Below are 57164 nucleotides of genomic sequence, written 5' to 3' on the forward strand. Positions count from 1 at the left end.
ATCTCGGCAAAGATGCGCAGCGTGTCCTTGAGCGTGTCGACGGTGTCGAACAGCGGCTCCTTGTCTTCCTGGTTGTCCTTGTTGTAGGCCAGGGGCTGGCCCTTCATCAGGGTGATCAGGCCCATCAGGTGGCCGACCACGCGGCCGGTCTTGCCGCGCGCCAGTTCGGGCACGTCGGGGTTTTTCTTCTGCGGCATGATGGACGAGCCGGTGGTGAAGCGGTCGGGAATGTGGATGAAGCCGAAGTTCTGGCTCATCCACAAGATCAGCTCTTCGCTCATGCGGCTGATGTGCACCATGGCGAGCGACGCGGCCGCCGTGAACTCAATTGCGAAGTCACGGTCGCTCACGGCGTCCAGGCTGTTCTGGCATACCTGCGGCTGGCCGCTTTCGTCGACCATGCCCAGCGTTTTGGCCACGCGTTCGCGGTCCAGCGGGTAGCTGGTGCCGGCCAGCGCTGCAGCACCCAGCGGCAGGCGGTTCACGCGCTTCCTGATCTCCAGCATGCGCTCGGCGTCGCGGCTGAACATTTCCACATAGGCCAGCATATGGTGGCCAAAACTCACCGGCTGGGCCACCTGCAGGTGGGTGAAGCCGGGCAGGATGACTTCGACATTTTTCTCGGCGATGTCAACCAGCGCTTTTTGCAGGTCGGTCAGCAGCCCGCCGATCAGGTCGATCTCACTGCGCAGCCAGAGGCGCACATCGGTGGCGACCTGGTCGTTGCGGCTGCGGCCGGTGTGCAGGCGCTTGCCGGCGTCGCCCACAAGCTGGGTCAGGCGCGCTTCGATGTTGAAGTGCACGTCTTCGAGATCCAGCTTCCACTCAAAAGCGCCGGAGTCGATTTCGGACGTGATTTGCGTCATGCCTTTCTGGATGTCGGCGTAGTCGGCGGCGGGAATGATCTTTTGCGCTGCCAGCATTTCGGCGTGAGCGAGCGAACCGGCAATGTCGGCTTGCCACAGGCGCTTGTCAAAAAACACGCTGGACGTATAACGCTTCACCAGGTCGCTCATGGGTTCGGAAAAAAGGGCGGACCAGGCTTGGGACTTTTTGTCGAATTGATTCACGTCGGGCTTTCTTTGAGGCAGTCACTGGCCGGTCTGTGGGGTAAAGCACGCCATTTCGGGCAGTTGCGCAGCCGGCCGGGCCTAAATAGTGTTTAACCCATGGCCGAATCGCCTTGGGCAGTGCAATACTCTTCCCAATGATTTTATCTGGGTGCCGGACCCCGTGGGAAACCCCTGCCGTGCGCTGCCCCAGCCGATCCGTTTTTCCACGATACCGAAGTGCCGCCGACGTCCATGAAGCCTGTGCCCGATCAGAAGAATTTCAGCGAATCCACGTTGCTGGGCAGCTTTATTCCGGGCGATGAGGAAGCGGTGCCGCGCACTTCCAACCGCACCAGCATGTTTGATGCTTGCCACGTGGGTGTGGTTTTGCGTGCCGTGCTCTTTGTAGAGGCGGTGACCGGCGTGTGTGTGATGTTCGCTGCGCGCGAACCCCTGGACTGGCTGCTGAGCTTTTCGCTGCTCACCGGCGGTGTGCTGCCCGCCACCCTGGCCTGGCTGATTGCGGTGTGTGCGCTGAAGGGGCAGTTGAACCGGCTGGAGCCTTCGCACCAGTGGGCGGCGGGTATTGCACTGGGTGTTGTGTCGGGGCTGTACGGCTGTGGCTTGCTGGCCCTGCTGGGCCTGCTCCAGCCGGTGCCCTGGTGGGCCAGTGCGGCGGCGGGTGCCTTGCTGTCCGCCATGATGCTGGCGGGGCTGTTCTGGCGGGCCAAGGCGCGTACGCCGGCAGCCACGGCGGCACGCCTTGCCGAACTGCAATCGCGCATTCGCCCCCATTTCCTTTTCAATACCCTGAACAGCGCCATTGCGCTGGTGCGTGCCGAGCCCGCCAAGGCCGAGGCGGTGCTGGAAGACCTGAGTGAGCTTTTTCGCCATGCACTGGCCGATCCGGCCGAATCCGTGACGCTCGGCCAGGAGATCGCGCTGGCGCAGCGTTACCTCGCCATTGAGCAGATCCGCTTTGGTGAGCGGCTGCAGGTGCAGTGGAGCCTGGACACCGAAGCGGACCAGGCCAAGCTGCCGCCGCTGCTGTTGCAGCCGCTGGTAGAAAACGCCGTCAGGCATGGCGTGGAACCCAGCGCCAGCGGCGCGCAGCTGAAAATATCCACCCTCCGGCGAGGCAGCACGGTGGTGATCAAGGTGACCAATTCAACCCCCGCAGGCGCCGGTGAGCGCGGCCACGGGTTGGCGCTGGCCAATGTGCGCGAACGCCTTGCGCTGCTGCATGATGTCGAGGCGAAATTCAAGACCGTGTTCAAGGACGGCATATTTCAGGTTCGACTGGAGATTCCCGCATGACGCTCAAGGTATTGGTAGTTGACGATGAAGCCCTGGCGCGTTCGCGCCTGCGCACCCTGCTGGGCGATTGCACCGCCCCGGCCGCAGTGGCAGCAGCTGAAGCCGCCGATGCTGTTCAGGCCATGAAGGCCTTGCAGCGTGAGTCATTCGATGCGGTGCTGCTTGACATCCGCATGCCCGGCGTTGACGGTATCGCGCTGGCACGCACCATTGCTTCACTTGCACAGCCACCCGCCCTGGTGTTTGTCACGGCCCATTCCGAACATGCCGTACAGGCCTTTGAACTGGAGGCCGTCGACTACCTCACGAAGCCGGTGCGCCTGGAACGCCTGCAGCAAGCGTTGCAGAAGGTAGAGCGTTTGGGCCAGGCTGCCCGGACGTCCACGGCGGATGTGGCGGAAGAAACGCTCATCATCCAGGACCGCGGCCGCACCGAGCGTGTGCCACTGGCCGAGGTGCTGTATTTCAAAGCCGAACTCAAATACATCACTGTGCGTACCGCGACCCGCAGCTACATACTCGATGGTTCCCTGAGCGAGCTGGAAGAGCGCCACGCGACCCGTTTCATGCGCATTCACCGCAACGCACTGATTGCGCGCCGGGCCGTGCGCGCGCTGGAAAAACATTTTGATCCAGAAGAGGGCGAGGGCTGGGCGGTACGGCTCAATGGTATTGATGAACTGCTGGCGGTGTCCAGGCGCCAGCTCAGCGCCGTTCGGGAAGCCATCGCGGCCTGATTTCATTTCTCTTGCTGCTTCTTCCAATCCAACATCCTGTCTATGCATACACGTGCCGATTTCATCCAGCGGCACGTCAGCCGCTTCAGCAATGAGCCTGCCGTAGAGCGCCAGCTCGTACGCGACTTCTTCGGCGGCAAGACTGGCTTTTATGTTGATATAGGGGCTAACGATCCGGTGCTGGATTCGCAATCGCAGCATCTGGAACAGATGGGTTGGACGGGCCTTCTCGTGGAACCTGACCCGGACTGTTGTGAGCTGCTGCGCAGGAGTCGAACCGGCGTGGTCATTGAAATGGCTTGTTCCAGCGCTGAAAACGCAGGAAGGTACCTGGATTTGAATCGGGCCGGACCCCATTCAACGCTCGAAGCGAGGCCTATTGCCATGGGCGCCGTGGTCCGTTCAACGGTACAGGTACGGTGCGAGACGCTGGATGCCATCCTGGAAGGAAATGCTGTGCCAGAGGGGTTTGATTTCCTGTCGATCGACATCGAGGGGCACGAACTGGTTGCGTTGTCCGGTTTCAACTTTGCACGCTGGCAGCCCCGCCTGGTGCTGATTGAGGATCACGTGACCCATCATAAAAAACACGACCTGATGCGCGGCAACGGCTACCAGCTGATTCTTCGAACCGGCTTGAACAGCTGGTACGTTCCGGCGAAAGCGTCCTACACATTTTCCTGGCCGGCTCGGTTTGAATACCTGCGTAAGTACTACCTGGGGCTTCCATTGCGCAAATTTCGTTACGCACGCCCCGGCACAAAAACGGATACGGGAGACATATGACCGAAGAACCCGCAGAGCGTGTCGTACGCGCGGCGCCTCCAGTGGTGCCGGGCGATCCTGAACAGCTGCATGTTCGGGTTCCGGTCGATATCCGCAGCATGTCGCTCGTGGTACTGGCGGGTCTCGCCTGCCTGTTTGTACTGCACTGGGCCAAGGCCGTCTTTATTCCGGTGATGCTGGGTGTGCTGTTCAGCTATGCTTTTTCACCGGTGGTCAACTGGTTTGAAACGAAACGCGTTCCACGCTGGCTGAGCGCTGCCGTGGTGTTGCTGACGATTGTGGGCAGCATCGGCACCACGGCGTATTCGCTCAGCGACGAAGCGGCGCAGCTGCTGGAAGCGCTGCCGGCTGCGGCACAGAAATTCCGCCAGGCCGTGAAGGTGCGCACCAACCAGTCTGACAGCGCCCTGGAAACCGTACAGAAAGCCGCCGCACAGCTTGAACAGGCCGCGCAGGAAAGCGCTGCGACCAGCAGTACGCGTGGGGCGATGCGTGTCGTGGTTGAGCCTGCCCGTTTCAACATCAAGAATTATCTCTGGTCAGGCACCATCGGGCTGATTGCACTGATCGGCCAGGCGACCGTGGTGGTTTTTTTCACCTACTTCCTGATGCTTTCGGGCGACAGCTTCCGGCGCAAGCTGATCAAGCTTGCGGGCTCCAGCATCAGCAGCAAAAAAATCACGCTGCAGGCTCTCAATGAGATCACCGACCAGATCCAGCGCTACCTGCAGGTGCAGCTCCTGACCAGTGCGCTGGTCGGGGTGCTGACCTGGCTGGCGCTCTGGGCGCTGCGGCTGGAAAACCCCGCTGTGTGGGGCGTTGCCGCTGCCGTGCTGAACCTGATTCCTTACGTAGGCTCTCTGGTCACGGCGGCGACGTCGGCCCTGGTGGCCTTTATGCAGTTTGGCTCGCTCAACATGGCGCTGGCCGTGGGGGGGGCCTCGCTGGCCATTCATACCGTGGTGGGCAACCTGTTGACGCCGTGGCTTACCAGCCGCGCCAGCCGCATGAGTCCGGTGGCGGTGTTCGTCGGCTTGCTGGCCTGGGGCTGGCTCTGGGGGGTGTGGGGCCTGTTGCTCGGCATTCCCATTCTGATGATTGTCAAGTCGATTTGCGACCGCATCGATGACCTGAAGCCGATTGGTGAGTTTCTCGGCAGTTGATGTGGCCCCCACGGTCGCTCACTTCGTGTAGCTCCCTGCCCCCCGAGGGGGCCGCCCGCCTGTGGCCCGGCAAAGCCGGTTCCACGGCTCATGCTGGTATGAGAGACTGGCCGTACGATCCTGATTTAGTTAATGAAATGAAAGAGGTAACGCGATGATGGAACTGTTGACGGATCCGCAAATGTGGATCGCTTTTGCCACGCTCACTGCGCTGGAACTGGTGCTGGGCATCGACAACATCATCTTTATTTCCATCCTGGTCGACAAGCTGCCCAAGGACAAACAGGAGCTGGCAAGGCGCCTGGGCCTTTTTATGGCGATGTTCATGCGCATTGGCTTGCTGTTTGTGCTGTCGTGGATCATCGGGCTGGTGGACCCGCTCTTCACCATCCTGAAAGAGGAAATTTCGGGGCGCGACCTGATCCTGATTGCCGGGGGCCTGTTCCTGATCTGGAAGAGCACCGGTGAAATCCACCAGTCGATGGAGGGCGAAGAAGGTCATGCCTCCAGCGGGGTCAAGGCCACGTTTGCGGCTGTGATCGTGCAGATCATGATTGTGGACATGGTGTTCTCGCTGGATTCCATCATCACCGCCGTCGGCATGGTGGACAGTCTGCCGGTCATGATTGCCGCGGTCATCGCATCGGTGGGCTTGATGATGCTGTTCGCTCCGGCCATCGGCCGCTTTGTGTCCGACCATCCCACCATCAAGATGCTGGCGCTGTCTTTCCTTGTCGTCGTGGGTGTGGTGCTGATCGCTGAGGGCCTCGACCACCATGTGCCCAAGGGCTATGTGTACTTTGCCATGGCGTTTTCTGTGGCGGTGGAAATGCTCAACATCCGCATGCGCAAGAAAAAGAGCAAGCCGGTACACCTGAGAAATGCCTATGCCAATGGGGATAAGGGCGACAAGGCTGATGGCGCTGACGGCCGTAAGACCTGACGCTGAGCTGTGCCCGTGACGCGCCTGCGCTGCGCCGCGTGCCTTCGCCCGCAGGGTGGCTGCATCTGCAGGTGGGTTACCCCCACAGCGCATGAAACCGGGGTGCTGATCCTTCAGCATCCGCTGGAGGTTGACCACGCCAAAAACAGCGCTCGCCTGCTGCACCTGAGTCTGCCGTGCAGCCGGATGCTGACGGGCGAGTGTTTTGATGAAGCTGGTTTGCGTGATGCGCTGCAAGGACCGGAGTATGTGGTGCTGCTGTATCCGCAGACGCCGGATGATGCAGCGCCCGTCCTGGATCCCATACAACTCAACGACGCGGCACGTGTGCTGCTTGTCGTACTGGACGGCACCTGGCGCAAGAGCCGAAGGATGCTGCACCGGAGCCCGTTGCTGCAGCAATTGCCGCGCCTGTCGCTGGAAGATGTACCGGCTTCCGGCTACCGGATCCGCAAGGCCCACAAGCCGGGGCAACTCTCAACGCTGGAGGCTACCTGCGCAGCGCTGGCGCAACTGGAAGGCCATGCTGAAAAATACCACCCGCTGCTCAAGGCGTTTGACGGTTTTGTGGCGCAGCAGTTGGCGTTTGTTCCGAAGTAGTTCGACTTGATCCCGGTATTTTGGTCAGTCGCCCAGGTCAATCAGACCGGCCAGCGGCACTCCGCTGGGGGCCTCATAGTCCGCAATCACGGCCGCGCGCCCTGTATGCGCTGAAATGTCTTGAAGCCGTCCTTTGACGAAGGCAATCGAGGGTGCATCCAGCGCGGCAAAGGGCTCATCCAGCAACAACACCGCCGCACCCGACACAAACGCCGCTGTCAGCCAGACCTTGCGCTTCGACCCGGTGGACAGCATGAAAAGCTGCTTGCCCATGTGCGGCTCAAGCCCGAGGCCGTCGACCAGCGGCGCTACCAGAGCCGCATCAAAACCCGGGTACCGGCTGCGAACATCTTCGAAATACTGCGCCGGCGTGAGTTGATCAAACGTGTCGGCGCGCGGCTCCATCCAGAAGAGCTGCCGGCGGTAAGCGTCGGGCTTGTCTTTGAGCGAGATGCCATTGAGCGTCAACTTTCCCTCATCGGCAGGCAAGGCCCCCGCCAGTAATCGAAGCAGGGTGCTCTTGCCGCGCCCGTCGCCGCCTTGCACCAGCGTGACGCCTGGCGGGATTTCGCCGGACCAGTTGGCAAGGATTTCAACCTGTGGGTTGGGGTAGCGAAACCACAGGTTTTCGATGGTGAGCATGGCTGGCGGGGTCAAGGTTTTACATCCAGGGGATAAGGCAACGCAGAGACGGGAAGTTCTGCACTACAAGGGCGTACAGGCCAACGCTGGCCAGGCATACCAGACTCGTCATGGACCAGATGCGGGCCTTGCGCCCCAACGTTTGCGCGCGAGGGTCTTCAATTTTTTTGTATTCACCGTGAAGAATGAGAAACCATTGCACGCCCGCCTGGCTGTGTTCCCCGTTTTCCGGCATGAGCCATTTGCTTCGCAGGGCCAGCTCTTTCCATCGTGTGGGGTGGTGTTCCTCGATGTAGTCCTCAAATCGGCATTGATCGCCATAGCCGAAGACGCCACACGCGAACATGCCGACAAAGAGCCATATGACAATGGTTTCAACGGGAGAGCACATGGGGTAAGGATCTGATTCTGAGGCTATCGAGGCACATTTAAATGATCAGGCTAGTGGCAATGTTAATCTGCGTTTTTTTGAGACATCTCTTAGCCCAATTTGCAGGACATCACCACGTCAGATCGCACAGTTCCAAGCTTGTACGAATGGGTAGGCGGCCTCGACGCCTTGACCCGATTGACCACGCGTTTCTATGAGCACGTGAAGAAGGACGTCTTGCTGGGGCCTGTGTTCGCGCACATGGACGACAGCCACCCGGCCCATGTCGCCGCATTTCTGGGCGAAGTCCTGGGTGGACCCACGACCTATTCGGAGCAGCATGGCGGCCATCCGCACATGATCCGGCAGCACCTGAACCGGCATCTGCTGCAGGAGCAGCGGCGCCGCTGGGTGGCCTTGCTGCTTGAAACGGCGGATGAACTGGGCATGCCCGACGACCCGGAATTCAGGTCGGCGCTGGTGGGATACCTTGAGTGGGGTTCGCGACTGGCCGTGATCAATTCGCAGCCGGGTGCCACGGTGGACGCTGATGCGCCCATGCCGCGATGGGGCTGGGGTGAGGTCAAGGGGCCTTACATTGGCTAGCTGCTTTATTTGACGAGGAGATTGCAGAGATGAGCTTCGGAAAAACCACCCCCATCCTTCGCATCTTCGATGAAGCCAAGGCCCGGGAGTTTTACATCGATTTCCTCGGTTTCAAGGTCGATTGGGAGCATCGCTTTGAGCCCGGCATGCCGCTCTATCTGCAAATATCCAAAGGCGGCTGCGTGCTGCATTTGTCGGAGCACCACGGCGACTGCAGCCCGGGCACCGCGATGCGGATTGAAACGGACGAGCTTGACGCGTTTCACCAGCAGCTTTTGGCGAAGAACTACAAACACGCCCGTCCCCGAATTGAAGACACAGCGTGGGAGAGCCGGGACATGTCGATCAGGGACCCTTTTGGCAACCGGCTGACATTTACCAATGCCATCAGCACCTGACCGCACTTTACAAACCGGATGAATCTCACGCCGGCGCGCTCTAAAACCCCAAATCTTGACTGCCGTCAAGAACGCCGTGTCAGGTGGAGCCCCGCTCTTGATTTTCGTCAAGAATACTTCGTTGCTACAGGTTCACCATGAGTGCTGCTGAAGGAGACACCCATGACCTCGACCCACGCGCCCCCTCTTCCAGGCCTCGCCTCACGCTGCTACCGGCTGACGCGGGGAGGCCGCGCCTGCGTGGACACGGTCAATACCAAAGCGCAGGCCACAGGCTCGTTGTCACGCTACTTGCACGATGTATTGGAGATGTGCGGCGCGGGCGTGTGGTTTGAGCAGTTGCAGCAGTTCATGCCGCCCCGATCGCTTGACGAATCCTTGCGCTCATTGCTGGCGCTGGGCCTGATTGAAACCGTGGATGCGGGCGAGGTGCCCGTGTACCTGCCCCCTGCGAGGCATCGCACGCCGTCGATGTTCGGCGACCTGACGAATGCCGGAGGCGCCCTGGAGTCAAAGAAGGGGCGTTTATAAGCAAAAAAAGGCTTCCAGCCCTTACCTGAAAAGCGCGAGTAGCTATTAAATCAATAGCGACCCGAAATTCAGCTTGCTTCAGCCTGCACCAGCAACGCCGCTTGCGCCGGCAGCTCGGCCAGCATCACCACTTGTCCCGGCGTGATTACCAGGTCGGGCTTGAAGCTGTCTTCTGCGGCAAGCCCTGCGCGTTGCCACCGAAGCTTCACCACGCATTCCTGCAGGCGCAGCGTGATCTCAAACGAGGGCCAGTGTGCCGGCACGCGGGGCGACAGCGACAGCGCGCCTTGCTGCACCCTTAGGCCCAGAATGTTTTCCAGCGCCGCGCGGTGCAGCCACGCAGCCGAGCCGGTGTACCAGCTCCAGCCGCCGCGGCCTACATAGGGCGCCGCGCCATAGATGTCACCCGCCATCACGTAGGGCTCCAGCTCATAGGCGGGGCCGCGAACGGGGTGCTCGCTGCGGTGGGCCGGGCTCAGTGCCTTGAAGCTTTCCCAGGCGGCTTCGGTGTCACCGGTGAGGGCTTGCGCCATCATGGCCCAGACGGCGGCATGCGAGTACTGGCCACCGTTTTCACGCACCCCCGGCGGGTAGGCCTGGATGTAGCCCGGGTTGTTGTCCGACTTTTCCAGCGGCGGCGCCAGCAGGCGCAGCAGGCCCGCTTCGTTGTCTACCAACTGTTCATTCATGGCCTGCATGGCCGGGCCGATGAAGGCCTCGGTGGAAGCGCCGGAAAGCACCGACCAGGCTTGGGCAATCAGGTCGATGCGGCATTCGTCATTGGTGGAGGAGCCGAGCGGTGCGCCGTTGTCGAAGAACGCCCGGCGGAACCAGGCACCGTCCCAGCCCGCGTCGTGCAGGGCGGCAACCCAGCCGGAACGGGCCTGGCGCCAGCGCTGCGCGCGGCCGTCGTCGCCGCGCGATGCGGCCAGGGGCAGAAAGTCATTGACCACGCGGCATAAAAACCAGCCCAGCCAGACAGACTCGCCGCGGCCTTCGTGGCCCACGCGGTTCATGCCGTCGTTCCAGTCACCCGTACCCATGAGCGGAAGGCCGTGTGCCCCGATGGCCAGGCTGCGGTCCAGGGTACGGGCGCAGTGTTCGAACACCGTGGCGGTTTGCCCGCTGGTTTGCGGCGCGTAATACGCGTCTTCCGCACCTTCGGGAATCGACGGCCCGTCGATGAAGGCAACCTCTTCATCCAGGATGCTGGCGTCTCCTGTGACCTGGACATACCAGGCGCAGGCATAGGGCAGCCACAGCAAATCGTCCGAAAAATGGGTGCGCACTCCCTCACCGCCGGGCGCGTGCCACCAGTGCTGGACATCCCCCTCGGGGAATTGGCGCGAGGCGTTCAGCATGATTTGCGTACGCAGGCGGCCCGGTTCAATGACGGCGAAGGCCATGGCGTCCTGCAACTGGTCCCGAAAGCCGAATGCGCCGCCGGCCTGGTAGAAACCGGCCTTGGACCACAGGCGCGATGCCAGGGTCTGGTAGAGCAGCCAGCGGTTGACCAAAGCGTCAAACAGCGGATCGGGCGTTTGCACCTGCACTTTGCCCAGCAACCCGGACCAATAAGCCTTGACCTGTTCAAGCGCCTGTGCCGCATCTTTGCCTTGCCAGCTGCGGGCCAGTTGTAGTGCCTGCGTGGCGTCGCCGGCATGGCCGAGCAGAAAGGTGAACGCAAGAGTCTGGCCGGGAAACAGGGAGAACTCGCCTGCCAGCGCGGCGCAGGGGTCCGCGCCGCCGGCGGCATTCTGGCCCAGGGCGGAAGGAAGCACCAGCCGGCCCGTTGCGTCGAAAAATTCGCTTCGGTCGCAGGTCCACTCGGGTGTGCCGGGCAAACCGGTCAGCGACAGGAACGCCGTGCTGCCGCCGAAGCCCGCCCGGCTTTCACGCTGCTGCGCAAACACGGCTGTCAGCAGGCTGTCTTTGTCTTTCCACGCATGTATGGTGCGGCGTTCGTGGCGTGCAGCACCCATCTGCCATTCGACCATGGCCAGGGCGCGCAGCTTGCGCGTGGCGCTGCCCTGGTTATGAAGCGTGACCTGCACCAGTTTGACCGGATCAGTTTGAGCAACAAAAAAAGTGGTTTCCGCATGAAGCGCACCGTGCTGGCATTCGAATACGGTGTAGCCCTGGCCGTGACGCACACGGCAGGCAGGCGCCGGGCCGTGTTGTGCCGACGGGCTTAATGCCAGCACTTGCTGCGTGTCCACGTCCTGCAGCAGATAGTGCTCGAAGGTGGGATCCGCCACCGGATCGTTGGACCAGGGCGTGACCTGGTGCAGCCGGCTGTTGACCGCCCATGTGTAGCCGGCACCGGTCTCAGACACCTGAAAGCCGAAAGAGGGATTCGCGATCACGTTGATCCATGGTCGGGGCGGGCGGTGCAGGCTGTCAACGTCAAAACGGAACTCGCCGGTGCCGGCATCGAAGTGTCCCTGGGGTGTCTGCAGTGCACCGGGCTGACCGGTGGCGCTGGGAGAACCGGTAGAGCCGGAGGAGGGCGCCGGCAGCGGACGCGTGGCGGAGCCCGCACGGCGCTGGGCGTTGGCCGTGCTGCGTAGCGCTGCGGCCTGTTGTTCAAGCGGCCTGCCGTCTGCCACCAGAATGACGCGTGCCAACCCCGTCAGCGCGGCTTTTTCCGAGGGCACGATTTCCTGGTCGCGCAGCAGGTAAAAGCCACCGGCGTCGCTGCGCGGAAAGCTGTTTTCCGTTTGTTGCAGTGTGCGGTCGCGCAGCGCCAGGATGTCGCGTTGCAAGGGCATCAGGTAGGAGTTGACTTCGCTGTTGAGGATGACCACGTCGGTACCCAGCCCGCAGAAACTCCACCAGGGTTGGGCCCGCAGCAATGAATGCACCAGTGCCATCCCGTTGCTGGAGTGGATGAGCACCAGTACGATGGGTTTGTCTCCCGAGATGCCGAAACGCCAGAGCTGGCGCTGGTCCAGCAGGCCGCGTTCCGCCATCGGCCGTGCGCAGCTGTACATCAGTGCGGTGTTGAGGTCCTGCAACGCCGCATTTTCCTCGGGGTCGACCCCGAGGTCGCGCAGGCGCACCTGGGCCAGCGTGGCGGCCATCCGGGTAGCGCGCTCCACGTGCATGGGCTGCAGGTATTTGTCGATGCGTGCCGCGAGTTCGTCGCTGCTGGACGCGGCGGCTGTGGCAAAGCTGAGCCGGGCCACGCCGCCTGCCGGAATGCGGATGCGAAGGCGCAGGCCCGCAACCGGGTCCAGCCCGTTGATGGGCGAGCCGTCCTGGCCATGCGCCTCGGCCCGCAGTGCCGGGTGGCCCGGCTCCCGGTTACGGCCCAGAAAGGCGCGCCGGTCCGAGATGAAATCGATGGCGCGTACGTTGGCTTCCGAATTGGCAAGAAAATGCGCGACCGCCATGACAGGATCGCCCTGCAGCCGGGGTTTGCGCGACAGCAGCAGGGCGCGCCATTCGGGATGCCAGCGTGTCTGGACAAACAGGTTCGAAAATGCCGGATGGGCCTCGTCGGCGCGCGGGTCGGTCAATACCGCTTCAAAGCATGAAATCACGTCGAGCGTCATCTCCGTGGCCGACAGGTTGCGCAGCGTGACGTTGCGCATTTCAGTGTCGTCCTCGGGACTGACCAGCACGCTGGTGCTTGCCTCCAGCTGATCGGAATTCACGTCAAATTGCACGCGGTCCGGCAGGTAGGTGGCCTTGTATTGCCAGCCGGGATGCGGCGCCGGATGTTGCGTCAGGGACCATGCCTGCTCCTGGCCGGACGGACGCAGGTAGATGAAGGTACCGCAGGCATCGCGCAGCAGGTCGTCGCGCCAGCGGGTGATGTTGTAGGTCTTGCCTGCGGTGCGCCAGCGGCTGACACCGGCCCCATTGGCGCGCAGGGCGACGCTGTAGCGCCCGTTGGACAGCAGCTGTGTAGGTTGCCAGCCGGGCATGGCCGGGTCGATCTCACGTGAATGGTACAGCCGGGCTTCGGCCAGCTCCGCGGGTTCGGGCAATGCGCGCGGGTCTGCGCTTTCGATGATCTGGCGCGGTGTCTTTTCATGCAGCAGCGATTCGAACGCCTGCACCAGCGGGGTCGAAGCGAACCAGCGGCGCGGTGCTTCGTTGCACAGCACATTGCACAGTGCCACCAGCGACATGCCCTGGTGGTGCGCCATGTAGGTGTTGACCAGGCTCATCGCCTGGGCGCCTGGTTGCCTGGCGACGGTGAAATCCAGCGCATCGGCAAAGCCGTATTCGCCGCGCGCACCCCATTGCTCAAGCTGGCGCAGGTTCGCCACCGCTTCTTGCGGCGTGAACTGGGACGCCATGATGCTGGCATAGGGCGCCACAACGCGGTCGGCAGGCGGGGTCCGCCGAAGGGCCAGTCGCGGCACGCCAAACGGCGAATACTGGTAGGCCAGCGTATGGTCTTGCCCAAAGTAGGCCGACTCCGAAACGCCCCATGGCAGGCCCTGTGCCTGGCCCCAGGCCTGCTGCTCCTTGACGGCCGCAAGGCCGGACACATGCAACAGGCCTTCGTCGGGCTCGCTCATGACCAGCGAAGGCATCAGGTATTCAAACATCGAGCCCGACCAGGACTTCAGGCCGGGCGTTACGCCCACCGTCAGGAAGGCGCGGCCCAACGCCAGCCAGTGGCGCCGCGGCACATCACCTTTGGCAATCGCCAGGAAGCTGGTCAGGCGCGCCTCCGAGGCGATCAGGTCGTAATAGCTGGCGTCAAGTGCCTGCTCGTGCACACGCAGCCCGATATGAAACAGGTGGCGCTTGGGGCTGTAAAGGCCGCCGAAATCCATCGCCATACAAAGCTTTTCACAGCGGGCTCCCAATTCCAGGAGTTCGGCGGATTCGCCTGGCGATGTTTCCTGGTGCGCCGCCAGCTGGCGAACACACTGCGCGACGGCCAGCAGGTGGCCCGCCAGGTTACCGCTGTCTACGGTGGAAACATAGGCCGGAGGCAGCACTTGCAGCGACCGGGTTTCATACCAGTTGAGCAGGTGGCCCTGGTGCTTGGGCAGTGCTTCGACCGTCCCCAGCGTGGCGCCCAGCCGCGCGATCAGCTCGGTGGTGGATATCCAGTTGAACTCGCGCGCACAGGCTGCAGCCATCAGGTACAGGCCGATGTTGGTCGGCGAGGTGCGGTGTGCGATCGTCGGTTCCGGTTCCATCTGCAGGTTGTCCGGCGGCAGGTGGTGGTCTTCGGGGCCGACGCAGCGTTCAAAGAAGCGCCAGGTCTGGGCCGCCAGCTTCATGAGGTAGGCGCGGTCTGCGGCGCTGAGTGACAGATATGGCGCGCGAACAGCCGGCTTGCTGCCCCACCAGGCCACTGCGGGCGCCAGCGCCCACAGCAGGAAAAGCACCGGGCCGATCAGGGGATGCGGCCCCCAGCATGCGGCCGTGCCCAGCGCGAGGCATAACGCGGACACCGGGGCATGATTGCGGACAAAAGCGCCCAGCGTGTACTGGGCGGAAGCCTGCGACTGGGCGGCGGTGGTCCACTGCAGCAGATGGCGGCGGCTGATGGCCATGCGCCAGAGGGCCCGTGTGATGGCGTCGAACGACAGGGCAGCCAGGGCGGGCAGCTGGCTCAATTGCCAAAGCGCCTGCGCCATGCTGCGCGCCACATCGCGCATGCCGACGTCAAAGAAGTGCCCCCAGGCGATGCCTCGCCGTGTGGGAACCAGCCCTGCCAGCGCACCCATCAAGGGGCCGGCCAGGAATGCCAGCACGGTGAAAACCAGTGCCGTCGCCACAGGCAGCGCACCCGTGAATATTGTCCAGGCCACAAGCGCGAAGCAGGCCGGGGCGATCATCGAGCGGCGCAGGTTGTCTGCCATGCGCCACAGGCCCAGGGCATCGATGCCGTAGCGCTTCGCATGCAGCATCAGCGGCAGCAATTGCCAGTCGCCGCGCGTCCAGCGGTGTACGCGTGATGCGGCCACGCCTGCGTGATGTGGGTGGTCTTCCATCAGCACGACGTCGCCTGCGTAGCCGCAGCGGGCGATGCTGCCTTCCAGCAGGTCGTGGCTCAGGATGGCGCCCTCGGGCATGCGGCTGTCCAGCACGGCATGCACGGCCTCGACATGCAGCAGGCCCTTGCCGATGAAGTTGCCCATGCCGAACACGTCCTGGTACAGGTCGGAGGTACCGTTGCTGTAAGGGTCCAGGCCGCGCTGGCCTGCAAACATCGCATGGAAGGGGGAACGCTCGTGGTGGGCCGACAGGGGCATGGCCACGCGGGGCTGCAGGATGCCGTAGCCGGCGGTCACGCGCCGCGTCTCGCGGTCGACGTGCGGCGTGTTCAGCGGGTGCGCAGCGATGGCCACCAGTTCGCGCAGGGAGCCCGCCGGCAGGCTGGTGTCGCTGTCGAGCGTCAGCACGTAGCGTATGCCCGGCGCCAGCCGCATGTTGACGTCCACAGGGACAAACGGCGATGACGAGCGTCCGGCCAGTTGCCGCAACAGCATTTCAAGCTTGCCACGCTTGCGTTCCGCCCCGATCCAGCGGCGCTCTGTCGCGGACCAGCTGCGCGGGCGGTGCAGCAGTAAAAATCTTGCCGGTGAGTCGGAGCTCGCCGGCGGGCAGGCTGCGTTGAGTGCGCGCAGTTTGACAAGGACGTCTTCGAGCAGCTCTGAATCGCCGGCCAGGCTCTCGGCGTCGGCGTCAGCCCAGTCTGTCAGCAGGGCAAACTGCGCATGGGTTTCGCGGCCGGCCAGCCAGTGCAGCTGCAGGCGGTGCACCAGTTCGCTGTTGGCGCAAGCTGAAGAAAGCATCGAAGGTATCACCACCAGCACGCGGTGTTCAGCCGGGATGCCCGTGCTGAAATCGAGACGGGCCAGGGGCTGTATGCGTGTGGATTCGGCGATCAGCCGGTGGATCAGCGCAGCGACCACTTCCGACGCGGGCCAGGCCATCAGCACCAAGGCTACCCATGCCGTCCAGGGTAGCGTGGCGAGCGGGTGTGCGGCCCAACTGAGCAATGCAGCGGTTCCGGCAATCCATGCGGCCGCGTAGAGCGGCAGGCGCCAGGCGCGTGGTGTTTCGGGGGCCGGCAATGGTTTGTGCGGCGCTGCGGCGGGCTGCAATGCTGCTTCCAGCAGGGGGCGGCCCGGCCCTATCAGGTAGTAGCCGGCGGTGTGTGCCGCCAGGGAGTTGTTGGGCTGGTGCGCGGCGGCCAGCACCGCTTCGGCGACGGCGCGCTCGGATTTACCGGTTTGCTGCGCCAGTCGCTCCATAGCGCGCGTGATCTGTTGGCGCGTCATCTCGCTTTCGCGGGAAAAGCTCGGCAGCCGGCGCAAGACCTGCAGGGAATGGCTGACCGGCTCGATCAGCTCCACCCACTCCACCTGGCCTATGAGCCGCAGGGTGGTGATGATGTTGCTGACGGTCAGGTTGGCGGCGACCTGGGTGGTTTGCCCTTCGCCGATCATGCCCAGGGCATCGCCGCAATGCTTTTCGGTCCAGCGGACGAGAGGTGGCGCCGAAGGCGAGTCCGGCTCTTCACGTTCGGCAGGCATGCGCTGCCAGAGCTGCGTGAGATAGCTGCGTTCAAGGCCATGGGCCTGCATCAGGCCGTACAGCTCGTCGAGTTCCTGCAGGCTCAGTACGCCGGCCTTGTCCCAGGTGGCATGCGCCACTTCACGGGCCACCTTGTTCCAGGCGATGCGGTCGGCCATGCGGCGCAGGTTTTCCAGCAGGACCACACGCAGCGTGGTCGGCAAGGCCCAGAGTTCGCCGAGATTGAGTTCACTGACCTCCTGGTAGGCATGCAGGAAGGCCGTGAAAAGCTCCGGGTCCAGCACGCTGTCGGTGTGCGCTACATAGGCCCATGCAATACCGTACACCCGGGGAAGGCCCTCCAGCGGCTTGCTCGCCAGTTTGGGCAAATCCGCGTAGTAGCGGTGGGGGACGCCATCCTGGATCTGTTGCAATTGGGCTTCGACAAGGTGGAAGTTGTCGAGCAGCCATTCGGCGGCCGGCGTTACGTAGTGGCCTGTCAGCGAAGTCAGGGCGATGTAGTCGTAAGCAAGGCGGATCGCGGCGATGTTTTCCTGGACGCGCGGGAAAAAAGGCGGACCGTGATCAGGGCTGCCGGCAGGCCTGATGGGTTGGGCTGCGGCCAGGCTGCGGCCGTGTTCTTCAAAGCGCTGCGCACCGAAAAGTTCAGCGCGGATGGGCTGCTCTGCGCCGCCCTGGCGGGAGGCGAGCAGTTGCCGGGCGTAGGCGCTTAGGGTGTCCAGCCGCTCGATGACAGCGGGGGTCACGCGCTCAGGCTACGGCTAACAGGCCAAGAAAAATAGCCAGTATGGCCGCGACTGTGATGATGCGCGGTGAGGCCAGGGAGTGCGCGGACTGAAGCCCGGACTGGAGCGTAAAAAACCGGCTGCGCGAATGCGCGCACTGATCCATGTGTGACGCCAGATCGGCGGCGTCGGTGGAAACAAAATCGTTTTGAATGGCGGACGGTGAGTCGGCCATGATCTCCAGGGTAGTCATGATTTTGCGCTCCGGGGGTAGCTGGTTTGGGCAACGCGTGGCGAAATACCCGCATTGCTCCGTGTCTGACACCATGCTACGCACCGGCCCCTCGCGGGGCCATCAGAAGACGCTGGAGTTTGTCTAGGACAAGGCCTACAGTATGCGCCCCTGGTAATACCCCCACAGCGGGGAATCTCTCACGCGCAGCATGGCTGCCCGTTGTTCACGGCCATTCAACCTGTGTTGCGCAGGCCCGCGGCAATCCCGTTGATGGAAATGTGAATGCCGGTTTGCACCCGCTGGTCGGCCTGGCCGGCGCGGTAGCGCCGCACCAGCTCCACCTGGAGGTGGTGCAGGGGGTCGATGTACGGAAAACGGTGGCGGATGGAGCGCTGCAGGGCGGCGTTGCCCGCCAGCCGCTGCTTTTCCCCGGTGATCAGCGTCAGCGCCTCGGCCGTGCGGTGCCATTCGGACTCAATCGCACTGAAGATTTTTTTGCGCAGGCGCGCATCGCCCACCAGCTCCGAATAACGTGAGGCCAACGCCAGGTCGCTCTTGGCCAGCACCATGTCCATGTTGCTGAGCAGGGTGCGGAAAAACGGCCACTGCTTGTACATTTTTTGCAGCAATGCCAACGCTTCCCTGCGGCTGGCGGGCGTACCGCCCTGCTGGAGGAATTGCTCGATGGCCGAGCCGAAGCCATACCAGCCGGGCAGGGTCAGGCGGCACTGGCCCCAACTGAAACCCCAGGGAATCGCACGCAGGTCTTCAATTTTCTGCGAAGCTTTGCGTGACGCCGGGCGGGAGCCGATGTTGAGTTCCGCAATCTCGCGGATCGGCGTGGAGCCAAAAAAGTATTCGGTGAACCCCGGGGTTTCGTAAACCAGGTTGCGGTAGGCGGCCATGCTGGCCTGTGACAACTCGGCGGCGGCTTGCAAAAAGGCCTTGGTAGCGGGCTTGGTCGGCTGCAGCAGTGTGGCCTCCAGCGTGGCGGCGACCAGGGTTTCCAGGTTGCGCCGGCCGATTTCCGGATTCGCGTATTTGGAGCCGATCACTTCTCCTTGCTCGGTCAGGCGGATCTGGCCTCGTACCGTGCCGGGCGGCTGCGCCAGGATGGCCTGGTAGCTCGGACCGCCGCCGCGGCCGACCGTGCCGCCGCGGCCATGGAACATGCGCAACTGGATGTTGTGCGAGTTGGCCAGCTCGTCGAACAGCTCGACCAGCGCGATCTCGGCGCGGTACAGCTCCCAGTTGCTGGTGAAGATGCCGCCATCCTTGTTGCTGTCCGAGTAGCCGAGCATGATGTCCTGCTCGGCACCGCTGCGCTTGACCAGCTGGGCGATGCCGGGCAGGGCGTAGAACTCGCGCATGATGGGCGCGGCATTGCGCAGGTCTTCGATGGTTTCAAACAGCGGCACGACGATGAGGTCGTTGGTGGCATGGCTGTCGAGCGTGGCGTGCATGAGGCCGACTTCTTTTTGCAGCAGCAGAACCTCGAGCAGATCGCTCACGGTCTCGGTATGGCTGATGATGTAGTGGCGGATCGCTTCCTTGCCGAAGCGGGCGCGCGCGGTGCGGGCCGCCTCAAAAATCGCCAGTTCACCGCGGGCGTGGGCTGAATAAGCGGTGCCGACCACGCGCAGCGGCCGTGCATCGTTGAGCAGGCCCATCAGCAGTGCGCGTTTGGCCGCTTCGTCCAGCTTGCCGTAATTCGCCTCGATGCGTGCAACGGCCAGCAGCTCGGCCACCACTTCTTCGTGCTTGTCGGAACTCTGGCGCAGGTCGACCGTGGCCAGGTGAAAACCAAACACTTCGACCGCGCGGATCAGCGGGTGCAGGCGCTGGGCGATCAGCGCTTCACCGTGATGGGCCTTGAGGGATCCTTCGATGGTGCGCAGGTCGGCCAGGAAGTCTTCCGACTTGAGGTAGGCGTTTTGCGGTGCCACGGCATGGCGCGCGGCATCGCCGCCGGTCAGGTCCTTGAGTGTGGCGGCCAGGCGTGCGTAGACGCCGGTGAGGGCGCGACGATAGGGCTCGTCCTTGCGGTGTTCGCTGGTATCGGGCGAGCTTTCGGCGAGCAGCCGCATCGCGGGGCTGAATTCGACCAGCATGGCTGACAGCGAGAGCTCGCCGCCCAGGAAATGCACCTCGGTCAGGTAGTGGCGCAGCGCCACTTCTGCCTGCCGGCCCAACGCGTAATTGAGGGTGTCGGCGCTGACGTTGGGATTGCCGTCGCGGTCGCCGCCTATCCATTGGCCCATGCGCAGAAAGCTGTGTACCGGCTGGTTGCCCAGCTCGCGTTCCAGGTTGGCGTAAAGCTTGGGAATCTCCCGCAGGAAAGTGGCTTCGTAGTAGCTCAGCGCATTTTCGATCTCATCGGCGACGGTGAGTTTGGAAAACCGCAGCAAACGGGTTTGCCACAGCTGCATGACGCGGGCGCGAAGCTGCGCTTCATTGGCGGCCAGCTCGCGCGGTGTCAGCGCGTCCTTGGCGGCATTGACAGCTTGCGCCAGCGCCTTGATGTCGTCCCGCGCTGTCAGCAGCAGGGCGATGTCGCGCTCGGCGTCCAGGATGCTTTTGCGCTGCACCTCGGTCGGGTGGGCGGTAAGCACCGGCGAGACAAAGCTGTGCGCCAGGGTGGTGGAAATGGTTTTGGTCGAGATGCCGGCCCAGCGCAGTCGGGCCAGCGCCACGTCGATACTGCCTTCCTGCGTGTCGCCTGCGCGCTCGTGGACCGCGCGGCGGCGGATGTGGTGGCGGTCTTCGGCCAGGTTGGCCAGGTGGCTGAAATAGGTGAAGGCGCGGATCACGCTGACCGTCTGGTCGCCGGACAGGCCCTTGAGCAATTTCTTGAGCGACTTGTCGGCTTCGGGATCGGCGTCGCGCCGGAAGCTGACGGAGAGCTTGCGCACCTGCTCGATCAGTTCGTAGGCGGCAACGCCTTCCTGCTCGCGGATCACGTCGCCCAGAATGCGGCCCAAGAGGCGGATGTCTTCGACCAGCGGGCGTTCGTTGTCCCTGGAACGAGTGGACGACTTACCGCCCCCACGTTCACCCACTGCGTGTGGTTCTCTGCCCCCCGAGGGGGCTGGCCTTGCTTGGGGCGGCCCTGCGCTGCGGCCGCCGCTCTTGTCGCTGACAGCGGAGTTATTCCTTTTTACGCGCGCGGAAGTGACCATCTCTGCCCTCTAGTTCTTTAGCCTTGCATGCTAGCATTCACTTCCCCCCAAGTATTACAAGCAGGTTACGAGTGTCCGCAGCGTTTGAATCCAGACCGAATGATATGAAAAAAGTGGTCATCGCCACCCGCGAAAGCCGTCTGGCGATGTGGCAGGCCGAGCATGTGAAGGCGCTGCTGGAGTCGCGCCTGGGCTGGCAGGTCGAGCTGCTGGGCATGACCACACAGGGTGACCAGATCCTGGACCGCTCGCTGAGCAAGGTCGGCGGCAAGGGCCTGTTCGTCAAGGAACTCGAGGTAGCGCTCAGCGAAGGCCGGGCCGACCTGGCAGTGCATTCGCTCAAGGATGTGCCCATGGACCTGCCCGAAGGTTTTGCGCTGGCCTGTGTGCTGGAGCGCGAGGACCCGCGCGATGCTTTTGTCTCTAATCAATTTGCCACACTCGCGGATCTGCCGCAGGGCGCCGTGGTGGGCACTTCCAGCCTGCGCCGGCTGGTGCTGCTCAAGGCCATGCGCCCCGACCTGGTCATACAGCCGCTACGCGGCAACCTCGACACGCGCCTGCGCAAGCTCGACGAAGGCCAGTACCAGGCCATCGTGCTGGCGGCTGCGGGCCTGAAGCGCCTCGGTCTGGAATCACGCATCCGCAGCGCATTTGAGCCCGAAGACATGTTGCCGGCCGCAGGCCAGGGCGCCCTGGGCATTGAAGTGTGCGCCGATCGCGCCGACCTGATGGCCGCGTTGGCCACGCTGGCGCACCAGCCGACCTGGCTGGCCGTGACGGCCGAGCGTACGGTGTCGCGCGCCATGGGCGGCAGTTGTTCCATGCCGCTGGCGGCCTTTACGCAGGGTGCCGCCAATGGGGACGCCATGCAGCTCAATGCCGCCTGGGGCGACCCGGCCACCGCCGAGGCGCCATCCGCCGCCGCAGGCCCGCTGGCGCCGCTGGTGCAGGTCAACCAGACCGCCGTGGTGCGCAGCTTTGCCGAGGCCGAGGCCCTGGGCGAGGCCGTGGCGGCGCAATTGCGCGCCGGCGGCGCCGTGTGGGCCGGCAAAGCCCCGGGCGCCTGATGCCGCAGGCGCCGGTGCCTTCGACTGGCGCTATGACCCGCGTCATCGTGACGCGGCCCGCGCAGGATGCGCAGCACTGGGTGCAGCAACTGCAGCAGGGGGGCTTTGCCGCTGAGGCGCTGCCGCTGATTGACATCGCCCCCGCTCTGGTTACGGCCGCGCTGGAGCGCGTCTGGCAAACACTGGGCCAATACGCCGCCTGCATGTTTGTCAGCGGCAATGCGGTGGAGTACTTTTTCAAGAAAAAAATGGCTGTAACCCATAAGGGACGTGCGCAAGCAGCTATCAATAACATAGCGAATGCCGATGCAATGCTGCCGGCTGCGCTGCGTTTCCTTGCGCCCGGGCCGGGCACTGTGGCGGCTTTGGTAGCCGCCGGGGTACCTGCCGGGCAGATCGATGCGCCGCCGGCCGATGCGGCCCAGTTTGATTCGGAAGCCCTGTGGGCGGTGACAGGCCTGCGCGACTGGCACGGCAAACGCGTGCTGGTGGTGCGGGGGGAAGGCGCTGTCTCGTCTGGGGCCACGGCATCTTCCGGCCGCGACTGGATCGCCCGCCAGTGGGAGGCCGCTGGTGCGCAGGTGGATTTTGTGGGGGTTTACCGGCGCCTTGCGCCTGTGCTCAGCGAAACACAACTTCAGCGCGCGCGCGCGGCCAGCGTGGATGGGTCTGTATGGCTCTTCAGCAGCTCTGAAGCGGTGGCCAACCTGACGGCCTTGCCTGCGCTGGCCGGGGTGGACTGGCGCCGCGCCCGCGCGGTGGCCACGCATCCGCGGATTGAGGAAGCCGTGCGTGCTGCCGGTTGGGGTGTTGTTGTGGCGTCACGTCCTGCCCTGAAGGACATCAGGGACACACTTGCCTCGATAGAATCTCTTTATCCATGAGTGACAGCCCTAACGCCCAGCCTCCATCCTCCACGCCAGACAACGAGCCGGTGCTGGAACGCGCGCTGGTGCCGCTTCCCCCGCAACCCGTTTCGCCCGACGTCTGGGTGGTGCCGCGCAAATGGGCGCTGCTGGTTGCCGCGCTGGCGGCTGCGGGCTTGCTCGTAAGCGGCTTGCTGTGGCAAAAGCTCGGCAATATCCAGGAAGAGCTGGCCCGCCGCAGCATTGATTCCGGCGCGCAGGCCATTGAAGCGCGCACACTGGCGCGCCAGGCCCAGGAAGGTACGCGCGAACTCTCCGCACGGCTGGCCATCCAGGAAACCCGCATCAGCGAAGTCAGCCTGCAGCGCACCCAGCTGGAGGAGCTCATGCAGAGCCTGTCGCGCTCGCGCGATGAGAATCTGGTGGTCGATGTGGAGTCGGCCCTGCGCCTGGCCCAGCAGCAGGCCCAGCTCACCGGCAGCGCCGAACCGCTGCTGGCCGCGCTCAAGTCGGCCGACCAGCGCCTGTCGCGCGCCGCGCAGCCGCGCCTGAACCCGCTGCAACGCGCCATTGCCAAAGACATGGACCGCATCAAGGCCGCAACGCTGACCGACGTGCCGGTTCTCATGCTCAAGCTCGACGAACTGGTCCGCATGGCAGACGACCTGCCGGTGGCCAACGCCATGGTGGCAGCCGGCCAGCGTGCATTGCCCGCTGCGGCCGCGCCGGCCTCCGCGCCGCGCGCTGCTGCGTCGGCCGCGTCTTCCGCCGGAAAGTCTTCCATGCTGGGATTCGACAAGCTGGCTCTCGATGCCTGGTCGCAGCGCACGCTGGACAACCTGCGCGAAGAAGCACGCAAGCTGCTGCGCGTGAGCCGCATTGACCAGCCCGAGGCCGCCCTTGTGTCGCCGGAGCAGTCGTTTTTCCTGCGGGAGAACCTCAAGCTGCGCCTGCTCAATGCGCGCCTGGGCCTGCTGTCGCGCCAGACGGATTCGGTGCGCGCCGACCTTGGCAGTGCCAATGCCTGGCTGGGCAAATATTTTGATGCCTCGTCCCGCAAAACGCAGGCCGCAGCGCAGTTGCTGGCCCAGGTCCAGGGCCAGCTGAAAACCAGCGAGCTTCCGCGCCTGGACGAAACCATGGCCGCGCTGGCCACAGCGGCCGCAGGCCGCTGAGCGGGAAAAGGCAGGAACCAGCATGCGCGCCGCCCTCTGGCTTTTGGCCCTGTTTGGCGTGGCCGTTGCCGTGGCCCTGTTTACGGGCAACAACCAGGCCGTGGTCACCATCTTCTGGCCGCCGCACCGTGTCGATATTTCCTTCAACCTGATGGTGATGCTGCTGGCAGCGCTTTTCCTGGTGTTGTACCTGGCCTTGCGCGCGCTGTCGGCGGTGTTTTCGCTGCCGGCGGAAGCCAGGCGCTGGCGTGCCCAGCAAAAAGAGCGTGCCATGTACGGCGCTCTCATGGATTCTCTGGCGCATCTGCTGGCGGGGCGCTACATCCGTTCGACCAAGTCGGCACAAAATGCGCTTGCGCAGGCAAAGAGCCTGAACCTGCTGACCGACGAATCCGGCCATGTGACAGGCCACAGCACCAGCCGCGGCAGACAGTTGCGTTCGCTGGCCCATCTTCTGGTGGCCGAAGCCGCGCAGGCGCTCCAAAACAAGAGCTTGCGCGACCAGCACCTGCAATTGGCGTTGAAGAGCTCCCGTCATGCGCAGGAAGTGCGTGAGGGCGTGCAGTTCCGTGCGGCTCGCTGGGCGCTGGACGACCGTGACGCGGGTGCGGCACTGGATTGGCTGGGCCAGCTTCCGCAGGGGGCATCGCGCCGCACGCTGGCCCTGCGCATGAAGCTGCGCGCCTCGCGGCATGCGCGGCACACGGCGCAAGCGCTGGAAACCGCGCGCCTGCTGGCCAAGCACCGCGCTTTTTCGCAGGCGGCGGCGCAAAGCATTGTGCGCGGTCTGGCCCTGGAGCTGCTGAACGATGCGCACGACCCCGCGCAGCTGCAGCAGGCCTGGTTCTCGCTGGATGACACCGAACGCGCCATGCCCGAGCTGGTGGTGCATGCGGCGTCGCGCCTGATGGCGCTGCACGGTGACCCGGAACTGGCCCGCAGCTGGCTCCTGCAGGTCTGGGACCGCATGATGCAGCCGCGCTCGGAGATCGGCGACAACCTGCGCATCAAGCTGATCGGTGTCCTCGAAGGCGGCCTGGATTCGCTGGACGCAGCCTGGCTGGCCCGCATTGAAAACGCACAACTCAGCCGTCCGCGCGATGCCAACCTGCAATACCTGGCGGGCATGGCTTGCCTGAGCCGCCAGCTCTGGGGCAAGTCCCGCCAGTTGCTGACGCAGGCGGCGCCGGCGCTTCAGGATGTAACGCTTCACCGCAATGCCTGGCGCGCCCTGGCGCTGCTGGCTGAGCAGCGTGAGGACGAGGCGGGCGCTGCGCAAGCCTACAAGCGCGCCGCGCAGATATAGACAGGCTCTGAGCGCGCGCCTCGCTCCTGGCAGGCATGCCGCCCGCCGTGGCAGGTTTAGGGCTTGACCACCTGGGCCGCTTTGGCCCGCTGCACATAACCCTGGTAAGCCGGCAAAGCGATGGCGGCGATGATGCCGATGACCATGATGATGGGAAACATCAGGGCGCCGATTTTGACCAGCGTGGTGTTGGGAGGCGGAGGGGCGCCAAAGCGGTTGCTGCCCTGGGTTCCCGAATTGAAAATCCAGACCAATCCCACCAGGGGGATGAAGGCCAGGATCGCCGTCCAGCCGCTCCATCCCATGTCGTGGCTGCGCTGGATAGTCAGCAGGATGAGAAAAAGAAAATAGGGAATCATGACCACGAAACCAACGATGCCCGCTGCGGCGCCGRCGCCGGCAGCGCCTGCCAGCATGCTGAGTCCGAAGACGCCCACCAGCAAAAGCAGGTAGCCCACAAAGGTGCGGGCCAGGTACCGCATGCGTCCGACGCGACCCCTGGCAGAGAACCACTTGACGGGTTGTGTATCTCCCTCACGGTCATAGACATCAGCGACTGCCGCGCGCGGTGCGGCATAAGGATTCATGGCTTCAGACATTTCTCTTTCCCTCCTGTTGTTGAAAAACGAAGAATAACCGCTGCCGGGCTGAATGCAATGCCCGCTTACAGCAGGCCGGCGCGTTTGACCGCGTGGTAGCGGTTCACCAGCGAGACGGCCAGTTGCGTCGGCTCCACATCCATCGACAGCGGGTCATTGCCGACCACCCGCGCAAAGGCATCGCGCCGCGACTGCCCGAACAGGTGGGCCGCCGCGACATCCACGGCATCCGCCGGGCTGGACAGCACCTGGCCGGCGATGCGGCCAAGCACCCGCTCGCGCAGGCTCGCCACCAGGACGAGGTGCTTGCGGCGTAACAGTTTGAGCGCGGGACGCAGCTCAGCCGAATCCTCGTCGCGGAAGTTGGTTAGCACTATCACCAGTGCACGGCGACGCTGTACACGCAGCAGTTCCTGCGCCGCCATGAGATAGTCCGAATGCATGGCGCCGGGCTGGATGTCGTGCAGGCGATTCATGAGGGCATTCAGTGTGGCGGCGCCTTTGCGGGGCGCAAAGTCACGACGATGCCCAGGTAAACCGCCGAAAGTCATTGCGCCGACCTCGTCGCCTTCTTTCAGTGCGACATAGCTCAGCAGCATCAGCGCGTTGAGGGCCTCGTCGAAATGGCTGCTGCCGCGCAGTTCTTGCTCCGGGCTGCTTTCATCAGCGCGCATGCGGCGGCCGCAGTCGAGCAGGAAAAACACACACTGGTCGCGGTCGTCCTGGAATTCACGCACGATGGGCCGCTGGTGGCGCAGTGTGGCCTTCCAGTCGATGTGCCGCAGGGAGTCCCCGGTTTTGTAATCAGCAAGCTGGCGGAAATCAGTGCCCAGCCCGCGCTGGACATAGGTCTTAATGCCGATCTGGGCGAGCCGCCGGTCACCGGAAAGCCACGCATAGCGGGCCAGTGCGGCAAAGTTGGGATAAACGCGCAGCTTCCCGGGCTGGCCCAGCGCCTGCTGCACCTCGAAACAGCCGCCGCGAGTGTGCCAGCGCAGCTGGGTCGTGCCGAAAAGGGCGACGCCACGCTCTCTCGCGGTCACCGTGTATCGCAACTCGGCGCGCGAAGCCGGTGGCACGGTGACGGCCTGTGGCAGGCCTTCAAAGGTAAACCGCGGATCGACCTCATCGAACACCGTCACTGCCCAGGCCAGGGGACCGTCATTGACCAGCGCCAGTGTCAGCACCGTTGGCACGCCCAGTGAAAAAGCGCCGGGCAGCGTGCGCTCAATGCGCAGCGGCGCGGTCCTCCACAGGCGCAGGCTGCGCCAGAGATCAAAAATGGCGCCTGCCAGCGCCGCCAGCAAGACGGCGCCGGCCAGTATCGCGACCCGGTCAACCGGCAAACCCCCGAGCAAGGCCAGCGCGGCGGCCGCCGTGATGCAAGCCAGCACCCTGACAGTCGTTTTTGCGGGGATCACCAACCGGCGCATGAGTTGCGGCCTAGAGACGGGGGGCCTGGACGCTGCCCAAGGCACTGCGCAGCAAGTCGTCAACACCGAGGCCTTCCAGCTGCGCATCGGGCGAAATCATCACCCGGTGGCGCAAGGCCGGCAGGGCCTGCCGTGCCACATCGTCGGGTGTGATGAAGTCCCGTCCGTGCATGAGCGCGCCGGCCCGCGCAGCCCGCACCAGGGCCATGGTGCCGCGCGGCCCTGCCCCCGACGAAAGTCCTGGCCAGTCGCGCGTGGCGCGGGCGATGCGGACCGCATAGTCAATGACCTGTTCGTGCGCCTGCACCAGGCTGGCCAGCCGCTGCAGTTCAAGCACCTGCGCGTCGTCCAGGCACGGCCTGACCGCATCAAGCGGCAACTGGTTGCCGGCACGCTGGCCGGTGGTCAGCTGCACGATCGCCTTTTCTTCAGCATGGCTGGGGAAGTCGATGTTGATCTTGAGCAGGAACCGGTCCAGTTGCGCCTCCGGCAGAGGGTAGGTGCCCTCGGTATCGATCGGGTTTTGTGTCGCCATCACCATGAAGGGACGGGGCAGCGGCATGGCCTTTCCTTCGAGCGTGACCTGGTATTCCTGCATCACTTCAAGCAAGGCACTCTGGGTTTTGGCTGGTGCGCGGTTGATTTCATCCGCCAGCAGCAGGTGCGTGAAGACCGGCCCCTGGTGTACCCGCAGCGTGCCGATGCCGGCTTCGCTCCGGGTCGATGGGTCCAGCACGGAATGACCCGTGATGTCCGAGGGCATCAGGTCGGGCGTGAATTGCACGCGGGCGTAGCGCAGGCTCATGGCTTGCGCCAGTGCGCGCGCCAGCAATGTCTTGCCCAGTCCCGGTACACCCTCAATCAGGACGTGGCCGGATGCGACCAGCGCCACCAGGGTCTGGTCGACGGCTTCCGACTGGCCGACAACGGCTTTGCCGACCTCCTGGCGCAGGGTTTGCAGCGACTCGGCTGCGCGGCTCAGTTCTTCGTTGGGAATGAATGACATGGTGTTTCTCGGTTCAGGATGAAGGAGGAGATGAAGCGGCAGAGGAGGCGCTGGGTGAGGCACCGGGTGAAACGGGAGACGTGAAAGCTGTTGGCGGCCGCGTGTCGGGCCCTGTGGCGTCGAGGCGCCGGCGGGCGGTTTCGATCAATTCCAGGTCGGCGGCCAGCACGCCGGGGTTGCGCGACCTGACTGCCTGGGCGCGTTCCAGCAACAGGGCGTCCAGGCCGGTGGCGCGTGCGATCTCGACTGTGCGTTGCTTCGGATCAAGCTGTGAAAACCGGCGCAATTGCCGGGTGGCCGATTCGTGCAGCGCGCGAAGCTGCGCTGTATGCAAGGCCTTCGGCCCGTGCATATGCAGAAAACGCGCCGTACCGCGCACTTGCTCGGCCATCGAGCGCCGGTGAGCGCTTGCGGACGCCGCCAACGGCCCGAAGCGCACGCTGGCGCGCCACAGGGCCAGCGCCAGTGCCAGCAAGCCGAGCAACAGGGCGGCCCAGGCCTGGTGCCACAGCCAGGGCATGAAGGGCTCCCGGGCCTCTTCGGCGACAAACCAGAATTCAGTGCCGGCGCGCGCCTGCAATGCCGCGGCCGCCAGCTGCGCATTGTCGGCGCGCAGCAGGTTGCTATTGTCCAGCAGGTTCCATCCACCGAGCACGGTGACCGTGCCCTGGCCGACCTGCACGCGCACGGCCTCGGTGCCGGCCGTGCCGCGCAGGGACCACAGCGGTGCGGCCAGCCGATTCACCGGCAGGTACTGGGGGCTGAAATATGCGCCGCAGGCGCGATAGACACGGCTGTCGCTGTAGCTCGCGATGACCTCGGCGGGCTCTTCCAGCGCGCGGCAGTCCATGTCCTTGACGGGTTTGGCCAATGGGCGCGGCGGCACCGTGGGCGGCTCCCACTTCAAGGGGCTTTGCTCCGTGACGGGTAGCCAGTCCTTTAGCGATTTATGGCCGGCCAGGAAGCCCGGGATGACCAGATGCCCACCCTGTGCCACCCAGGCACGCAGGCGCTGCGCGCGTTCAGGGAACAGGTCCCAGTTGCGTGACACAAGCACCAGCCGGGCATGCGGCGGCGGCATGGCATCCAGGCTTTTGTGCCGCACGACCCGCGCACCCAGGGCGACCAGCAGTTTTTCGGTGGCGTAAAGCGGGTTGGTGAGGGCCTCACCCTTGGCTGGTGTGGGGGTGTCGACGTCCACCCATTCAGTGGCCGACATCAGCCAGGCGCTGCCCGCCAGCAACAGCACGCCGAGCAGGATGAGGATCAGTCGGTCCCTCATGCGATGGCTTTCGCCGGGGCGGTGGGTGCGCCCAGCCGCGCGTCAAATTCGGCGCACAGCGCCAGCACGCCGGCCGTGGGCGGCAGGCGTCCGCCATAGGCCGCCAGCTGCCAGGCGGTCACCAGTCGCGCGAAAAACTCCAGCGACATGGGCGCCAGCCGGCCCTCGCTGAGAGCCACGCATTCGCCTTCGGTGCTGGCGTTGCGGATGGGCACCGCATGCAGGTGGACCAGGCGGGAAAGCGCGCCGCGGTAGAGCAGCGACAGCGCAGGCCGCCGCTGGCCGCGCTGCCAGAGCGAGGCGACTTCGGCGCCCACGTCGTCGGGGAGGCTTTCAGGCCGTATGTCCAGGCTGCCGATATGGCTGGGCAGGGGCGCCATCCGGTGCCGGCCGCCGTCGGCCCGCACCTTCACCCAGCGCCGTATGCCGACCACCAGCCAGGCCAGGGCCAGCGCGCCCAGCGCCCACACCAGCAGGCGCGCGCCCTCGGACACCTTGGCCACCAAATCCTTGAGCCAGTTGAGGCTGTCGCGATCCTTCTTTTTGTCTTCCGGCTTTTTGTCCTGGCTCTTGAAGCGCAGGGATTTTTCGCTCTTGCTGCCGGGCAAGTTGGGATCGGCACGAACCCGGTCGGCGGCCGATTGCACCTGCTGGCGCGAGGGCGGCTCGGCTGGCGCCGCAGCCGGGTTGGCCCACGATGGCATACCCGCCATCACGGCGCAGGCCGCGGCCCATCGCCATGAAAAGCGCCTTGCGGCGTGGCGAGAAGCCATCATTGCCGGCCTTTCGCCGCTGCGGGGCTGAAGGTGCGGCGAAATTCCTGCTCGATGTCCCAGGCCTCGAGCTCGACGCGCCGGTTCAGGTACATCGCAAATCCGGCGGCCACAAAAAAGGGCTCGATCAAACCGACGACGAAAGCGTACACCGCGGCAAAAAGCAGGCTTTGCGCCGAAGCCTCCGAGTCGAGCAGCCAACGCCAGACGTCTCCGAAGCTTCCCTCAGGAGCGAACCACAGCAGCGCCGACAGGATCGCGAGTTCGAGCGCGATCTCGACATTGGCAAAAATCATCTGCATGCCGGCGCCCGCACCACGGCGCCCGCGCAGCAATTGGTCGCGCCGCTTGCGCCTGGCGCCGCCGCGTTGGCCTTCGAGCTGATCGACGGCCTGCGTGAACGAACGCCAGGGAGACAGGCGCCGCCATAGCAGTGTCCGGAGCAACTGGCCGCCCCAGACCATCCCACGGTGCTGCCAGAGGTCGTTCCACCGGGTGGGCTGGCCGAACACCGCGCGTGACAGGATGAACAACAAGGTACGGTCAAACCAGGGCTTGAGGCAGAAAATCAACAGCCCGGGGAGCCAGCCGGCAAACTCCGCCGTGCACAGCACCAGTACGATGACGACCACATACATGGGCAGGAAAGTGCGCCAGATGGAATCGGCATGGCGGCGCACCAGTGCGACACCCAGGTCCGCGGCTTCGGCCATGGGCCGTGGCCGCAGTGCGACGGCGAGTGCATCAACCTGCATGGTGTTTTCCGGGGTCCGCGGGGACGGCGCGCGGCCTTCCCTGCCACCCGAGGTAAGCCAGCACCAGTGCCCAGCAGGCTGCGCCCGCACCATATTTCACAGCGGGCGTGACCCATCGCGCCGAAGACCAGAAAGCCTCGACGGCGGCAGCGATCAGCAGAAGGCCGATGACGCCGTAAATCACCACGATGGCATGGCGGGCCGCCAGCCGGAGCGCCTCTAGCCGGGTATGCCGGCCCGGCGCGATCAGTGCATAGCCCAGCCTGAGTCCCGCGGCGCCCGCCAGCACGATGGCGGTCAGTTCAAAGGCGCCGTGGGTGATGACGAAGGAGCAGAAGTTCTGCCCGTGGCCGGCGGCAATCAGGTAGCCGCCGACGGCGCCTATCTGCACCCCATTGAACAGCAGCACGCCGGCGCTGCCGACCCCGCCGAAGATGCCGGCCGCGAAGCAGCGAAAGCCGATGCCGATGTTGTGCATGACGTAATAGCCGAACATCTGCCAGTCACCACCGGCGTCGCGGTTGCGCCCGAAGGACCTTGCGCTGTCGCCGTACATGCCGTCGAACTGCTGCACTTGCGTCGCGTCCATCAAGTGCAGGATGAAACCGGGGTCGCGGTAAGTCGCCAGGCCGGCAGCCAGCAGCGGCAGCACGAACAGCAGGAACGCCACCAGCAGGTAGGCCCGGTGCGCGCGTACGGCTTGCGGGAAGTCAACCAGCGCCAGCCGTCCAAGGCGCGCCAGGCCGTAGTCGTGCTGCCGGTAGATCAGCCGATGCGCGCCTTGCGTCAACGTTTCGAGCCTTTGCGTCAGATGAACGGGATAGGCGCGAGCCTGCGCCAGCGCCAGGTGCTCGCAAACACGGCGGTAGAGGGTGGCCAGCCGCGCACCGTCGAACTTGCGCTGGGTTTCGGCGATACCTATCACCGTCTCGAGTTCGGTCCAGAGGGGCGCATACAGGGCTTCAAATTGCAGAGGCGTCATCGGCGCGCGTCTCCTTCACGCCGGCCCATCAGCCATTGCGCCAGCCCGAGCAGGCGTTGTGTGGCGCTGCTACCCGGCACACCCGTGCCAAGCACGGGCTCTGCCAGCGCTGCGAGTTCGCCGAAACGTTCAGGGGTTAATCGCGTTGCACGGCCGGCCCAGGAGAGCACCGAGGCCTGTTCGGTGGCGGATAGGGGCCGTGCGGGGGCCAGCGGATCAGCCAAGGGAACATCGCCATGAAGCTTGACGGATTCGCTAAACACCACAAGGGTGCCGGCGGCCAGATCACCCAGCCGTTTGCTGTCGCTGCGCCAGAGGACGCAGAGCAGTCCGGCACCAAACAGCGCCGGCATGAAGTCGGCGGCTCGCAGGAGGTTGCGGGTCAGCGAGGCGGCAGGCGTTACCGGCAGGCCGGAATCCATCACCACACGCAGGCCCATCGCGCGCTTGCCAGGAGTGGCCGCGGCGCGGGTCAACTCGAACACCACGGGATAAAACCACTCGAGGCCGAAGTAGGTCACCAGCAGGATTGCCGCGCCCGCCTTGCCCATTACTCCGACCACTACGGCCACAGCGATAAACAGGCATGACCGTATGGCCAGGTCGATCAGGTAGGCTTGCCCGCGTGCCACGATGCCGGCGGGCCGTAAGGACAATGTGATGCCCTCCGGTGTTTCGGCCGTGTACAGCGTATCGAGGCGCGCGGTTGTCACAGGGCTGGGCTGCCTGTCAGATCTTGAAGACCACGGTGTCCGCAATCTCGTCATGCAGGCAGCGACGGGATTTCCGGAAAATCATCAGGCAGTCCAGCAGGGAATAGACCCACAGGACGACCATCATGATGCTGGCCGCGAACCCCGCGCCATATCGGAGGGCCAGGCGCTTGACGGAAACGGACTCCCCCGAAGGTCGGGCAATCCGTATCTTGAGCAAGACCTTGCCAATCGTCTGGCCCCGTGTCGCGAGCAGGTAGCCGTTGAGCACAAGAAAAATCAGGGCGCCGACACCCATGCTCACCAGATCGACGGACCACATGTCGCGTCCTTCCGTGTTCCAGGGATTGAAGGGCGTCAGTACCGACACCAGCCAAAGGAAGAGGGACTGAAAAACAGCGTCGAGCATCACGGCGCAAAATCGCCGCATGCGACTGGCCAGCTCAGGCCCGTCTGACGCCGCGACCACGTCGTCTACGCTGGCCTGCGGCGGCGCGTAGCGCGCATCGTGCTGCGGATTGTCCATCGTCCTCTCCCCATGCCTATTTTGTTGGGTTGATTCTAGGGCCTCTTAACGACATTGCTGCAAGATAGGAAGGACGTAAAAAAGGCCCGCATTTGCGGGCCTTTTGGTGAGGTGCCGCTTATGCGGCAGAGGTCGGCGCGTTTACTGGCCGGCCGATTGCTCGAAAGGCAGCTTCACAGCGCCGAGATCGCGCTTGGTCTCGACCAGCACCAGCGGGCCTTCGTCGGCGACCACCAGCGGTGGGCGCTCACGCGGTACGTGGACCGGCTTGGCTTCGGCGGCGATGGCGGCTTTGGCTTCGGCGATCTTGGCGGCATCTGAGTTGACCCACTGCAAGCCTGAGGACTGGGCGACCTGAACCAGGTCCTGCAGGGGCAAGTCGTAAGACTGAACCTTGGGCAGGCTGGCGGCAACCGGCGCAGCGGCTGGCGCCGGTGCGGGGGCAGGAGCTGCTACGGGTGCGGCAACGGCTACCGGGGCCACGTAAGCTGGAGCCGGTACAGCAGCCGGAGCGGCGGCAGCTACCGGCGCTACAAATTCAGGAGCTGCTTGCGCACGCTGCTCTTGGGTTTGTGGCTGATTTGGCTCTAAAGATTCGCCTTGACCGCTTGCCTGTCCGGCGTCTGCGGGTTGCTCGCTGCGTTCACCGTTTTCGCCGCGTTCGCGGCGGTCACGGCCATAGCGGTCGCGGCTACGGCGTTCGCGTGGCTGGCGTTGCTCTTCGCCCTGGCCGTTTTGTGCAGGAGCGATCACATTGCCGGCATCGTCCAGTACGGGGGCTGCCGCTGCGGCTTCAGGGTTGAAGCCGGCGCTGCCTTCAGCGGCAGCATTCTGGCCTTCGGCGCCTTCAGGGCGGTCTGTGCGGCGGTCGTTGCGACGGCCGTTGCGGTCGCCGCGGTCACGGCGGCCTTCACCACGCTCTCCACGCGGCTCACGGTTGCCTTGTGGGCGTTCGCCGTCTTGCGGTGCGCGTTCCTGGCGCGGCTCGCCGGCTTCACCGCCCATGGCTGCTGCCATGGCGGCCTGGTTGGCCAGTGCGAGGTCCTGCTCGACGGAGTCGCGCTGAATGCGCTCACCACCGCGCTCGCCACGTTCACCGCGCTCGCGGCGGCCGCGGCCTTCGCGGCCGGGGTTTTCGCTGCGGGGCTGGTCGCCGGCATTTTCAGGACGGCTTTCGCCGCGGGCTTCACCGGCTGGGCGTTCCTGGCGGCCGGCTTCGTTGCGGCCTTCCGGGTTGCGTTCGCGGCGCTCGCCGCCACGGCCTTCATTGCGGCCTTCGCCGCGGCCCTGGCCCTCTGGGCGTGGTTCGCGTCCTTCGCGGTTTTCGCCTCGGCCTTCACCGCCGCGTCCTTCGCTGCGGCCGCGGCCACCGCGGCGGCCGTCGCGGCCTCCGCGTTCGCCGCCACGGTCCGAACGCTCACCGCGTCCATCACCACGGCCATCGCGGCCTTCACGCCGGCCTTCGCCGCGCTCGTCTTTTTTCACTTCTTTGGCGGCAGGTGCCGGAGCTGGTGTTTCCGCGCCGCCGAACAGGCTCTTGATCCAGCCGAAGAAACCTTTTTCTGCAGGCGCAGCTGCAGCCGGGGCAGGGCGGCGCGACTGGGGCTTGGGAGCCGCTTGCGGTGCCACTTCCGGCTTGGGCGGGGCCACAGGCGCGGGTGCATCGGGCAGTACGCCCTTGATGATGGGCTCCTGCTTGTTGTGCTTTTCCTGGCTGCGGCGCGTGACGGTGGTCGGATCCTCGATTTCGTCGGCCATCTTGTAGCTGGCGGCGATGTTGTCCAGGCGCGGGTCGTCGTGTTTCAGGCGTTCCAGGCGGTAGTTGGGGGTTTCCAGCGTCTTGTTGGGCACCAGCAGTACGTTGATGCGCTGCTTGACTTCGATCTTGGCGATCTCGGAGCGCTTTTCATTCAGCAGGAAAGACGCCACGTCAACCGGGACCTGGCACAACACCGAGGCCGTGCTGTCCTTGAGGGACTCTTCCTGGATGATGCGCAGGATCTGCAGCGCCGAGCTTTCGGTGTCGCGGATATGGCCGGAGCCGCCGCAACGCGGGCAGGGGATGGATGCGCCTTCCGACAGGGCGGGGCGCAGGCGCTGGCGGCTCATTTCCATGAGGCCGAATTTGCTGATGGTGCCGAACTGCACGCGGGCGCGGTCTTGCCGCAGCGCGTCGCGCAGGCGGTTTTCCACGTCGCGGCGGTTGCGCGACTCTTCCATGTCGATAAAGTCGATGACGATCAGGCCGCCCAGATCGCGCAAACGCATCTGGCGCGCCACTTCGTCGGCGGCTTCGAGGTTGGTGCGGGTGGCGGTTTCTTCGATGTCGCCGCCCTTGATGGCGCGAGCGGAGTTGACGTCGACCGACACCAGAGCTTCGGTGTGGTCAATGACGATGGCGCCGCCTGAGGGCAACTGCACGGTACGGGCATAAGCCGACTCGATCTGGTGCTCGATCTGGAAGCGGCTGAACAGCGGCGCGTCGTCGCGGTAGCGCTTGACGCGATGCTCGTGCTCGGGCATCACGTGGGCCATGAACTGGCGGGCCTGTTCATAGACGTCGTCGGTGTCAAAGAGGATGTCGCCGATGTCGCTGTTGAAGTAGTCGCGGATGGCGCGGATCACGAGGCTGGATTCCTGGTAAATCAGGTAGGCGCCTTTGCCGCCCTTGCCAGCGCCGTCAATGGCGGTCCAGAGCTTGAGCAGGTAGTTCAAGTCCCACTGGAGCTCTGGCGCGCTGCGGCCGATACCGGCGGTGCGCGCAATGATGGACATCCCGTTGGGATATTCCAGCTGGTCCATATTCTCCTTGAGCTCGGCCCGGTCTTCGCCTTCGATACGGCGGCTTACGCCACCGCCGCGAGGATTGTTCGGCATCAGGACCACATAGCGGCCTGCCAGGGAGACGAAGGTGGTGAGGGCTGCGCCCTTGTTGCCGCGCTCTTCTTTTTCGACCTGGACCAGCAGTTCCTGGCCTTCACGGATCACATCGTTGATGCGCGCCTGGTTGACGGGCACGCCCTGGGCAAAGTATTGCTTGGAGATTTCCTTGAACGGCAGGAAGCCGTGGCGGTCTTCGCCGTAGTCGACGAAGCAGGCTTCCAGCGAGGGCTCGACGCGGGTGACGACGGCCTTGTAGATGTTGCCCTTGCGCTGTTCGCGCCCTTCAATTTCAATTTCGTAGTCGAGGAGTTTTTGTCCATCGACGATCGCCAGACGGCGTTCTTCAGCCTGTGTGGCGTTTACCAGCATCCGTTTCATGGGTAGCCTTCCTTATCGTTCTTCGTTTTGATGTCATGTCTTGAACATCAATCACATGCCCAAAATGGGCCAACGACGCCGGAGGGACGCAGTGCGAACTGGAGGAATTGCCGGAGAGCTTTTGACAGCGCGCGGCCGACCGAAGTGAATCGGTCAGCGACGTGGTCTGGGCGTAGGCGCGTGGATGGAGCGAGCAGGGGTCAAACGGGTGGGTGCTACAAAAAAAGTAGCTGCTTGCGCCCACTGTACAAGGGCTGGCGGCTGATTTATGCCAAAAGCAGGGCCCACGAATGTCGTGAGGCGCCGCAGGCACATATAAATCAGACTGACCAGTGTTGTCATCAGAGGGCTACCCGTTAAAGGACTTGATCTCGACTGGATCCGCATGCAGCCTGTTGTTCATGACTTGGGCTGCACACATGGTATTCCGTAGTGTTGTTCGCAAAACGTCGACTCTTCTACCGTGCAAAGACGCTCGCCGCGAGGTGCCTGGCACTCGTCGCTTGCGGGCAATTGCCGGCGTGGGCATCGACCTTCCAGCAAGGCTGCTTGTTTGCCTTTTCAGGGCCGGGGACTTGCGTGGACTAAACTCCAGACAAATCAACCACTTACAGCGCATCGCTAGTGAAACACATTATAGGGTCAGCAAAGGGCTTGGCAAGGAAACCCGGGAAAACACCGGTATGGCCGCCCGCAGCCGTGTCCGCGTCCACCCCGGCACCATCCAATCCCCAGGCGGCGGCCCCGGCTGCGCCGCAGGCCACGCTGGTGACGGTAGATGAAGACTATGCGGGCCAGCGCCTCGACAATTTCCTGATCCGCCAACTCAAGGGCGTGCCCAAAACCCATGTCTACCGCATCATCCGAAGCGGTGAAGTGAGGGTTAACAAGGGCCGGGCGCAGGCCGATACGCGGGTGGAGACCGGCGACATCGTGCGCCTGCCGCCGGTTCGCACCTCTGAGCGGGCCGGGCAAAAGGCCGAGGCCATGGCCCAGGAAATCGCCCGCCACGGCGCGAGTTCGACCACGGGCGGCTATGCGCCGTCCCGCGAATTCCCGATTCTTTTTGAGGACGACTTTGTGCTGGCCATCGACAAACCGGCCGGTGTGGCGGTGCACGGTGGCAGCGGCGTGAGCTTCGGCGTGATCGAACAGCTGCGCATGGCCAGGCCCGAAGCCGACTTTCTGGAGCTGGTGCACCGGCTGGACCGCGAAACCAGCGGCATCTTGCTGATCGCCAAGCGGCGCATGGCGCTCAAGCTGCTGCAGGAGCAGTTCCGGGAGCGCGAAACCGACAAGGTCTATCTGGCCCTCGTCGGAGGCGACTGGCCGGCCAATCACCGCGTGATCGACAAAGCGTTGCACAAGTATTTGTTGCCCGATGGCGAGCGGCGTGTGAAAGTGGTGCCCAACGACCACCCCGATGGCATGCGTTCGGTGACGCTGGTCAAGGTCAAGTCGGCTTTTCCCGCCAGTCTGCTGGCGCCCGCAACGCCCTTTACCTTGCTCGAAGTCACGATCAAGACCGGCCGCACCCACCAGATCCGCGTGCACCTGTCCAATGAAGGTCATCCGATTGCCGGCGACGACAAGTATGGCGACTTTGAACTGAACCGGGCGCTGCAGAGGTCCGCCCCGGGCACGGTATCGCTCAAACGCATGTTTCTGCACGCCTGGAGCCTGAAATTTAACCACCCCAAACTGCGCAAGGTCGTGCACCTGCAGGCGCCTTTGCCGCCTGAACTGCAACAGTTTTTACCGGCGCAGGTTTCTACATGATTCGCGGGGGCCCTGAAGCGCTTGGCTCAAACAGCGCAGCCAAGCCGATACGGGGAAAGTTCAGCGGCCTGGCCGCAACAGTGCTGATGTTTGTTTTTGCCGGTCCTGCCCTGTACGGTGTGGCGTATTACCTGGTGGCAGGTGAGCTGGGGCGCGGCGAATTCCGGTGGAGCGAAGTGCCCTCGGTCATCTTTTGGCCGCTTTTGACGGAGTTCATGTTCTGGGTGTCGTGGGGGAGTGTTGAAACGATGCTTCTGGTTCCGCTCCCCACCCTTTTGGCGGCCGCGGTTTTTTGGCTGTTGAACGGGCGGGTGATTCCTTCCTTGAACGCCGTGTCTGCATTTCGTTTTGTTGTTTCCAGATCGGCAATCTGCCTGGTGGTTTGTGTGTGCGCTTTTGTGGCCCTGAATCCGGGGACAGTGACACAAGGATGGGATGCGCTGTATTTTTACAACCCCCACAACCGGCATCCGTTCGACGACTCAGGGTGGGGGTTTCTTGAAAACTATGGACCGCTGTTCCATTTGACGGTGCTCGGCCTGGCAAGCGTCTTGTTGGGCGCAATTCACGGGTTCTCGTCGTGGTGGCTCCGTAAAAACCGGAACAATTGACGCCTGCATTTCAACGTTTGTCCATGTGCGCGCATAGGCCGGCCTTCCCTAAGACAATATATCCCCATGCAAACCCGAAATTTCGACCTGATCGCTTTCGATTGGGATGGCACGCTGTTTGATTCGACCAAAATCATCGTGCGCTGTATCCAGGCCGCAGTGCGTGATGTCGGCGGCACGGTCCCCACCGACAAGGAAGCCGGCTACGTCATCGGCCTGGGCCTCATGCAGGCACTGGCTCATGCGGCGCCTGATGTACCCCCTGAAAAGTATCCCCAACTGGGCGAGCGATACCGCCATCACTATGCCGCGCATTACGACGACTTGAGCCTGTTTGAGGGCGTGCTTCCCTTGCTCGACGCTTTGAAAGCGCGCGGTCACCTGCTCGCGGTGGCCACCGGCAAGTCGCGCCGCGGCCTTGACGAAGTACTGCGCACCGTAGAGCTCAAAGGCGTGTTCGACGGATCCCGCACGGCTGACGAGACGGCAGGCAAGCCCGATCCGCGCATGCTGCATGAGCTCATGGCGGAGTTCGGTATTCCCGCGGGGCGCGTGCTGATGGTGGGCGACACCACCCATGACCTCCAGATGGCGGTCAATGCTGCTTGTGCCAGTGTGGGGGTGAGTTATGGCGCGCATGAGCCGGACACATTTACCGCGCTGTCGCCGCGCCATGTCGCGCATTCGGTGCAGGAACTGCACGACTGGCTGCTGGCCAACGGGTAGCCTTTCGATGACGTCCACGGACCCCCGGCAAGCTTTGTGCAATAGCCGCGACCTGCTTGAAGGCGGGTTGGCGGTGCCGTTCGATGTCATTTATGCCGGGCAGACCTGCCGCGCCTTTGCGGTCCGTTACGAAGGAATGGTCCGCGCGTATCTCAATCGCTGCACCCATGTCGCGATGGAGCTGGACTGGCAGCCCAACCGGGTGTTTGATGCCGGGGGGCGGTGGCTGTTATGCGCCAGCCATGGCGCCGTTTACCGTCCGGATACCGGCCTGTGCGCCGGCGGGCCTTGCCAGGGAGGGCTGGTCAAAATCGAGCTTTCTGAAATCGAAGGGGTTGTTTATTGGCATTCTGCTTACAACCTTAAACCGCTACAGTTCTAATACCTCTCTAAACTATCGCCCATGAACGATCCCCATCGCCCCGACCCTCCCATGGACTCTGATTCGCTGCGCGAATCAGATTTCCGGCCTAACCAGCCGGAATCCCTTCCGCCTTATTCCCAGGCCAAAAAATCCGCCGCTGATCCTTCCGCCAGCCCCGGCTGGGAGCGCGCGACGCTTGAGAAACTGGCTTTTGCTGCGCTGAACGAGCAAAAGGCGACGCGACGCTGGAAAACCTTTGTGCGCCTGTCCTGGCTGGCGTTTTTCATCGCTCTGGTATGGATGGCACTACATCGCGGCACGCCTGCCAGCGATGCGACTGTTCCGCACACGGCCGTGGTGGAAATCAAGGGTGAAATCGCCGCGGGCGCCGACGCCAGCGCCGAGTTCGTCAACGCGGCGCTGCGTGCCGCCTTTGAAGACGAAGGCGCCAAGGCGGTCGTGCTGCTGATCAATTCGCCCGGCGGCAGCCCGGTGCAGGCCGGCATGATGAACGACGAAATCCTGCGCCTGAAGGCCAAGCACAAGAAGCCGGTTTACGCTGTGGTCGAAGAAACCTGTGCCTCGGCCGCTTATTACATCGCCGTCTCGGCCGACAAGATTTACGTCGACAAGGCCAGTATTGTGGGCAGCATCGGTGTGCTGATGGATGGTTTTGGCTTCACAGGCTTGATGGACAAACTGGGCGTGGAGCGCCGCTTGCTGACGGCCGGCGAAAACAAGGGATTTCTTGATCCGTTCAGCCCGCAAAGCGAAAAACAAAAGGTCTTTGCACAGGCCATGCTGGACCAGATCCACCAGCAGTTCATCGCGGTGGTCAAAGCCGGCCGCGGTAAACGCCTGAAGGAAACGCCCGAGATGTTCAGCGGCCTGTTCTGGAGCGGCCAGCAGGCGGTGGAACTGGGCCTGGCCGATCAGCTAGGCAACCTGGAGTATGTGGCCCGAGAAGTGGTCAAGACCGACGAGATCATTGACTACACCCGTCGCGACAATGTGGCCGAACGGCTGGCCAAGAAGTTTGGCGCGGCGATGGGCGAGGGTGCCATGAAGGCCTTCAAGGCGATCCCGGCGCTTCGCTAGGGCGACTTGAGAAGGCGATGGCCTTTGTCAAAAAGCCCGCTTCGCGCGGGCTCTTTTGTTCGTGTCTGGCGCTTTAGCGGCCGATACAGAAGACGGTTGGCAATTCCAGTGGCGCCTGGAGCTTGTCGCGTTTCCAGCCGCTGACCTGCGCGCTGCGGGACCAGCCTTTGGTCATTGTCAGGCCGCAGCTCAGCGCCAGCCGGGTGTTGCCCTGCAGCGTTTGCAGCAGTGACTGGAACAAGGCCGCGTTGCGATAGGGTGTTTCGATGAAGAGCTGGGTCTGGCCGGATTTGAGCGCCAGGGATTCCAGTTCCCGGATGCGCTGGACGCGCTCGGCCGGTGCCTGCGGCAAATACCCGGCAAACGCAAAATGCTGGCCGTTCAGGCCGCTCGCTGCCAGCGCCAGCATCAGCGACATCGGGCCCGTCAGCGGCACAACCTCCAGCCCCAGGTCATGGGCGGCGCGTACCACGGAGGATCCGGGATCGGCAATGGCAGGCATGCCGGCTTCGCTGACCAGGCCCATGTCGCGGCCTTCCACGGCCGCCATCAACAGGGGGCGCGCGTCGAAGTTGCCGGTATGGTCGCCTTTTTTGTGAACCTCCCGTGGCAGCTCCTGGATTTGCTGCGACTGCAGCGGCGCGCTGAGCGGCTGCAGCGCGTCGATACGCTTGAGGTAGGCGCGCGTGCTTTTGGCGTTTTCGCAGATCCAGCAGGAGAGCCTGGCGGCGATTTGCACGGTGCCCAGCGGCATGACATCCTGCAGAGGGGCAAGGTCGTCGCAGCCGAAGTCGAGCGGCGCGGGCACCAGGTAAAGTTTCCCTTTCGCTGCGCCGCTCATGGCTGGCTCCCGTAGGCTGAAAGCAGCCTCACGCCTGCGGCTTCGATGAGCCTGCAGGTGCGGATCAGCGGCAAGCCGATCAGCGCAGTCGGGTCGTCGTTGTCGATCGATTCAAGCAGTGCAATGCCGAGGCCTTCGCTTTTGGCGCTGCCCGCGCAATCGTACGGTTGCTCGGTGCGCAGGTAGTTTTCAATTTCGTCTTCCGTCAGCGCGCGGAATTTCACCTTCACTGCGGCCAGGCTTTGCGCTTCATAACCGCTGTCCAGGCACACGACGGCCACAGCCGTCTGAAAAATGACGGTTTGCCCTCGCATMCTGCGGAGCTGGGCGACGGCTTTTTCGTGGGTGCCCGGCTTGCCGAGCGGCTGGCCGTCGAGGTCGGCGACCTGGTCGGAACCGATGACAACCGCGCCGGGAAATGCCGCAGCAACAGCCCGGGCCTTGGCCAGGGCCAGCCGCTCGGCCAGGGGGCCAGGGAGCTCGCCGGCATGGGGCGTTTCGTCCACGTCGGGCGCGACCACCTCAAACGGGATATGCAGCCGCTGCAGCAATTCCCGGCGATAGCGGGAGGTCGAACCCAAAATCAGGGGGCGGTCTTGTCCGGTGTGTCCGGAGATTGCGGCGAGGTCGGGGGCGGGGTTCATGCCTTGATTCTCTTACACTGCACTCATGTCCAGATCCCTGCAGCCCAACCGACTCAACATGACCGCTTTCGCCCAGGATGGCGTAGCGCTTTCCGAGACTACTTTGCTACGAAATATGGAGCGCCTTGCGCACGAAGCGCAAGGGCTACAGGCCGATTCGGCGGTGAAATGGCAGGCGGTCGGCGAGCTACGCCCGCGCCCGGGCGCTGAAGACGACGTATGGTTGCATCTGACGGCCGAGGCCGTGGTGCCTTTGACCTGCCAGCGCTGCATGGGTGTGGTTGCCACACCTGTAGAGGTCGACCAGTGGTACCGCTTTGTGGCCAATGAAGACATCGCCATGGCCGAGGACGACCAGTCTGAAGAAGACTTGCTGGTGATGGCGCCCCAGTTCGATTTGCTCGCTGTGCTGGAAGATGAATTGCTGATGGCCCTGCCGCTGGTGCCCATGCATGAGGTGTGCCCTGTCGCGCCCAAACTGCAGGCGGGCGACCTTGGTGACAATGCAGATTCGGTGGGCGAGGTTGGTGAAAAACCCAATCCCTTTGCGGTTCTGGCGCAGCTTAAAGCAAAAAAGTAGTAATTTAGAATTACTTATTTCTCAGGTAAAACTCCTAGATTTGTCGGCATTTCACCAGTCGCGGGTTGAGGTGATGAAATTTGTCTCGCATCGAGCTATAATCAAAGGCTTCGCGTACCAATGCGGTGAATACGGTTACATGGCGTTTAGACCGCCTTGGGCCGATATTCAGGTCCAGCTGTCTGAACTCGGATTTTGGTGCGTAATTTACCAACCTTACACCCCATCAGGAGCGGATCATGGCCGTCCAGCAGAACAAAAAGTCACCTTCGAAGCGCGGCATGCACCGCTCGCACAACGCACTCACCGTGCCAGGCATTGCCGTGGAATCCACCACCGGCGAAACCCACCTGCGCCACCACATCAGCCCTACCGGTTTTTACCGTGGCCGCAAGGTGCTGAAAACCAAATCCGAAGCGTAATTCCACGCTTTGAGCATGGGCCCGCACTCATCCTGCGGGCCTTTCTTTTGCCTGAATTCCACTCTCTCTTGACTGCACCGGTCGCCCCATGATCAGGATCGCTGTCGATGCCATGGGCGGCGATATCGGCCCAGCCGTCACGCTCCCGGCCAGCCTGGCATTTCTGGATGGCCATCCGGATGCTGCTGTGGTGCTGGTCGGCCAGCCTGAAGTCCTCGCGGGGCACCCGTTGTACCCCCGCCTTCAGGTCCATCCGCGCTGCCAGATCGTTCCGGCCAGCGAGATCGTCACCATGGACGATCCCATCGAGATCGCCTTGCGGCGCAAGAAGAACTCCTCGATGCGGGTCGCGATGAACCAGGTCAAGGATGGTGTGGCCCAAGCGGCCGTATCGGCCGGCAATACCGGCGCCTTGATGGCCATTGCCCGCTACGTCCTCAAAACCCTGGAGGGCATAGACCGTCCGGCCATTGCTACCCAGCTGCCCAATGCCTTGGGTGGCGCCACCACGGTGCTGGACCTGGGTGCCAATGTCGATTGCACCGAAGATCACCTGCTGCAGTTTGCCGTGATGGGATCCGCCCTGGTGGCAGCCATCACCAGCAACCCCACGCCCAGTGTCGGCCTGCTCAATATTGGCGAAGAAGCGATAAAAGGCAGTGAAATTATCAAAAAAGCCGGTGAGTTGTTGCGTTCTGCGTCTAATTCCGGTGATTTGAATTTTTACGGGAATGTCGAAGGTAACGATATTTTCAAGGGAACGACCGATATCGTCGTCTGTGACGGTTTTGTGGGCAACGTCGCGCTCAAGGCTAGTGAAGGTCTTGCAAGCATGATCGGGGGCTTCATAAAGGCTGAGTTTTCCCGCAATATCTTGACAAAAATTGCGGCCATCATTGCCTATCCGGTGCTAACTGCGTTTAAAAATCGAGTTGACCACAGGCGGTACAACGGCGCCGCCTTGCTCGGTCTGCAAGGCCTGGTTTTCAAAAGCCACGGCTCAGCGGACGCCTTTGCTTTTGAGACGGCGCTGAATCGGGCTTATGATGCGGCACGGAACAATTTGCTTGAGAGAGTGCGCGAACGCATAGCCCATGCGGCCCCTTTGCTGGTGGCAGCGCAGGCGGCGCCCCCTGCTGATGCGCCCGTCGACACCCCTTCAATGTCAGTTGACTCAGCAGTCTCAACACCGGCCACTTATTAATGACCCGTTACTCACGCATCACCGGCACCGGTAGTTATTTGCCGCCGCGCCGACTGACCAATGCCGAACTGGCCGCCGACCTGGCGACCCGGGGTGTGGAAACCTCCGATGAATGGATTGTGGAGCGCACCGGCATCCGGGCCCGCCACTTTGCCGCGTCCGACGTGACCAGCAGCGATCTGGGTGTAGAAGCCGCCAAAAATGCACTGCAGGCTGCGGGTCTGCAGGCTGCGGACATCGACCTCATCATCGTGGCGACCTCGACCCCGGACATGGTGTTTCCCTCGGCGGCCTGCATTTTGCAGAACAAACTGGGCATCGCCGGTTGCCCGGCCTTTGACGTGCAAGCTGTGTGCAGCGGATTCGTCTATGCATTGACCGTGGCCGACGCCATGATCCGCACCGGTTCGGCCAGCAAGGCGCTGGTGATCGGTGCGGAAGTGTTCTCGCGCATCCTGGACTTTTCAGACCGGACCACCTGTGTGCTTTTTGGCGACGGCGCCGGCGCCGTGGTGCTCGAGGCCTCGGACACGCCCGGCATTCTTGCCAGCGACCTGCATGCCGACGGCAAGCATGTCGGCATCCTGTGTGTGCCGGGCAATGTCTCGGGTGGTCAGATCCTGGGCGACCCCTTGCTCAAGATGGATGGCCAAGCCGTGTTCAAGCTGGCTGTGGGCGTGCTCGAAAGCGCCGCGCGCGCTACGCTGGCAAAAGCCAACATGACCGATGCCGACATCGACTGGCTGATTCCACACCAGGCCAACATCCGCATCATGCAGAGCACGGCCAAAAAACTGAAGATGCCGCTCGAGAAGCTGATTGTCACCGTCGACCAGCATGGAAACACCTCCGCGGCTTCTATCCCGCTCGCGCTGGATGTGGCCGTGCGCAGCGGCAAGATCCAAAAAGGCGACACCCTCATGCTCGAAGGCGTGGGCGGCGGCTTTACCTGGGGTGCGGTGCTTCTCAACTATTGAGTGGCTCCCACCCATCTGCCAGGCTTTCACAGACAGGTGGGCATTTGAATTTCAGACCGTCCGGTGCATGGGATCGCCTTGCAGCAGCCTTGCTGGTGCTGGCTTTTGCCTTGGCTGGATGGAAAATCCTGCAGCGCCCACCGGCCACCCCTTTTGCGGCATTGGCGGCCAGCCCTTCGGCTGGTGCCGTCAAATCCGTGCCACGCACCGGCTTGCCGGCGCAGCAGATTTCGCCGGACGGCCGCTTTCGTTTTGATGCGCAATTTGTCTCATCTTCTCCCGGCCAGGCCGTGCATGCGGCCTCCCTCGTGGAGTTGCGTGATGGCCGCTTGCGCGCGGTCTGGTTTTCGGGCTCGCGCGAAGGCGCGGGGGATGTCACCATCCAGACCGCAGTGATGGACCCCGCCAGCCTGCGCTGGAGCGCAGAAAGCACGTTGTTCAACCGTCAAACACTTCAGCAGGGCCTGTGGCGCTATGTCAAGAAACTGGGCAATCCGGTGATTGCTCGCGCGCCCGATGGCTCACTCTGCCTGTGGATGGTCAACGTTTCATTGGGCGGATGGGCGGGCAGCTCCATCAGCTGGGCGCGTTCCACGGATGAAGGCGCGACCTGGAGCATGCCACGCCGCCTGGTGACGTCGCCCTTCCTGAACATCAGTACGCTGGTCAAAGGAGCACCCGTCAGCTTTGAAAGCGGCGAGACCGGCTTGCCGGTGTACCACGAGTTCGTCACCAAATTCGGCGAAGTCCTGCGCATCAACGCTCTGGGCCAGGTCATCGACAAAGTTCGCGTTCCCGGTAGCCGCACCGGTTTGCAGCCGGTGGTGCTGGTTTCGGGGCCAGAGAAGGCGCAGGTCTATATGCGCTCAGGCAATGCCACGGCGCTGATGGTTTCAGATACCACGGATGCCGGCAAGACCTGGTCGCGCGCGTCTGCAAGCATCTGGCCCAATCCGGACTCCGCTGTGGCCGGCGTCGTGACGAACATCGGCACGCAATGGCTGGCCCTGAACCCGGCGCCCCGAAATCGCGAAATGCTGGCCTTGCTGAAAACAGAGGCGGGCGGCTCGTTTGATGGGGTGGCGCCATGGATCGTGGAGTCGTCCGCCAATCCGCAGTCGCGCACGTCCCTCATTGACTATGAGCGCCTGCTGACTCAGGAGCTCAAAGCCCGCGGCGCGAGCGACGGCGAAGCCCAGTCCTATGTAGCCAGTGCCAGGCGCCAGTTGTGCGGCGACCAGAGCTGCTCCCAGGAATTTTCTTATCCTTACTTGCTGCAAACCCGCGACGGCTACCTGCATCTCGTCTATACCTGGCATCGCACGCGCATCAAGCACGTGCGGCTGGACCCCCTGCAAACCCTCCAGGCCGCGCAAGCGGCGACCGGCCATGCTTCCTCCGGCAAATGATCTGATCGCCTTGCTCGGCATTGATCTGGCGCTCAGCGCCGGCTGTCTGCGGCTGCTGGGCTGGCGGCGTGGCGTCGGGCCGTGGGGCAAGTTTGCTACTGCTGCGGTGTTTGTACTTCTGTGGTGCCCGGTGGGGCCGGCCCGCTTACCGCTCGTGGCCTATGTGCGCGGCATCAGCTCGGACCTGAGCATTTCTTTGGTAGCACTCGCCTGCCTGGGCATGTACCAGCGCCTGTCGGGCGTCCGCTTGACGGATACCCGCGAGTGCATGCTGGTGAGTGTTGTCCTGGCTGTGGGCGCATTGTTCTTGTACCCGCTGGCCCTGGGCTGGGGTGACTGGGATGCCTACCGGCTCGGCTGGGGTTCGCCAGTTCTCTGGGCGGCGCTTCTGGCGCTGTCGCTGGCATGCTGGGCCAGGGGATTTCGTTTGCTGCCCGTGCTGATCGCTCTGGCTTTACTGGCCTGGGCTGCGGGGTCGCTGGAGTCCACCAATTTGTGGGACTACCTGATAGACCCCTGGCTGGCCGTTGCGGCTATCTATCAGTGCGTCAAATCGGCTGTCGGATGGGGTTTTGCACGGCTGCGTGGTGCGCACAATGGCGCTATACCGTCGTCAGCCTGACAGACTGTGCTTCAAAAAATGACTGTTCATCTTCTTAAAATGCATGCGGATGCTTTTCGGCGACCCAAGAATTCGACCCATGGAGTAATCATTTGAAATCGTTTGCTATTGTTTTTCCCGGCCAGGGCTCGCAGTCGGTCGGCATGCTGGACGCCTGGGGCGACCATCCGGTGGTTGCGCAGACGTTGGCCGAAGCCTCCGAGGCGCTGGGCGAGGATGTCGGCCGGCTGATCAAGGACGGCCCCAAGGACGCGCTGGCGCTGACCACGAACACGCAGCCTGTCATGCTGGTCGCCGGTGTGGCGGCTTACCGTGCCTGGATGGCCGAAACCGGTACCGCGCCGGCCGCCGTCGCGGGTCACTCGCTGGGCGAATACTCTGCTCTGGTGGCCTCGGGTGTGCTGACACTCGCGCAAGCCGCGCCGTTGGTGCGCTTTCGTGCGCAGGCCATGCAGGACGCCGTACCGGTCGGCATAGGCGCGATGGCGGCCATTCTGGGCATGGAAGCCTCCAAAGTGATTGAAGGCTGTGCCGAGGCCGCGCGCAGCTTCGGGGCCAACACCACCGAAGTGGTCGAAGCCGTCAATTTCAACGATCCGATGCAGACCGTCATCGCGGGCAGCAAGGCTGCGGTTGAGAAAGCCTGCGAAGTGCTCAAGGCCAACGGTGCCAAGCGCGCCTTGCCCCTGCCGGTGTCGGCTCCCTTCCACTCCAGCCTGATGAAGCCCGCGGCCGAGAAGCTGCGCGAAAAGCTGGCCGCCGTCGAGTTCGCAGCGCCGAAAATCCCGGTCATCAACAACATCGAGGTAGCCGTCGAGACTGACGCTGACCGCATTCGCGCGGCGCTGTACGGGCAGGCTTTCGGCCCCGTGCGTTGGGTGGAATGCGTGCAGGCCATCAAGGCACGCGGCCTCACGACGCTGGTCGAGTGCGGGCCTGGCAAGGTGCTGGCCGGCATGGCCAAAAGAATCGATCCCGAATTGACGGGTGTCCCCCTGTTTGATCCCGCCTCCCTGGCGGAAGTGAAGGAGTTACTGGCATGAGCGAAGTCAAGTTTGAAGGCCAGGTCGCACTGGTCACCGGCGCATCGCGCGGTATTGGCGCGGCCATTGCGCTGGAGCTGGCCCAAAAAGGCCTCAAAGTGATAGGCACGGCGACCAGCGATGAAGGCGCGGCCAAAATCGGCCAGGCCCTTGCGGCTTTTCCGGGTTGCGCCGGCAAAAACCTGAATGTGAACGACGTTACCGCCGCCGAAGCGCTGATCGACGCCATCGTCAAGGAGCACGGTGGCCTGCAGGTGCTGGTCAACAACGCGGGCATCACACGCGACATGCTGGCAATGCGGCTCAAGGATGACGATTGGGATGCGGTGCTGGACACCAACCTCAAGGCCGTGTTCCGCATGAGCCGCGCCGTGATGCGCACCATGATGAAGCAGCGCTACGGCCGCATCATCAGCATCACATCCGTCGTTGGTGCCTCGGGCAACGCGGGCCAATCCAATTACGCGGCGGCCAAGGCCGGCGTGGCCGGCATGACGCGCGCACTGGCTCGCGAGCTCGGCTCGCGTAACATCACTGTCAATTGCGTGGCGCCAGGCTTTATCGAGACCGACATGACCGCCGGATTGCCGGAAGAGCAGCAAAAAGCACTTTTGGGGCAGATCCCGCTGGGCCATCTTGGCAAACCGCAAGACATTGCGCACGCTGTGGCCTTTGTGGCAAGTCCACAGGCGGCCTACATCACAGGCCAGGAGATTCACGTCAACGGCGGCATGTATATGTAGCTCTTGAAGCGTCAGCCCTGCAGTTTCATGAAAACAGCGGGCTGAGAGTGGTAAAACACGGGAAATCGAAGCCGGTTTTTATCCGTCCGGCGCGGTGCTTAGGGAAACGACTCTAACGCGGTAAAATCACGGATTAATTTACAACCCTCAGAGGGAACTATGAGCGATATCGAAGCACGTGTTAAGAAAATCATTGCCGAACAACTCGGCGTGGAAGAAGGCCAGGTCACCAGCGAAAAAGCCTTTGTGGCCGATCTGGGCGCTGACTCCCTTGACACCGTAGAACTGGTTATGGCTCTGGAAGACGAGTTCGGCATTGAGATTCCCGACGAAGACGCCGAGAAGATCACCACTGTCCAGAACGCGATTGACTACGCAAACACCCATCAAAAGGCTTGAGGCAAGGCTTTCGCCTGCCTCCGCCGTCATCAAGCCTGAAAAGTCATTCCAGGGCTTTTCGGGTTCTTCTCAGGATTTTTGAATGAGCCGTCGTCGTGTCGTCGTGACAGGTCTGGGTTGTGTCAGCCCGGTAGGTAATACCGTGGCTGAATCCTGGGCCAATCTGATTGCCGGTGTGCCCGGAATTGATCTGATCACGCAGTTTGATGCAAGCAACTTTGCCTGCAAATTTGCCGGTGAGGTCAAAGGCTTCAATATCGCGGATTACATTCCCGAAAAAGAAGCGCGGCACATGGATCGCTTCATTCATCTGGGTCTGGCTGCAGCTTTCCAGGCGGTGGCCGACAGCGGCTTGCCGACGGGCGAGGCGCTAGACGGCGAACTGGCGACCCGCATTGGCTGCAATATCGGTTCGGGCATCGGCGGTTTGYCGATGATCGAGCAAATGCATTCCGAGCTGGTCAATCGCGGCCCGCGCCGGGTGTCTCCGTTTTTTGTACCTGCCTCGATCATCAACATGATTTCCGGGCATGTATCCATCAAATTCGGCTTTAAAGGCCCCAACGTTGCGGTCGTAACGGCCTGCACGACCGGACTTCATGCCATCGGCCTGTCGGCGCGCATGATTGAATATGGCGATTGCGACGTGATGGTGGCCGGTGGCGCTGAGTCCTGCGTCTCTCCGCTGGGCGTAGGCGGCTTTGCCGCAGCGCGTGCCCTGTCCACCCGCAACGAAGACCCGAAAACAGCATCTCGCCCTTGGGACAAGGACCGTGATGGTTTTGTGCTGGGTGAGGGCGGCGGTGTGCTGGTTCTCGAAGAGTACGAGCATGCCAAAGCGCGCGGCGCCAGAATTTATGCTGAACTGACCGGGTTCGGCATGAGCGCAGACGCATATCACATGACAGCGCCCGATGTCGACGGACCGCGCCGCTCCATGGTCATGGCGTTGAAGAACGCAGGTGTCAATGCCGACGAAGTCCAGTACCTCAACGCGCATGGCACGTCCACACCGCTGGGCGACCTGAACGAGACAAACGCCGTCAAGGCTGCGTTCGGCAGCCACGCTAAAAACATGGTGGTCAGCTCGACCAAATCCATGACGGGTCACCTTTTGGGCGGCGCCGGCGGCATTGAGTCGGTGTTTACGGTGCTTTCGCTGTATCACCAGAAAATTCCGCCGACCATCAATATCTTCAACCAGGATCCCGAGTGCGACCTGGACTACTGTGCCAATACCGCGCGTGACGCAAAAATCGAGGTTGCCGTCAAAAACAATTTCGGGTTCGGCGGCACCAACGGTACGCTGGTCTTCAAGCGCGCCTGATTTCCCGGCTCACGCACGTCCAACAGCCTGCCTTGAGCCTGCACAACGCCCCGCCGGTTGTTTATCCGCTGGGGCGTTCGCGTTTTCTGGGTACTCTTTTGTTGGGTTTATGGCTGTCCGGGCTGCTTTTAGCCATGCTCTGGTATTTCAATGGAAACCGTCAGCTGGATTGGCGCATCGGCCTGGCACTTACTGCCGCGTTAGGCGCTGGTGTGGCAGCACATATTGGTTGGCGAAATTCTCCGGCGGGCCACTTGGCATGGGATGGCGAAGTGTGGCGCCGGGAGAGCCCGGGATACCAGGCGGGCGTCGCTGAATATGAGCTTTCAGTCCTTGCCGATTTTCAACACTATTTACTGCTTCGGCTTGAAAATTCTGCTCACGCACGGTTGTGGCTCTGGGTGGAGCGCGGCGTCATGCCGGAGCGATGGCTGGACCTGCGCCGCGCGGTCTACTCGCCGCACAAGTCGTCTTCCACCTTATCGCCGCATGATTTTCTGCCGGCAGAACCCGTGCCGGCTGTGGCAGTATCGGGGTCTATGCGCCCAGCTGAAGCCACGTCACAAAACCCATGAGCGCTGACCTGCCTCCGCCTCGACTGGAAAAAGCAACCGACAGCGATGCCATGCTGGTGGAGCGCACCGTTGCAGGCGACCAGAAGGCATATGAGCTGCTGGTCATCAAATACCAGCGGCGCATCCAGCGCCTGATAGGCCGTATGGTGCGCGATGTGGACCTGGTGGAAGATATCGCCCAGGAAACGTTCATCCGCGCCTACAGGGCCCTGGCGCAGTTCAGGGGCGAGGCCCAGTTCTACACATGGCTTTACCGGATTGCGGTGAATACCGCCAAAAAGGCCCTGATGGACCTTAAACGGGATCCAACCGTCTCTGAAAACTCCTTTAAATCGGGCCAAAGCGATGAAAGCGATGAAACTTCCCCGCTTGAAAACGAACTAACAAGCTCGGAAACGCCGGAAGCCGTGCTGGCCACCAAGGAAATTGCGGAAATCATCAATGCCGCCATGGAAGCCTTGCCTGAGGAGCTTCGCCAGGCCATTACCCTGCGTGAAATAGAAGGGCTGAGCTACGAAGAGATTTCAGAGGCGATGGATTGCCCCATCGGTACAGTGCGGTCACGTATTTTCAGGGCGCGCGAGGCAATTTCGCAGAAGGTGAAACCGTTGCTGGAAAACCAGAGCGGCAAGCGCTGGTGAAGTCGCAGCACCCAGGAGCCATCCATGAACCCACGAATCAGACCCCGTATTTTGAGCCTTTCAAAACGGCAGTTCCGCTGCCCACGAACATGATGAAACCGTCAATGCAAACCAGCGAACTCATGTCTGCCTTGGCCGATGGCCAATTGGACGGGGACGAACTTGTGGCTGCACTCGATGCCAGCCGGCGCGATGATTCAGCGGTCGCCGCCTGGGACGCCTATCACCTGATTGGCGATGCCTTGCGGTCGCCTGCGCTTCGGACCAAAGGGGCGGACATGGCCTTTTTGGCGCGCCTGAACCAGCGCCTTGCCCAGGAAACCCCGGCCGGTTCGAGTTTTCATCCTGCTGCTCCGGCTCTGGATGTTGTTCAGGTACCCGTGCAAGCAATGTCTCAACCGCATGGCGAAGCCGCCAATGACAGCGATTTCCGCTGGAAGCTGGTAGCAGGATTTGCCTCACTCGCCGCGGTGGCTGCCATTGCGTGGAATGCCTCTGGCTTGCTGGCATCCGGCTCGGCGCCGCAGCTTGCCCAGGCGCCACTGTCACAACAGGTGTTGGTTGCTTCGCCCCAAGGCCCAATGGTGCGGGATGCCCGGCTGGAGGAACTGCTGGCTGCGCACAAGCAGCTGGGGGGCACATCGGCCCTGCAGGAGCCCTCGGGCTTCTTGCGCAATGCCACCTTTGAAACGCCGCAAAATGCAGGACGCTGAGCGGGCGCCTGCTTGTCGCCGGGCTTTGGAAACTTCATGAAATTCAAGCTATTTCGCCTTCTAGCCCTTGCGGGATGTGCGCTGCCAGCTATGAATTTTGTAGCGGCACAGGTGCCGCCGCCGGCCCCTGCTGCGACGCCCATGGAATCCCGCAACATCAACGATTGGCTGATGCGCATGCACGAGGCTTCCAAAAAGCGCTCGTACATCGGCACCTTTGTCGTCTCTTCCGGTGGCGCCATGTCCAGTGCGAAGATTTGGCATGTTTGCGAGGGCGACCAGCAAATGGAGCGGGTAGAAACGCTGACGGGGGCACCGCGCTCGATTTTTCGCCATAACGACCAGGTGGTCACCTTCATGCCGGACCACAAGGTGGTTCGCAGTGAAAAGCGCGAGTCGCTGGGTATGTTCCCCCAGTTGCTGCAGTCAACCGATAACCGGATTGCCGACTATTACAAGGTCCGTCAGGAGGGTACCGAGCGTGTGGCGGGCGTCGAGGCCGATATCGTGCTGCTGGCGCCCAAAGACAATATGCGGTTTGGCTACCGGGTCTGGACAGAACAGAAGAAAGGCCTGGTCGTGAAGCTGCAGACGCTCGATACCGACGGCAAGGTCCTGGAACAGGCGGCATTTTCAGAATTGCAGCTTGATGCTCCGGTCAAAATGGACAAGCTCCTCCAGATGATGGGCAAGGTCGACGGTTACCGTGTGGAAAAGCCTGTTCTCATGAAGACCACGGCAAGCGCGGAAGGCTGGCTCCTGAAGGCGCCTGTGGCGGGCTTTAAACCCATGAGTTGCTACAAGCGGCCGGCGACGGCACTGGCGCCTGCCGGCACTGCGGCCGGTGAAGAGCCCCTGCAGTGGATTTTCTCGGATGGTTTGGCATCGGTGTCGATTTTTGTAGAACCGTTCGACCGCCAGCGCCACGGTCAGGAATCGAGCCTGTCGATGGGCGCCACCCAGACGATTACCCGGCAGCTCGACGCCTATTGGGTCACCGTGATGGGTGAAGTCCCCATGGGCACTTTGAAGCTTTTTGCGGGCGGGCTGGAGCGCAAGAAATAATATGCACTGGTGCTCCTGGTACTTTTCTCGGGGGCCACGTGCTGCAACAATTTTCTCCGGCGCCAGCCTTGGGTTGCCGCCGGGTGTGATTGCCGGATGACAACATTTATGACGAGGCTGATGATGCTTGAATTGAACTGGAAACCCCTGCGCTCCTGCCTGACGGCGGCCATCGTGGGAAGCACTGCGGTCCTGGCGGTGCTGCCGGTCGCGCCGGTCTGGGCGCAGAACCGCACATTGCCGGATTTCACGGACCTCGTGGAGCAGGTGGGTCCTTCGGTGGTCAATATCCGCACCCTGGAGAAAGCCAAGGCAGCGGCTTCCGGAAGTGCCGACGAACAGATGCTGGAATTCTTCAAGCGCTTTGGCATACCGATCCCCCCTAATATGCCCCGCGCACCCCGGCCGGACCGCAGCCCTCAGCCTGACGAAGATCAGCCACGCGGCGTCGGGTCGGGTTTCATCCTGACGGCCGACGGCTTTGTGATGACCAACGCGCATGTAGTCGAAGGCGCCGATGAAGTCATCGTCACGTTGACCGACAAGCGCGAATTCAAAGCCAAAATCATCGGTGCGGACAAGCGCAGTGACGTTGCCGTCGTCAAGATTGAGGCGACGGGGCTGCCCGCAGTGAAGATCGGCGACATCAACCGCCTCAAGGTCGGGGAATGGGTGATGGCCATCGGCTCGCCATTTGGCCTGGAAAACACCGTGACCGCAGGTATCGTGAGTGCCAAGCAGCGGGATACCGGCGACTACCTGCCGTTTATCCAGACCGACGTGGCCATCAACCCCGGCAACTCCGGCGGGCCCCTGATCAATATGCGCGGTGAGGTGGTTGGCATCAACAGCCAAATTTATTCGCGCTCCGGCGGCTTCCAGGGCATTTCCTTTTCCATTCCCATAGATGAGGCAGCGCGCGTGTCCGATCAGCTGCGCACGAGCGGCAAGGTCACGCGGGGCCGCATCGGTGTGCAGATCGACCAGGTCACCAAAGAGGTGGCGGAATCGATTGGCCTGGGCAAGGCCCAGGGCGCGCTGGTTAGGGGTGTCGAAAGCGGCGCACCCGCAGAAAAAGCGGGCATTGAGGCCGGCGACATCATCATCAAGTTCGACGGCAAGCCGATTGAAAAATCCAGCGACCTGCCGCGCATGGTCGGCAACGTGAAGCCGGGTACCAAGGCCGTGGTGACCGTCTTCAGGCGCGGCGCGAGCAAGGACCTTTCGGTCACGATTGGTGAGGTCGAGGCAGAAAAACCCGCGCGCAAGGCTTCGGCTGGCCCCGAACCCAAGCCCCCGGTAGCGGGTGCCGCACAGGCCTTGGGTCTGGCCGTGAGTGAAGTGCCCGACGCACAGAAGAAGGAGCTGAAGGTCAAGGGTGGCGTCAAGGTGGACACCGCCGAAGGGGCTGCTGCGCGGGCCGGCCTGAAAGAAGGCGACGTGATTGTGGCGATTGCCAACTCCGAAGTCACCAGCGTCAAGGAATTTGAAGCGGCCCTTGCCAAAATCGACAAGTCCAAAGCCATCAACGTGCTGTTCCGGCGGGGCGAGTGGGCGCAATACGCGCTGATCAGGCCATCTCGCTGAAGCGCTACCTTAGATCTCTTTCTCGCAGCGTCACAGCAAGAGCCGGGAGGCTGCCATTAACCCCCATACCCTGCCGGGCTATGGGGGTTTTTGATGTCTGGCGCGGAAATTTGGTGTTTCGCAAAAATATATTTTGCGAGGAGCCGGATCTCATTTTTTGTTAGTGATTGCTCACAATGAGGTGGTCCATGGACCGTTTTCGGTAGAATATGAGCTCCCGCCTGCGCTATTTCGATATATCGGAATGGCTAAAGACCCGGTTTCTCTCTTTATTTTGAGTAATACCGAACGCTCCACAGATCACCCACAAGTTGTCCAGAGACAAGCAGTATAAAATTGTGAATAAGTTGTGCATAAGATCCATGTTGCTAGCCTGCAACGACAAAAATATGGCCATTTCGGGACTGTTCGGCTCCGGCTTTTTGCCTACAATGAAGTTCCAACTATCGCAGTTGCCATAGATTGTTGGTTCAGGGCGCGTCGCTACTCGACGCGCCCTTTTTTATGGCCCTCGCGAATTCCATTCAATCTCTTCGCAATACTTTCAAGTACTTAGGCGTTCTCGTTGATGAATCACATCAGAAATTTTTCGATCATTGCCCACATTGATCACGGCAAATCCACGCTGGCTGACCGTCTCATCCAGCGCTGCGGCGGTTTGCAGGACAGAGAGATGAGTGCGCAGGTTCTGGATTCGATGGATATTGAAAAAGAGCGTGGGATAACCATCAAGGCGCAGACCGCTGCGCTCAAATACAAGGCACTCAACGGCGAGGTCTACAACCTCAATCTGATCGACACGCCGGGCCACGTCGACTTCTCTTATGAAGTGAGCCGCTCGCTGTCCGCATGCGAGGGTGCGCTGCTGGTGGTGGACGCCAGCCAGGGTGTGGAAGCGCAGACCGTCGCCAACTGCTACACCGCGCTGGACCTCGGTGTGGAAGTCGTGCCGGTGCTCAACAAGATGGACTTGCCGCAAGCCGACCCTGATAACGCCAAGCAGGAAATCGAAGAAGTGATCGGCATCGACGCGACCGATGCGATTCCCTGCAGTGCCAAGACGGGCATGGGCATCGATGAAATCCTGGAGGCCGTCGTTGCCAGGATTCCGCCGCCCAAAGGTAATCCAGGCGGCCCGTTGCGCGCCATGATCATTGACAGTTGGTACGACGCTTATGTGGGCGTCGTCATGCTGGTGCGTGTTGTGGACGGCCGGCTTGCCAAGGGTGACCGTATCAAGCTGAT

At 62.9% G+C, this 57164-nt stretch carries 52 protein-coding genes (2 of these 52 only partly in view); 34 read left to right on the forward strand and 18 right to left on the reverse strand.

Features of this window, described 5'->3' with window-relative positions; all coding sequences use genetic code 11:
* Positions 1-1070, reverse strand: the 5' portion of a protein-coding gene (gene argH / locus AC1DY9_RS07765) for an argininosuccinate lyase (protein ID WP_457279427.1). Its footprint begins 349 nt before the window's first position; only the first 1070 of its 1419 coding nucleotides appear in the window; its start codon is at positions 1068-1070; its stop codon lies off the left edge, out of view.
* Positions 1071-1304: 234 nt separating this feature from the next.
* On the opposite strand from argH, the gene AC1DY9_RS07770 reads away from it, so the two are divergent.
* The 6 genes from AC1DY9_RS07770 (at position 1305) to AC1DY9_RS07795 (ending at position 6598) form a co-directional block, all read left to right on the forward strand.
* Positions 1305-2369 (forward strand): sensor histidine kinase, encoded by a 1065-nt coding sequence (locus AC1DY9_RS07770; RefSeq protein WP_477666216.1) that lies wholly within the window; start codon positions 1305-1307, stop codon positions 2367-2369.
* The gene (locus tag AC1DY9_RS07775) at positions 2366-3106 is read left to right on the forward strand and encodes a LytR/AlgR family response regulator transcription factor (protein ID WP_477666217.1); all 741 of its coding nucleotides are present in this window, start codon (positions 2366-2368) and stop codon (positions 3104-3106) included. The genes AC1DY9_RS07770 and AC1DY9_RS07775 overlap by 4 nt, the downstream gene beginning before the upstream one ends.
* A gap of 42 nt (positions 3107-3148) precedes the next feature.
* Positions 3149-3892, forward strand: coding sequence for an FkbM family methyltransferase (locus tag AC1DY9_RS07780; RefSeq protein WP_477666218.1), 744 nt, complete (start codon positions 3149-3151; stop codon positions 3890-3892).
* Positions 3889-5055 (forward strand): AI-2E family transporter, encoded by a 1167-nt coding sequence (locus AC1DY9_RS07785; RefSeq protein WP_457279423.1) that lies wholly within the window; start codon positions 3889-3891, stop codon positions 5053-5055. The genes AC1DY9_RS07780 and AC1DY9_RS07785 overlap by 4 nt, the downstream gene beginning before the upstream one ends.
* Before the next feature lie 154 nt (positions 5056-5209).
* On the forward strand, positions 5210-5998 hold the full coding sequence (locus tag AC1DY9_RS07790; RefSeq protein ID WP_457279422.1) for a TerC family protein: 789 nt from the start codon (positions 5210-5212) through the stop codon (positions 5996-5998).
* 9 nt (positions 5999-6007) lie between these two features.
* The gene (locus AC1DY9_RS07795; RefSeq protein WP_457279421.1) at positions 6008-6598 is read left to right on the forward strand and encodes a tRNA-uridine aminocarboxypropyltransferase; all 591 of its coding nucleotides are present in this window, start codon (positions 6008-6010) and stop codon (positions 6596-6598) included.
* A gap of 24 nt (positions 6599-6622) precedes the next feature.
* Here the strand turns inward: AC1DY9_RS07795 and AC1DY9_RS07800 are convergent, their stop codons facing one another.
* A complete protein-coding gene (locus AC1DY9_RS07800; protein ID WP_457279420.1) occupies positions 6623-7240 on the reverse strand; it encodes an ABC transporter ATP-binding protein in 618 nt (205 codons plus the stop codon).
* A gap of 19 nt (positions 7241-7259) precedes the next feature.
* Positions 7260-7631, reverse strand: coding sequence for a hypothetical protein (locus AC1DY9_RS07805; RefSeq protein ID WP_477666219.1), 372 nt, complete (start codon positions 7629-7631; stop codon positions 7260-7262).
* A gap of 138 nt (positions 7632-7769) precedes the next feature.
* Here AC1DY9_RS07805 and AC1DY9_RS07810 point away from each other — a divergent pair, with 138 nt between their 5' ends.
* From AC1DY9_RS07810 to AC1DY9_RS07820, 3 genes are all read left to right on the forward strand, one after another.
* Positions 7770-8216, forward strand: coding sequence for a group II truncated hemoglobin (locus tag AC1DY9_RS07810; protein ID WP_477666220.1), 447 nt, complete (start codon positions 7770-7772; stop codon positions 8214-8216).
* 29 nt (positions 8217-8245) lie between these two features.
* A complete protein-coding gene (locus tag AC1DY9_RS07815) occupies positions 8246-8614 on the forward strand; it encodes a glyoxalase superfamily protein (RefSeq protein WP_477666221.1) in 369 nt (122 codons plus the stop codon).
* 162 nt (positions 8615-8776) lie between these two features.
* Positions 8777-9145 carry a hypothetical protein gene (locus AC1DY9_RS07820; RefSeq protein ID WP_477666222.1) on the forward strand — a complete coding sequence of 123 codons (369 nt, stop codon included), beginning with the start codon at positions 8777-8779 and terminating at the stop codon, positions 9143-9145.
* A 68-nt stretch (positions 9146-9213) separates the two neighbouring features.
* Here the strand turns inward: AC1DY9_RS07820 and AC1DY9_RS07825 are convergent, their stop codons facing one another.
* The 3 genes from AC1DY9_RS07825 to ppc form a co-directional block, all read right to left on the reverse strand.
* Positions 9214-17409 carry a GH36-type glycosyl hydrolase domain-containing protein gene (locus AC1DY9_RS07825; RefSeq protein WP_477666223.1) on the reverse strand — a complete coding sequence of 2732 codons (8196 nt, stop codon included), beginning with the start codon at positions 17407-17409 and terminating at the stop codon, positions 9214-9216.
* Positions 17410-17413: 4 nt separating this feature from the next.
* Positions 17414-17641: a hypothetical protein gene (locus tag AC1DY9_RS07830; protein WP_457279414.1), complete on the reverse strand. Its 228-nt coding sequence runs from the start codon at positions 17639-17641 to the stop codon at positions 17414-17416.
* A 215-nt stretch (positions 17642-17856) separates the two neighbouring features.
* The gene (gene ppc / locus AC1DY9_RS07835) at positions 17857-20802 is read right to left on the reverse strand and encodes a phosphoenolpyruvate carboxylase (RefSeq protein ID WP_457279413.1); all 2946 of its coding nucleotides are present in this window, start codon (positions 20800-20802) and stop codon (positions 17857-17859) included.
* 104 nt (positions 20803-20906) lie between these two features.
* On the opposite strand from ppc, the gene hemC reads away from it, so the two are divergent.
* Genes hemC through AC1DY9_RS07855 form a run of 4 tightly spaced genes read left to right on the forward strand, consistent with a single transcriptional unit; the run spans position 20907 to position 25219 of the window.
* On the forward strand, positions 20907-21872 hold the full coding sequence (gene hemC, locus AC1DY9_RS07840; protein WP_477666224.1) for a hydroxymethylbilane synthase: 966 nt from the start codon (positions 20907-20909) through the stop codon (positions 21870-21872).
* A 32-nt stretch (positions 21873-21904) separates the two neighbouring features.
* A complete protein-coding gene (locus AC1DY9_RS07845) occupies positions 21905-22756 on the forward strand; it encodes a uroporphyrinogen-III synthase (RefSeq protein WP_477666225.1) in 852 nt (283 codons plus the stop codon).
* A complete protein-coding gene (locus AC1DY9_RS07850; RefSeq protein ID WP_457279410.1) occupies positions 22753-23913 on the forward strand; it encodes a uroporphyrinogen-III C-methyltransferase in 1161 nt (386 codons plus the stop codon). Before AC1DY9_RS07845 ends, AC1DY9_RS07850 begins: the two co-directional genes overlap by 4 nt.
* Positions 23914-23935: 22 nt before the next feature.
* Positions 23936-25219: a heme biosynthesis HemY N-terminal domain-containing protein gene (locus tag AC1DY9_RS07855; protein WP_457279409.1), complete on the forward strand. Its 1284-nt coding sequence runs from the start codon at positions 23936-23938 to the stop codon at positions 25217-25219.
* A gap of 56 nt (positions 25220-25275) precedes the next feature.
* On the opposite strand, the gene AC1DY9_RS07860 is transcribed toward AC1DY9_RS07855, so the two are convergent.
* The 10 genes from AC1DY9_RS07860 to AC1DY9_RS07905 form a co-directional block, all read right to left on the reverse strand.
* Positions 25276-25818, reverse strand: coding sequence for a DUF805 domain-containing protein (locus tag AC1DY9_RS07860; protein WP_477666226.1), 543 nt, complete (start codon positions 25816-25818; stop codon positions 25276-25278).
* A gap of 65 nt (positions 25819-25883) precedes the next feature.
* Complete coding sequence (locus tag AC1DY9_RS07865) at positions 25884-27251, reverse strand: DUF58 domain-containing protein (RefSeq protein WP_457306384.1); 1368 nt, start codon at positions 27249-27251, stop codon at positions 25884-25886.
* Between the two features lie 10 nt (positions 27252-27261).
* Entirely contained in the window at positions 27262-28257 is a 996-nt protein-coding gene (locus AC1DY9_RS07870; RefSeq protein ID WP_457279406.1) for an AAA family ATPase, read from the reverse strand.
* Positions 28258-28270: 13 nt separating this feature from the next.
* On the reverse strand, positions 28271-29539 hold the full coding sequence (locus AC1DY9_RS07875; protein ID WP_477666227.1) for a DUF4350 domain-containing protein: 1269 nt from the start codon (positions 29537-29539) through the stop codon (positions 28271-28273).
* Entirely contained in the window at positions 29536-30315 is a 780-nt protein-coding gene (locus AC1DY9_RS07880; RefSeq protein WP_477666228.1) for a DUF4129 domain-containing protein, read from the reverse strand. Before AC1DY9_RS07880 ends, AC1DY9_RS07875 begins: the two co-directional genes overlap by 4 nt.
* Positions 30312-31067, reverse strand: a complete 756-nt coding sequence (locus AC1DY9_RS07885) for a hypothetical protein (RefSeq protein ID WP_477666229.1) — start codon at positions 31065-31067, stop codon at positions 30312-30314. Before AC1DY9_RS07885 ends, AC1DY9_RS07880 begins: the two co-directional genes overlap by 4 nt.
* Positions 31057-32049: a stage II sporulation protein M gene (locus tag AC1DY9_RS07890; RefSeq protein ID WP_457279402.1), complete on the reverse strand. Its 993-nt coding sequence runs from the start codon at positions 32047-32049 to the stop codon at positions 31057-31059. The genes AC1DY9_RS07885 and AC1DY9_RS07890 overlap by 11 nt, the downstream gene beginning before the upstream one ends.
* Positions 32046-32762: an RDD family protein gene (locus AC1DY9_RS07895; RefSeq protein WP_477666230.1), complete on the reverse strand. Its 717-nt coding sequence runs from the start codon at positions 32760-32762 to the stop codon at positions 32046-32048. The genes AC1DY9_RS07890 and AC1DY9_RS07895 overlap by 4 nt, the downstream gene beginning before the upstream one ends.
* 16 nt (positions 32763-32778) lie before the next feature.
* The gene (locus tag AC1DY9_RS07900) at positions 32779-33288 is read right to left on the reverse strand and encodes an RDD family protein (protein ID WP_457279400.1); all 510 of its coding nucleotides are present in this window, start codon (positions 33286-33288) and stop codon (positions 32779-32781) included.
* 141 nt (positions 33289-33429) lie between these two features.
* Complete coding sequence (locus tag AC1DY9_RS07905) at positions 33430-36549, reverse strand: Rne/Rng family ribonuclease (RefSeq protein WP_477666231.1); 3120 nt, start codon at positions 36547-36549, stop codon at positions 33430-33432.
* Between the two features lie 624 nt (positions 36550-37173).
* Here AC1DY9_RS07905 and AC1DY9_RS07910 point away from each other — a divergent pair.
* From AC1DY9_RS07910 to AC1DY9_RS07930, 5 genes are all read left to right on the forward strand, one after another.
* Complete coding sequence (locus AC1DY9_RS07910; protein WP_477666232.1) at positions 37174-38328, forward strand: RluA family pseudouridine synthase; 1155 nt, start codon at positions 37174-37176, stop codon at positions 38326-38328.
* Positions 38325-38939, forward strand: a complete 615-nt coding sequence (locus AC1DY9_RS07915; RefSeq protein ID WP_457279397.1) for a hypothetical protein — start codon at positions 38325-38327, stop codon at positions 38937-38939. The genes AC1DY9_RS07910 and AC1DY9_RS07915 overlap by 4 nt, the downstream gene beginning before the upstream one ends.
* A gap of 66 nt (positions 38940-39005) precedes the next feature.
* A complete protein-coding gene (locus AC1DY9_RS07920) occupies positions 39006-39665 on the forward strand; it encodes an HAD family hydrolase (RefSeq protein WP_457279396.1) in 660 nt (219 codons plus the stop codon).
* 7 nt (positions 39666-39672) lie between these two features.
* Positions 39673-40047, forward strand: coding sequence for a Rieske (2Fe-2S) protein (locus AC1DY9_RS07925; protein WP_477666233.1), 375 nt, complete (start codon positions 39673-39675; stop codon positions 40045-40047).
* A 21-nt stretch (positions 40048-40068) separates the two neighbouring features.
* Positions 40069-41127: a S49 family peptidase gene (locus AC1DY9_RS07930; RefSeq protein ID WP_457279394.1), complete on the forward strand. Its 1059-nt coding sequence runs from the start codon at positions 40069-40071 to the stop codon at positions 41125-41127.
* A 73-nt stretch (positions 41128-41200) separates the two neighbouring features.
* Here the strand turns inward: AC1DY9_RS07930 and AC1DY9_RS07935 are convergent, their stop codons facing one another.
* Positions 41201-41968, reverse strand: coding sequence for an SAM-dependent methyltransferase (locus AC1DY9_RS07935; RefSeq protein ID WP_457279393.1), 768 nt, complete (start codon positions 41966-41968; stop codon positions 41201-41203).
* Positions 41965-42612, reverse strand: coding sequence for a Maf family nucleotide pyrophosphatase (locus tag AC1DY9_RS07940; RefSeq protein WP_477666234.1), 648 nt, complete (start codon positions 42610-42612; stop codon positions 41965-41967). The genes AC1DY9_RS07935 and AC1DY9_RS07940 overlap by 4 nt, the downstream gene beginning before the upstream one ends.
* Before the next feature lie 25 nt (positions 42613-42637).
* Between AC1DY9_RS07940 and AC1DY9_RS07945 the strand changes: the two genes are divergently transcribed.
* The 16 genes from AC1DY9_RS07945 to lepA all read left to right on the forward strand — a co-directional run.
* Positions 42638-43192, forward strand: coding sequence for a YceD family protein (locus AC1DY9_RS07945; RefSeq protein WP_457279391.1), 555 nt, complete (start codon positions 42638-42640; stop codon positions 43190-43192).
* Positions 43193-43431: 239 nt separating this feature from the next.
* Positions 43432-43614, forward strand: a complete 183-nt coding sequence (gene rpmF, locus AC1DY9_RS07950; RefSeq protein WP_007873878.1) for a 50S ribosomal protein L32 — start codon at positions 43432-43434, stop codon at positions 43612-43614.
* An 88-nt stretch (positions 43615-43702) separates the two neighbouring features.
* Positions 43703-44818 carry a phosphate acyltransferase PlsX gene (gene plsX / locus AC1DY9_RS07955; RefSeq protein ID WP_457279390.1) on the forward strand — a complete coding sequence of 372 codons (1116 nt, stop codon included), beginning with the start codon at positions 43703-43705 and terminating at the stop codon, positions 44816-44818.
* Positions 44818-45795, forward strand: a complete 978-nt coding sequence (locus tag AC1DY9_RS07960; protein WP_457279389.1) for a beta-ketoacyl-ACP synthase III — start codon at positions 44818-44820, stop codon at positions 45793-45795. Before plsX ends, AC1DY9_RS07960 begins: the two co-directional genes overlap by 1 nt.
* A 44-nt stretch (positions 45796-45839) precedes the next feature.
* Positions 45840-47204, forward strand: a complete 1365-nt coding sequence (locus AC1DY9_RS07965; protein ID WP_477666235.1) for a sialidase family protein — start codon at positions 45840-45842, stop codon at positions 47202-47204.
* A complete protein-coding gene (locus tag AC1DY9_RS07970) occupies positions 47185-47826 on the forward strand; it encodes a hypothetical protein (RefSeq protein WP_477666236.1) in 642 nt (213 codons plus the stop codon). The genes AC1DY9_RS07965 and AC1DY9_RS07970 overlap by 20 nt, the downstream gene beginning before the upstream one ends.
* Before the next feature lie 92 nt (positions 47827-47918).
* Positions 47919-48869: an ACP S-malonyltransferase gene (gene fabD, locus AC1DY9_RS07975; RefSeq protein WP_477666237.1), complete on the forward strand. Its 951-nt coding sequence runs from the start codon at positions 47919-47921 to the stop codon at positions 48867-48869.
* Positions 48866-49612: a 3-oxoacyl-ACP reductase FabG gene (fabG, locus tag AC1DY9_RS07980; RefSeq protein ID WP_457279385.1), complete on the forward strand. Its 747-nt coding sequence runs from the start codon at positions 48866-48868 to the stop codon at positions 49610-49612. Before fabD ends, fabG begins: the two co-directional genes overlap by 4 nt.
* A 159-nt stretch (positions 49613-49771) precedes the next feature.
* Positions 49772-50011 (forward strand): acyl carrier protein, encoded by a 240-nt coding sequence (gene acpP, locus AC1DY9_RS07985; RefSeq protein WP_011484542.1) that lies wholly within the window; start codon positions 49772-49774, stop codon positions 50009-50011.
* An 82-nt stretch (positions 50012-50093) separates the two neighbouring features.
* Positions 50094-51338, forward strand: coding sequence for a beta-ketoacyl-ACP synthase II (gene fabF, locus AC1DY9_RS07990; protein ID WP_477666238.1), 1245 nt, complete (start codon positions 50094-50096; stop codon positions 51336-51338).
* 32 nt (positions 51339-51370) lie between these two features.
* Positions 51371-51913 (forward strand): hypothetical protein, encoded by a 543-nt coding sequence (locus AC1DY9_RS07995; RefSeq protein ID WP_477666239.1) that lies wholly within the window; start codon positions 51371-51373, stop codon positions 51911-51913.
* Complete coding sequence (gene rpoE, locus AC1DY9_RS08000; RefSeq protein ID WP_477666240.1) at positions 51910-52554, forward strand: RNA polymerase sigma factor RpoE; 645 nt, start codon at positions 51910-51912, stop codon at positions 52552-52554. The genes AC1DY9_RS07995 and rpoE overlap by 4 nt, the downstream gene beginning before the upstream one ends.
* Before the next feature lie 104 nt (positions 52555-52658).
* Positions 52659-53267 carry a sigma-E factor negative regulatory protein gene (locus AC1DY9_RS08005; protein ID WP_477666241.1) on the forward strand — a complete coding sequence of 203 codons (609 nt, stop codon included), beginning with the start codon at positions 52659-52661 and terminating at the stop codon, positions 53265-53267.
* 36 nt (positions 53268-53303) lie between these two features.
* Positions 53304-54332: a MucB/RseB C-terminal domain-containing protein gene (locus tag AC1DY9_RS08010; protein ID WP_457279380.1), complete on the forward strand. Its 1029-nt coding sequence runs from the start codon at positions 53304-53306 to the stop codon at positions 54330-54332.
* Positions 54333-54455: 123 nt separating this feature from the next.
* Entirely contained in the window at positions 54456-55919 is a 1464-nt protein-coding gene (locus tag AC1DY9_RS08015) for a DegQ family serine endoprotease (protein WP_477666242.1), read from the forward strand.
* 568 nt (positions 55920-56487) lie between these two features.
* Positions 56488-57164 carry the beginning of a translation elongation factor 4 gene (gene lepA, locus AC1DY9_RS08020; RefSeq protein ID WP_457279378.1) on the forward strand. The gene runs 1135 nt beyond the window's last position, so 677 of the gene's 1812 nt are visible here — the first part of the coding sequence; it begins with the start codon at positions 56488-56490; its stop codon lies beyond the right edge, outside the window.

It is taken from the genome of Polaromonas sp. P1_F6 (assembly GCF_056405695.1).

Coding starts and splice junctions, on each gene's coding strand:
- AC1DY9_RS07770 (WP_477666216.1), top strand. CDS start 1,305: ATGAAGCCTGTGCCCGATCAGAAGAATTTCAGCGAATCCACGTTGCTG.
- AC1DY9_RS07775 (WP_477666217.1), top strand. CDS start 2,366: ATGACGCTCAAGGTATTGGTAGTTGACGATGAAGCCCTGGCGCGTTCG.
- AC1DY9_RS07780 (WP_477666218.1), top strand. CDS start 3,149: ATGCATACACGTGCCGATTTCATCCAGCGGCACGTCAGCCGCTTCAGC.
- AC1DY9_RS07785 (WP_457279423.1), top strand. CDS start 3,889: ATGACCGAAGAACCCGCAGAGCGTGTCGTACGCGCGGCGCCTCCAGTG.
- AC1DY9_RS07790 (WP_457279422.1), top strand. CDS start 5,210: ATGATGGAACTGTTGACGGATCCGCAAATGTGGATCGCTTTTGCCACG.
- AC1DY9_RS07800 (WP_457279420.1), bottom strand. CDS start 7,240: ATGCTCACCATCGAAAACCTGTGGTTTCGCTACCCCAACCCACAGGTT.
- AC1DY9_RS07805 (WP_477666219.1), bottom strand. CDS start 7,631: ATGTGCTCTCCCGTTGAAACCATTGTCATATGGCTCTTTGTCGGCATG.
- AC1DY9_RS07815 (WP_477666221.1), top strand. CDS start 8,246: ATGAGCTTCGGAAAAACCACCCCCATCCTTCGCATCTTCGATGAAGCC.
- AC1DY9_RS07820 (WP_477666222.1), top strand. CDS start 8,777: ATGACCTCGACCCACGCGCCCCCTCTTCCAGGCCTCGCCTCACGCTGC.
- AC1DY9_RS07830 (WP_457279414.1), bottom strand. CDS start 17,641: ATGACTACCCTGGAGATCATGGCCGACTCACCGTCCGCCATTCAAAAC.
- ppc (WP_457279413.1), bottom strand. CDS start 20,802: ATGGTCACTTCCGCGCGCGTAAAAAGGAATAACTCCGCTGTCAGCGAC.
- hemC (WP_477666224.1), top strand. CDS start 20,907: ATGAAAAAAGTGGTCATCGCCACCCGCGAAAGCCGTCTGGCGATGTGG.
- AC1DY9_RS07845 (WP_477666225.1), top strand. CDS start 21,905: ATGACCCGCGTCATCGTGACGCGGCCCGCGCAGGATGCGCAGCACTGG.
- AC1DY9_RS07850 (WP_457279410.1), top strand. CDS start 22,753: ATGAGTGACAGCCCTAACGCCCAGCCTCCATCCTCCACGCCAGACAAC.
- AC1DY9_RS07855 (WP_457279409.1), top strand. CDS start 23,936: ATGCGCGCCGCCCTCTGGCTTTTGGCCCTGTTTGGCGTGGCCGTTGCC.
- AC1DY9_RS07865 (WP_457306384.1), bottom strand. CDS start 27,251: ATGCGCCGGTTGGTGATCCCCGCAAAAACGACTGTCAGGGTGCTGGCT.
- AC1DY9_RS07870 (WP_457279406.1), bottom strand. CDS start 28,257: ATGTCATTCATTCCCAACGAAGAACTGAGCCGCGCAGCCGAGTCGCTG.
- AC1DY9_RS07875 (WP_477666227.1), bottom strand. CDS start 29,539: ATGAGGGACCGACTGATCCTCATCCTGCTCGGCGTGCTGTTGCTGGCG.
- AC1DY9_RS07880 (WP_477666228.1), bottom strand. CDS start 30,315: ATGATGGCTTCTCGCCACGCCGCAAGGCGCTTTTCATGGCGATGGGCC.
- AC1DY9_RS07885 (WP_477666229.1), bottom strand. CDS start 31,067: ATGCAGGTTGATGCACTCGCCGTCGCACTGCGGCCACGGCCCATGGCC.
- AC1DY9_RS07890 (WP_457279402.1), bottom strand. CDS start 32,049: ATGACGCCTCTGCAATTTGAAGCCCTGTATGCGCCCCTCTGGACCGAA.
- AC1DY9_RS07900 (WP_457279400.1), bottom strand. CDS start 33,288: ATGGACAATCCGCAGCACGATGCGCGCTACGCGCCGCCGCAGGCCAGC.
- AC1DY9_RS07905 (WP_477666231.1), bottom strand. CDS start 36,549: ATGAAACGGATGCTGGTAAACGCCACACAGGCTGAAGAACGCCGTCTG.
- AC1DY9_RS07915 (WP_457279397.1), top strand. CDS start 38,325: ATGATTCGCGGGGGCCCTGAAGCGCTTGGCTCAAACAGCGCAGCCAAG.
- AC1DY9_RS07920 (WP_457279396.1), top strand. CDS start 39,006: ATGCAAACCCGAAATTTCGACCTGATCGCTTTCGATTGGGATGGCACG.
- AC1DY9_RS07925 (WP_477666233.1), top strand. CDS start 39,673: ATGACGTCCACGGACCCCCGGCAAGCTTTGTGCAATAGCCGCGACCTG.
- AC1DY9_RS07930 (WP_457279394.1), top strand. CDS start 40,069: ATGAACGATCCCCATCGCCCCGACCCTCCCATGGACTCTGATTCGCTG.
- AC1DY9_RS07935 (WP_457279393.1), bottom strand. CDS start 41,968: ATGAGCGGCGCAGCGAAAGGGAAACTTTACCTGGTGCCCGCGCCGCTC.
- AC1DY9_RS07945 (WP_457279391.1), top strand. CDS start 42,638: ATGTCCAGATCCCTGCAGCCCAACCGACTCAACATGACCGCTTTCGCC.
- rpmF (WP_007873878.1), top strand. CDS start 43,432: ATGGCCGTCCAGCAGAACAAAAAGTCACCTTCGAAGCGCGGCATGCAC.
- plsX (WP_457279390.1), top strand. CDS start 43,703: ATGATCAGGATCGCTGTCGATGCCATGGGCGGCGATATCGGCCCAGCC.
- AC1DY9_RS07960 (WP_457279389.1), top strand. CDS start 44,818: ATGACCCGTTACTCACGCATCACCGGCACCGGTAGTTATTTGCCGCCG.
- AC1DY9_RS07970 (WP_477666236.1), top strand. CDS start 47,185: ATGCTTCCTCCGGCAAATGATCTGATCGCCTTGCTCGGCATTGATCTG.
- fabG (WP_457279385.1), top strand. CDS start 48,866: ATGAGCGAAGTCAAGTTTGAAGGCCAGGTCGCACTGGTCACCGGCGCA.
- acpP (WP_011484542.1), top strand. CDS start 49,772: ATGAGCGATATCGAAGCACGTGTTAAGAAAATCATTGCCGAACAACTC.
- rpoE (WP_477666240.1), top strand. CDS start 51,910: ATGAGCGCTGACCTGCCTCCGCCTCGACTGGAAAAAGCAACCGACAGC.
- AC1DY9_RS08005 (WP_477666241.1), top strand. CDS start 52,659: ATGCAAACCAGCGAACTCATGTCTGCCTTGGCCGATGGCCAATTGGAC.
- AC1DY9_RS08010 (WP_457279380.1), top strand. CDS start 53,304: ATGAAATTCAAGCTATTTCGCCTTCTAGCCCTTGCGGGATGTGCGCTG.
- AC1DY9_RS08015 (WP_477666242.1), top strand. CDS start 54,456: ATGCTTGAATTGAACTGGAAACCCCTGCGCTCCTGCCTGACGGCGGCC.